Here is a 55,234-nt window from a genome sequence, read left to right as displayed (position 1 = left end):
ATCTCGGTCACCCAGTAGCGCAGCGAGTCCATGATCAGCTGCACCGAGTGCGGGTGGCGCACGTTGAGGGTGTTGCCGGTGCCGGTGTAGTCCATGTAGTAACGCTGGTCGTCCTCGACGAGGCGGTAGTAGGCCGCGTTGTCGATGCCCTTGAAGCTCAGCGTCGGACCGAGGTGGTTGCCCTCGGCGGTGTGGTTGTAGACCACGTCGAGGATGACCTCGATGCCGGCGACGTGCATCGCCTTGACCATCGCCTTGAACTCCTGCACCTGCTGGCCCATGCCGCTCGCGGCGTAGTCGGCGTGCGGTGCGAAGAAGCCGAGGGTGTTGTAGCCCCAGTAGTTGCGCAGGCCCTTCTCGAGCAGCGTCGAGTCCTGGACGAACTGGTGCACCGGCATCAGCTCGATCGCGGTGACGCCGAGCTTCTTCAGGTGGCCGAGGACGGACGGGTGCGCCAGCCCGGCGTACGTCCCGCGCTGCTCCTCCGGCACGTCGGGGTGCAGCTGGGTCAGGCCCTTGACGTGCGCCTCGTAGATGAAGGACTCGTTGTAGGGGATGGAGAGGCGGCGGTCGCCCTCCCAGTCGAAGAACGGGTTGATGACCACGCCGTGCGTCATCTTCGCCGCGGAGTCCTCGTCGTTGGTGCTGTCCTCGTCACCGAAGGTGTAGGAGAACAGCGACTGGTCCCAGTCGATGTCGCCGCTGGTGGCCTTGGCGTAGGGGTCGAGCAGCAGCTTGTTGGGGTTGCAGCGCAGCCCCTTCTCGGGATCCCACGGGCCGTGGACCCGGTAGCCGTAGCGCTGACCGGGCTGCACGGTCGGGAGGTAGCAGTGCCACACGTAGGCGTCGACCTCGGTGACCTCGACCTTGGTCTCGACGAACTGGCCGTCGTTCGCAGGGTCGGGCTCGAAGAGGCAGAGCTCGACGCGCTCGGCGACCTCGCTGAAGAGCGCGAAGTTGGTGCCGCTGCCGTCGAAGGTCGCGCCGAGGGGGTAGGCCGTGCCTGGCCAGGTCTCCGTCATGCCATGAACGTACCGGCGACCCGCCGGTAGCCCCGATCCCTGACCATCCAGCGGGGTGGTGCCGGTGACGACCGTCACCAGCACCACCGCGCAACGTCAGGCGTTGCTCAGGCGGCGACGGCCTCGCGCCGACGAGCGACGCGGCCGGTGACCTGGGTCTGCTCGGTGCCGCACCAGCAGGTGAACCGCACCTCGATCCCGGCGGGCGTGTTGGCCACGGACGAGACCTGGCTCTCGAAGATGAGCACTCGGGTGGCGCAGACCTGGCAGTTGTTGTCGAACATCGTGACCTCCTCGGATCGATGGGTTGACACAAGTGTCTCGACGTCGAGCCTCTAGGGGTAGCCTCGCTTTCCAGAGGTTTCCCAAGGAGGTTCCTATGCTTTCGCTGCACCAGCTGCGCTGCTTCCTCGCGACCTACGAGCACGGGTCGCTGACCGCTGCGGCCGAGGAGCTCGGCTACGCCCAGCCGTCGGTGTCGGAGCAGGTCCGCGCGCTGGAGAAGACCCTCGGCGTGCCGCTCTTCCGCCGTGTCGGGCGAGGCGTCGTACCGACCACGCTGGCCGACACGCTGCGCCCGTACGCCGAGCAGGCGATTGCCGCGTCGGAGGAGGCGCGGCGCGCGGTGCAGAGCGCGGTGTCGCTCGAGAGCGGGACGATCCGGTTCGGGATGTTCGGCGCCGCCCGGCTCTACGCCGGCGCGCAGATCGTCGCCGACGTCCTCGAGCGCTACCCCGGCGTGCGGGTCGAGCTGATCGGGCAGCACTCCAACGAGGTGCAGGAGCAGCTGCGGCGCGGCCACCTGGAGGCGGCGATGATCGCGGCGACCAGCGTGGAGAGCGAGGGGATGACCGTCATCCCTGTCGCCCGCGACGAGCTCGTCTACATCTCGGCAGATCCCTCGCGGCTCACGACACCGGTGACCGCGGCCCGACTGGCCAAGGCGTCGCTGATCATGCCGGAGACGACGTGGCGCAACAGCGACTCCGTCCGGATCCTGCTGCGCCGCTTCCTGCACGAGGCCGGCCACAACCCGCAGACGCGGATCGAGGTCGAGGAGGCGGAGATCTCCGTCGACCTCGTCGGCCGCGGCCTCGGCGACTCGGTGATCCCCCGCGCCGCCGCCGAGCAGCTCATCCCCCGCCTCGCGCCCAACGTCGACTGGGTCTCGCTGCGCCCCAAGCAGTACGACGTCATGGCGATCGTGCACCGCCGCGGCGCCGTCCTCTCCCCGGCCGCGCAGGTGCTGATCGAGATCGCGACGAAGCACATCCAGTCGGTCGCCGAGCCGATCTGAGGCGTCGTGCGGTGCCGGCGACGCAGCATCCGCGTCATGATCACCGCACCACGAGCGTGACGGCCGCGGTGCTGCTCGCGCCGACGGTCGGGCTGCTCGGCGACCCGGGGATCGTGAGCGGCAGGTCGAGAGGAGCCTCGAGCCTCACCGTGACGGAGCGACCGACCGGGTCGACCCGGACGCCGACGTCGATCCCGGGGAACCGCAACCCGGCGTCGGCCCGCGCGAGGTAGTCGCGGACCGCTTCCTCGACCGCCGCCTCCTGCTGGAGGAGGCGGGAGTCACCGAGGCCCTCCTCGTAGACCGCCGCCGAGCCGAGGTCCGCGCCGTGGAGGGCGGCACCGTCGGCGAGGTTGTCGAGCCCCTGCCGCTGGAGGTACGCCGCCGACGCGTCGATGACGACCACGATCGCCATCAGCAGGATGCCGGCGAAGCCGATGATCAGCAGCGTCACCTGGCCCTGCTCGTCCCTCCTCCGGGTCGGTGCGCTCACTGGACCTCCGGCGCGCTCTCGACGTACTGCCCGATCGGCACCGTGTGCGTCGCGTCGAGCGAGAACGACGCCGCGCCTCCGCCAAGGATCGCGGGGAAGAACGGCAGCTCCACCCCGGAGTCGACGGTCACGGTGATGACCGACGTGCCCACATGGCAGTTCTCGCCCGGCGACTCGCACGAGACCGAGACCGACGCCCGCTGACCGGGGGTGCCTTGATCGGCGAGCACCTGCTCGACGGCAGCGATCGCCCGGGCCTCTCCGGTGGCGTCGTCCGGCGCCAGGGCGTAGGCCCGGCCGGCCGCACGCGCGGCGGCGCTGGTGGCGAAGGCACCCTGCTGCACCTCGAAGACCGAGATCACGACCCAGATCAACGGGACGATGAGGATGATCGCCAGCCAGGAGAACTCGACCAGCGCCGAACCCTGCTCGTCGTGCCGCCTCACGGGGCCGCCTCCTCGGCGACCGCGTGGCCGGTCACGCGGATCAGCATCCCGGTCCTGCCGATGCCGAGCACGCTGACCTCGGCCTCGACGACCGCGACGTAGCCGGGTGCGCCACCGACGGTCGCCGGTCGCACGCTGACGGAGCGGACGAAGTCGTCCGACAGCGCACCGTCGACCAGGTCCTGCACCTTCTGCTGGCCGGCGGGAGCGGACGAGCCGGCGACGGCGGCGTAGCGCGCCCCCTCCGACGCCGCGGACGACAGCGTGTTGCGGACGTGGAGCACGAGGGCGAGCTGGAGGATGCCGACCACCAACGGCAGCAGGACCAGCAGCACCAGCACGAAGTCGACGACTGCGGCCCCGCGCTCGTCGGCACGAGCGCGGCGGGTCATGCGGGGTGCCTCAGCCGCTGACCATCGAGAACGCCCGGACGAGCAGGCCGCGCAGCTCGTCGCCGACGAAGGGCGTGAGCGCGGCGACCACGATCGCCGTCATCAGCGTGACCATCACCCACCCCGGAACGTCTCCCCGATCGTCACGAGGTCGATCGGCCGCGAGGCGGGCGAGGTGGTCGAGCAGTCCCGAGATCGACGAGTGCATGAGGGTCGTCCTTTCGTTGGCGGCGCGGGATCAGGGCTGGATCAGGGCTGGATCAGGGGGTGGTGAGGCGCAGGCCGAGCACCCCGGGGTAGAAGGCGAAGAGGATCGTGACCGGGAGGACGAAGAAGACGACGGGCGCCATCATCGCGATCTCCTTGCGGGCGGCAGTCTCGATCAGCAGGCGGCGACCGGCTTCGCGTACGTCGGCGGCCTGGGCGTGCAGCACGTCTGCCAACGGCGTACCGCGCTCCATGGCGACGGTGATGCCCGTGGCGAAGCGGGCGACGATCGGCAGGCCGGTCGAGCGGGCAAGTGACTCGAACGCGATGCCGACGGGCTCGCCGGTGCGCACCCGCGCTAGCACGCGGGACAGGTCCTCCGACAGCGCGCCGTGGCTGCGCCGCACGACGCGGTCGAGCGCCGACACCGGGCTCTCGCCTGCGGCGACCGACAGGGCGAGGAGCTCGGCGATGGTCGGAAACTCGGTGAGCACCTGGCGCTCGCGGTTCTTCACCTGCGTGCTCAGCCGGTTGTCGCGGGCGAAGACGCCGAGGACCAGGCCGAGGGCGCAGAACACCACGGTCGAGCCGATGCCGCCGGCGCCACCGAGAGTCCGCAGCAGGCTGAGCGCAGCGGCCGCGGCGAAACCGACGAGCCCCCACACGACCTGCTCGATCCGGAAGTCCTGCACCGTGCGATCCAGGCCGGCGCGCTCGAGACGGCGGCGTACGGACGTGCTGCCGCCGAGCACCCGCTCCACGAGGTCGGCCGCCGACCGCAGCACCGGGCCGAAGATGCCCGCGGCCGCGGAGGTCGGCGACGACGAGGCCGGCCGGAGACCCGGGCGCTGGTCGCGCACGGGCACGTCGCGGACGTAGGGCAGGACGCGCACGGCGAGCTGCGGCCGCCGGAGCACGACGATCCTGGTGACGACGAGCAGCAGTCCGATCGCCGCCGTACCGCCGAGCAGCCCTCCCCACATCGCCGCGGTCACGACAAGATCCGCTTCTCGACCGGCAGCCGTCCGATGCGCATCATCGCGGCGTAGGCCAGGACGCAGACGGCGAACCCGATGCCCAGCACGAGCACGCCGCCCGGCGACGCATAGCTGCGGATCGCCGTGGTCTGGAACGACATCAGGAGCAGCACGATCCACGGTGCGGCGACCGCCAGGCGGGCGCCGTTGACGGTCCAGGCCTGCCGCGACTCGAGCTCGGACCGGGTGCGGGCGTCGTCACGGAGGAAGCCGGAGAGGTTGCGGAGCAGCCGGCCGAGGTCTCCGCCTCCCACCTCGCGAGCGAGGCGCAGTCCCTCGATCACCCGATCGCCGACCGGGTCCGCGAGGCGGTCCTTCAGCCGGTCGAGGCACTCGCCGAAGCGCCCGGTCACCTGGTAGTCGAGGGCGAACTGGGCGAAGTCGTGACGCAGCGCCTCGGGACCCGAGGTGCCCAGGGCGGCGACCGCGTCGGGGAGCGAGAGCCCGGCACGTACGGCGCTCGCGAGGTTGTCGACCGCCTCGGGCCACACCTCGGCGAACTCGCGCAGCCGACGGGCCGCCCGCTGCCGCAGCACGGCGACCGGCACGTAGGCAGCCATCGCGGCGAAGACGAACGCCACCGGGACCGTGCGCGAGACCGCCTGGACCACCGCGAACGCGACCGCGAACAGCACCGCGCAGAGCGACAGGACGCTCGCCGGCGTGACGTCGCCGAGGCCCGCGCGACCCAGCAGCCGCCGCAGGCCCGACGAGGTCGGGGTGGCCGGCTTCGGCGTCCTCGGCACGGCAAAGGCCGACCAGACGAGCAGCAGCCCGACGCCGATCCCGAGCCCCACCAAGGCGCCCATCAGCGGTCACCCGCCAACACGGCGTGCACGTCGATGCCGACCCGCTCGAAGCGCTCGACGCGAGCGGGAACGCCGCCGGTACGCCGCAGCTCGCCACCGCTGCGCACGAAGATCGGCTCGACCTCGATCACGTCGGCCTCCACCCGGCCCGGCACGGACACGATCTCGTTGACGCGTCGTACGCCGTCGGCACCGAGCCCGAGGTGCACGACGAGGTCGACCGATGTCGCGACGGTCGGCACCACGAAGCGCGCGGAGATGTTGTCGCCCGCCAGCAGCGGGAGCGTGCACATCTTGACCAGCGCCTCGCGGGCGCTGTTGGCGTGGAGGGTGCACATCCCGGGGAGGCCGGAGTTGAGCGCGAGCAGCAGGTCGAGGCACTCGGCGGCACGCACCTCGCCGACGAGGATCCGGCTCGGCCGCATGCGCAGCGCCTCCTTGACCAGGTCGCGGAGCACGACCTCCCCCGTCTGCTCCAGCCCGGCCTGGCGGGTCTGCATGGCCACCCAGTCGGGGTGGCTGAAGCGCAGCTCGAAGACCTCCTCCGCGCTGACGACGCGTTCGCCGCCCGGCACCGACGCGGCCAGGCAGTTGAGCATCGTCGTCTTGCCGGCCTGGGTGCCGCCGGCGACCAGGATGTTGAGGCCGGCGCGCACGGACGCCTCGAGGAACGACGCCGCCTGCGGCGTGAGCGTGCCGAGGGCGACGAGGTCGGAGAGCCGGTGCGCGCGGAGCAGGAACTTGCGGATGTTGACGGCGGTGAAGCCGCGGGTGATCCCCTCGAGCACGACGTGGAGCCGGTGGCCCTCGGGCAGCATCGCGTCGACGAAGGGCGTGCTGATGTCGAGGCGACGGCCGCTCGACTTGAGCATCCGCTCGACGAGCTCGTCGACCTGGGCGGCGTCGAGCCGGAGGTTGGTCAGCTCGTGGCGCCCGCGCCGCGCGATGAACACCCGCTCCGGCGAGTTGATCCAGACCTCCTCGACCTCGGGGTCGTCGAGGAACGGCTGCAGCGGCCCGAAGCCGGAGATCCGCGCAACGAGCTCGCCGACCATCGCACCGTCGTCGGCCACGGGCGCGACCGCACCGGTGAGGCTGAGGTCGTCGTGGTCCCGGACGACGTCCTCCGCGATGCGGCGTACGACGACCGCCTCGCGCTGAGGGTCGACGCCCTCGCGGCGCACGCGCTCGCGCACCTGGGCATCGAGCAGGTGCACGAGGTCGAGATGACTGTCCGCGCGCGACGCTGCCGTCGGACGGTCCGGTGCCACACGTTCCATGCCTGCCCTGCTTCCCGAGATGCTGCACCCGCGACGCTACCCAGCATCGAGCACCGGAAAACAGAGGCTTGGTAAAGGTTGTGGACAGTGCACGGCCCGGGGGTCACACGTGTCCCAGAAGTGGCCCCGGACGGCGCCGCGCAGGGGCCACGTCCCGGACACGTGTGCGGCCGAAGGCGCGCACGGACCGCCCGCGCAGACCGCGCCGAGCGACGCCGACCGTCCCGCGGACGGGTCAGGACGTCGTGAGCGCGACCGGGGCGAGCGGTGGCCAGCTGCCGCCGGCACCGAAGGCGCGGTCGATGCCGAGCAGCAGGGCGGTCAACGTGGCGTCGCGCTCGTCGGCCGACAGCCCGCGCAGTGGGCCCTCGACGTTGAGGACAGCGAAGCCGTGGACCGCCGACCAGCAGGTCACCTCGGCGCCGGCGCGGAGCTCGGGACCGATGAAGCCGACCGCGACGAGCTCGTCGAGCGCCCTGTTGAGGAGGTTGTAGGGGTCCTCCCCCGCGTCGTCGCCGTCGCCTTTGCCCTCCGGCGGGTCGGGATAGGCGGTGAAGAGCAGCCGGAACAGCCCGGTCTCAGTGAGGGCGAACTCGACGTACCCCGCACCCAGCTCGACCAGCCGCCGGCGCGCGGTCGTCACCGGGTCGGGCTCGTCGACGCGGTCGAGGCGGCGGTGCACCTGGGCCACCATCGCCTCGAGGGCCCGCTCGGCGACGACGTCGACGAGGGCCTCGCGGTCGGCGAAGTGGCGGTACGCCGCGGCGTGGCTGACCCCGACACGCCGGGCCAGCTCGCGCAGGGACAGCGCCTCCGGCCCTCCCTCGCGCACCACCTCGACGGCCGCCTCGACGAGGGCGTCGCGCAGGTTGCCGTGGTGGTACGGGGTGGTCGCCACGCATGCAGCCTAATCGATGTTGACAGCGGTCACATCTCGGTGCACCCTGATGTTACCGCCGCCAACATCGGAGCCCTCATGAACCGTAGAGCCGCCATCCTCACCACCGTCTGCCTGTCCGCGCTGACCATCAACCTCGACACCACGATCGTGAACGTCGCCCTCCCGAGCCTCGCCCGCGAGCTCGACGCCGGCACCCGCGACCTCCTGTGGGTCGTCGACGGCTACAACCTCGCCTTCGCCGCCCTCGTGCTGGCGATGGGCAGCCTCAGCGACCGGTTCGGCCGGCGCCCCGCCCTCGTCCTCGGCCTCGGATCCTTCGCCCTCGCCAGCGGCGCGGCCGCCCTCGTCGACAGCGTCGAGGCCCTCATCGCGCTGCGCGTGGTGATGGGGATGAGCGCCGCGCTGATCTTCCCGACGACTCTCTCGGTGATCGCCAACGCGTTCACCGAGCGCCGGGAGCGCGCAGCGGCCCTGGGCATCTGGGGCGCAGCGGTCGGGATGGGCGTCGCGCTCGGCCCGATCACCGGCGGCTTCCTGCTCGAGCACTTCACCTGGCACAGCGTCTTCTGGGCACTCGTCCCGGTCGGCGTCGTCGCGATCGCGATGACCCTCGCCTTCGTGCCCGAGTCCCGCGACCCTGCCGTACCCCCGCTCGACCTGCTCGGCCTCGCCATCTCCATCGGCGCCCTCGGCTCGCTGACCTGGACGATCATCGAGGCGCCCGAGCACGGGTGGGCCTCGGCCACCACCCTCACCGGCTTCGCCGTCGCGGCCGTGCTCACGCTGGTCTTCGTCGCGATCGAGCGCGCCGCCGAGCACCCGATGCTCGACGTCACCCTCTTCCTCGACCGCCGCTTCAGCGCGGCGTGCGCGGCGGTGACGATCGCCTTCTTCGCCCTGTTCGGCTTCATCTTCCTGATCACGCAGTTCTTCCAGTTCCTGCGCGACCACTCCGCCCTCGGCACGGGCGTGCGGATCCTGCCCGTCGCGATCTCCATCGCGGTCGCCTCGATCGTCGGCGCCCAGCTCGCCCCCCGCGTCGGCACCAAGGCCGTCGTCGGCACCGGGCTCGCCCTGCTCGGATCGGCGTTCCTCTGGATCTCGACGCTCGACGTCGACGTGTCCTACGCCGCCGTGATCGTCCCGCAGATGGTGATGATGGGCCTGGGCCTCGGGCTGATCAGCACCCCCGCGACCGAGTCGATCATGCAGGTCCTGCCGCCCGCTCGCGCCGGCGTCGGCTCCGCGGTCAACGACGCCACTCGCGAGCTCGGCGGCACCCTCGGCGTGGCCGTGGTCGGCTCGCTCTTCTCCTCGCTGTACGGCGCCCGGCTGGGCGAGCTGCTCGACGGACGGCTCGACCCGGCGACCCTCGAGTCCGCTCAGGGATCGGTCGGGTTCACGGACGCGCTCGCCGCGCAGGTCCCCGGCGTGACCGACGCGATGGAGGTTGCCTTCATGGACGGCCTCTCCCGCGGCAGCCTCGTGATCGGGCTGATGTGCCTGGCCGGATCGGTCTTCGCGTGGGCGGTGCTGCCCGGCAACCGCTACGACCCGCTGGCCGAGGGCGAGCTGGTCGCGGTGGAGCCGGTCACCGCAGCCACTGGTCCCGCGTGACCTTGTAGAGGTGGCTCTCGCCGTCCCACCACGGGTCCGGCCCGACGCCCAGCGCACGCAGGCCGAGGCGCTCGGCCACCCGGCAGGAGGCGTCGTTCCCGACGAACACGCCGCACCACGCCTCGGGCAGCCCGCGCGCGAACACGTCGTCGAGCAGGGCGAGGGCCGCCTCCGTGGCGTAGCCGTGGCCGGTGGAGTCGGGGTGCAGCGTCCATCCCACCTCGTACTCGCCGACGAACTTGCCCGTGCCATGGCGGTGACAGCGCGAGAGCGAGACGGTGCCCGCCACGACCCCCGAGTCCCGTACGACGACCGCGCGGGCGAGGTCGAACGGGTCCGCCTCCTCGCGGCGCCGCTTCGAGCCGATCCACTCCCGGGCGGCGTCGAGGTCAACCATCGGGACCGGACTGCCCAGCCAACGCACCACCTCGGGCCGGCCGAGGATGTCGAGGACGCGCGGCGCGTCGTCGTCGACGTACGGCCGCAGCCGGAGGCGCGGCGCGATCAGGCCGGCGTGCCGGTCTCGAGCCGGAAGCCGACACCGCGGATCGCGACGACCCGCTCCCCCGCCTCGGCGGCCTCGAGCTTGCTGCGCAGGCGACCGATGGTGACGTCGAGGGTCTTGGTCGAGCCGTACCAGTTCTGGTCCCACACCTGGTTCATCAGCGTCTCGCGGGGCACGACCTTGTCGTGGTGGGAGGCGAGGACCGCAAGGACGTCGAACTCCTTGGCGGTCAGCGCGATCTCGCGGTCACCGAGGTGGACGCGGCGCGACGCGGCGTCGATGCTGAGACCGGAGGCCGTGGTGACGGTGGTGTCGTTGGTGACGACGATGGCGCTGCGGCGCAGCAGGGCGCGCACGCGCGCAAGGAGCTCGGCGAGGCCGAACGGCTTGGCGAGGTAGTCGTCGGCGCCGACGTCGAGGCCGACCACGCGGTCGAGCTCCCCCGCGCGGGCGGTGACCATGATGATCCCGCCCTGGTAGCCGCCCGAGCGCATCTGCCGGCACACCTCGATGCCGTCGATGTCCGGCAGACCGAGGTCCAGGATCACCACGGCGGGAGCATCGTCGACGACGAACTCCACCGCATCCGCTCCGCCCGAGACCCGAGTCACGTCATAGCCCTCGCGCTCGAGCGTGCGCATGAGCGGGACGGCGATGTCTTCCTCGTCCTCGACCACCAACACGTCGTGCACCATGCGGGAGAGCATATGTGCACCATCAGCGTGCAGTGTGCTGAAACCCCAAGTCGGTGGACGGCGTGACGATCGTCTGGGCCGGAACCGCGGGAGCCTGCTCGCCGGGTCCGGCGACCACGGCACCGGCCGCGAGGAGCACGGCGACCGGGATCAGCAGGATGCGGGACATGTGTCAAGGATCCGTTGCCCTGTTCCACGCACGATCCTCAGGATGGTCACACCGAAGAAAAAATCCGGGCAGGACCGGGCGCTTTCGGGCAGATGTGGGCATCGTCACACGCTCGAGGACGCTCGTGGATGCTCAGGCCTCGAAGACGTCACCCAGCTCGGCGACACGCTCCAGCACCTCACCCATCGTGAACTGCTCGAGGGCGAGCTCGTCCTCCGCGCCCTCCTCGACCTCGGCCCACGTCAGCGGGGTGGCGGCGGTGGGCCGCTCCTTGCCGCGCAGCGAGTAGGGCGAGACGGTCGTCTTCGACCCGGAGTTCTGCGACCAGTCCAGGAACACCTTGCCCGGGCGCTTGGCCTTGGTCATCACGCTCGTCACCAGGTCGCCGTGCTCGCGCTGCAGCTCCTCGGCGACCTCCTTCGCCAGCGCCGTCGTACCGTCGCTGTCGAGCGAGCCGTCCATCGGCGCGTAGAGGTGCAGCCCCTTGCTGCCGCTGGTCACCGGGGTGCAGCCGAGGTCGCGCGCGGACAGCGCGTCGCGCACCATCAGCGCGACCCGCGCGCACTCGTGCAGGCCGGCGGGCTCGCCGGGGTCGAGGTCGATGACGAGCCGGTCGGGGTTCCTGGGGGTCCCGTCCTCGTCGACCGTCCACTGGTGCACGTGGAGCTCGAGTGAGGCGAGGTTGGCCAGCCAGGTGAGCGTGGCCAGGTCGTCGCAGATCGGGAACTCGAGGGTGCCGTCGCCCTTGCCGGAGCGGGAGCCGGTGGTGGGGACGGCGACCGTACGCACCCACGACGGCGTGCCGGGCGGCTTGTTCTTCTCGAAGAAGCTGCCCTTCTCCACGCCGTTGGGCCAACGGATCCGGGTGACCGCGCGGTCCCTGAGGTGCGGCAGTAGCACCGGCGAGACCTGGGCGTAGTAGTTGAGCACCTCGCCCTTCGTGGTGCCGGTGCGCGGGTAGAGCACCTTGTCGAGGTTGCTGATCTTGAGGGTGCGGCCCTCGACGTCGACCTGCACGTCCGTCATCACAGGTCCTCCGGGCTCAGGTCGTCGCGCACGCCCTGGAAGGACGGCTGCCGGAGCCGGTCGTACCCCAGGCCGTGCGTGTCGATGTCCACCACCACGCGCGGCTCGACCCAGAACGTCCCGTCCGCGTCGACGCGCGGTACGTCGTCGGCGAACGGGTTGGTGTCGCTCGCGAGCGGCGCCAGCAGCTCGGCCAGCCGCCTGCTGGTGAGGCCGGCGATGCCGCTGCCGACCCGGCCGCGGTAGAGCAGGCCGTCGGCGGTCTGCTCGCCGACGAGCAGCGCTGCCAGCCGGTCCGTCGTACCGGTCTGCGGGCGCCAGCCGCCGACGACGAACGAGCCGCGGTGCCGGTGGGGCAGCTTGCGCCAGTCCTCGCTGCGGGAGTCGAACCGGTAGCGCGAGGTGCGGCGCTTGCTGACGACGCCCTCCAGCCCTTGGGCGAGGGTCGCCTCGAACAGCATGTCGCCGTCGTCGTACGCCGCCGGGACCTGCCACGTCGAGTCGGCGAGGGGCAGCTCCTCGAGCAGTGCTCGGCGCTCCTCGAGCGGGCGGTCGGTCAGGTCCTCGCCGTCGAGGCGCAGCAGGTCGAAGACCATCAACGTGGCGGGGATCGACCCGACCAGGCGCGCGACCTCGCGGGCGTTGCGCACGTGCATGCGGTGCTGGAGGACGCGGAAGTCGGGGACGCCGCGCTCGTTGAGCGCGATCACCTCGCCGTCGACCATGAGGTCGCGATCGCCGAGCGGGGGCGCGCTGAGCTCGGGCCACGCGGCCGTCACGTTGTTGTCGTTGCGGCTGGTCATCCGGGCGACGCCGTCGCGGACGTCGACCAGCACGCGGACGCCGTCCCACTTGACCTCGTGGAGCCACTGCGCACCGGTCGGCACGCGGTCGGTCTTGGTGGCGAGCATGGGGCGCACCCCTGAAGTCTGGCATCCCGGCGGCATCCCTTTGCAGGGAGACGAGTGACAGATGTGACGGCTATCGTCGATCCATGCGCGCGATCTGGAAGGGTGCCGTCTCCTTCGGCCTGGTCAGTGTCCCGGTGAAGCTCTACGCGGCGACCGAGAGCCACGACGTGTCGTTCCGCCAGGTCCACGCCAAGGACGGCGGCCGGATCAAGTACCAGCGGGTCTGCTCCCTCGACGGCGAGGAGGTGGCCTACGCCGACATCGCCAAGGGCTACGAGACCGAGGACGGCGAGATGGTGATCCTCACCGACGACGACATGGCCGAGCTGCCGTCGACGTCGTCGCGCGAGATCGCCGTGGAGAAGTTCGTGCCGCGCGAGCAGATCGACCCGCTCCTCTTCGAGAAGTCCTACTACCTCGAGCCCGAGGGCGCCGGCGCCAAGCCCTACGCCCTGCTCCGCCAGGCCCTGCTCGACGCCGACCGGATGGCCGTGGTCACGGTTGCCCTGCGCCAGCGCACGAGCATCGCTGTGCTTCGCGTGAAGGACGACGTCATCGTCCTGCAGACGATGATGTGGCCCGACGAGATCCGCACGCCCGACTTCTCCGTCGAGACCGGCGACGTTAAGCCGCAGGAGGTCAAGATGGCGCAGATGCTCGTCGAGACGCTGGCCGGCGACTTCGACGCGACCGAGTTCGAGGACGACTACGCCGGTGCCGTCGAGGCCTTGGTGAAGTCCAAGATCGAGGGCGGCGAGATCAAGCGCACCGAGACCTCGACCAAGACCTCGGGCGAGGTGGTCGACCTGCTCGCCGCGCTCCAGAAGTCGGTCGCCGCGGCGAAGACCGCGCGCGGCGAGGACAGTGGGTCCTCGGACGAGAAGTCGGCCGCCAAGAAGGCGCCTGCCAAGAAGACCGCCGCGAAGAAGGCACCGGCCAAGAAGGCCGCCGCCAAGAAGTCGACGACCAAGAAGACCGCCGCGAAGAAGCAGGCCAAGAAGGCCAGCTGACCTCCGCTCGTCGCGGGTCGCCGCTCCCGGTCCGACCGGGGGTGGCGGAGCGACATTCCCGCGCCGCCGCATGTGGGTGGACCACCGCTGCCGCGCGTGCCGTCGTACGCCGCGCCGGCTGGCGGTGGTGGAGCCACATTCCCGCGCCGCCGCATGTGGGTGGACCACCGCTGCCGCGCGTGTCGTCGTACGCCGCGCCGGCTGGCGGTGGTGGAGCCACATTCCCGCGCCGCCGCATGTGGGTGGACCACCGCTGCCGCGCGTGCCGTCGTACGACGCGCCGGCCGGCGGTGGTGGAGCCACATCCCCGCGCCGCCGCATGTGGGTGGACCACCGCTGCCGCGCGTGCCGTCGTACGACGCGCCGGCCGGGGGTGGTGGAGCGACATTCCCGCGCCGCCGCATGTGGGTGGACCACCGCACCGCTCGGTGCGGCGCGACGTCGTGTCGGGCCGAGCGTCAGAGACCGGCCAGCACTCGCAGGTCGGCGAGGATCTCGTCGATCCGGGCGACGAGCGAGAGGTGGCCCTCGTCGGCGAAGAGGTGCGGCCGCGCGCCGGGGATGGCGGCCGCCAGCCACTGGCCGTGGGCGTAGGGCACCATCCGGTCGTGCTCGCCCTGCCAGACGGCGACCGGCACGGTGATGGAGCGGACGTCGAAGCCCCACGGCGCCACGATCTGCAGGTTGTCGTCGATCATCCCGACCGGTCCCTGCGCCATCGCGTGCCGGAACGACGCCGCCACGGTCTCGGCGAAGGCGCCGGTCAGCGCCGCGGCGTCGACCTCGTCGACGAGGTCGCCGAGGGCGAGGACGATGTCGTCGCCGGAGACGGAGCGGAGCTCGTCGGCCTGCTGCACGGCGATCGGGCGGTAGGTCTCCCGGCCGGCCTGCACGGCCTCGAAGTCGCGCACGTTCTCCTCGCCCATGCCGGCCAGCCAGTCGAGGCCGTCGGCGTCGAAGGGCGCGACGCCGGCCAGCAGCGACGCGGCGCGGCACCGTCCGGGCATCGCCGCCGCGCACGCGAGCGCCCGGGGGCCGCCGCCCGACCAGCCGAGCGTGATGAACTCGTCGATGTCGAGGTGGTCGAGCAGCGCCTCGGTGTCGGCGGCGTCGGCGAGGACCGGCGCGACCACGTGGTCGGGACCGCCGCGAGGCGTGGACCGGCCGTAGCCGGGTCGGGAGTACGTCACCAGCCGCAGGCCGGCGGCCCCGGCCGCGGCGAAGAGCTGCTCGTCCTCGACGGCTCCGCTCGGGGTGCCGGAGTGGTAGACGAGCGGGAAGCCCTCGGGGTCGCCGCCCTCGAGGTGCTCCACCGTCCGGCCGTCGTGGAGCGTGAGGTAGTCCGCCATGCGCCGATCATGGCAGGCACCCGAAGCCGTCAGGACGCGTGCGCCACCGGCGTACGCCCGGTCATCTCGCGCAGGAGCGCCGAGACCTCGGCCGCCACCGCGACGGCGAGGTCGCGGGCCGGCTCGCCGTCGACCTCGGGCACGACGTGCTGGACGATCCCGTCGGCGAGCAGGTCGCTCGCGCGCACGCGCTGGCGGGACGCCATCTCGGCGGCGTGCGAGACGTCGCCGTGGACGATCACGCTCGCACCCTCTGGCGGCAGCGGCGAGAGCCAGGCGTGCTCGGTGGCGATGACCGCCCGCGCGGGCAGGAACGCGAGCGCTCCTCCCCCGCAGCCCTGGCCGAGGACGACCGACACGGTCGGCACGCTCATCGTCGTCAGCGTCGCGATGCAGCGGGCGATCTCGCCGGCGATGGCACGCTCCTCCGCGTCGGGCGACAGCTCGGCGCCGGGGGTGTCGATCACCGTGACCAGGGGCAGGCCGAGCTCCTCGGCCAGCCGCATCCCGCGGCGGGCCTCGCGCAGGGCGCCGGGTCCCATCGCGTGGCCCGGGGCCTGGCGCGCCCGGTCCTGGCCGACGACGACGCACGGCTGGTCGTCGAGACGGGTCAGCGCGACCATCACCGTCGAGTCGCGCTCGCCCTCGTCGGTGCCGCGCAGCCGGAGGGTGCCGGTGGCACCGTGGGCGAGCACGTCGCGGAGCCCGACCCGGTCCGTACGGCGCGTGCGCTCGATGCTGTCCCAGGCGTCGTGGTCGCCGACCGCCCGCGCCGCCCGGACGGGCAGGACGCCCGGGCCGGGGGCGTCGACGAGCACGGCCAGCGCGGAGTCGACCATCGCGGGCAGGTCCTCGGCGGCGACGACGCCGTCGATGACCCCGGCCGCGGCGAGGTTCTCCGCCACCTGCACGCCGGGCCGGAACGGTCGTCCGTTGAGCGCCTCGTAGACCTTGGGCCCGAGGAAGCCCACGAGGGCGCCCGGCTCGGCGACGGTCACGTGGCCGAGCGAGCCCCATGACGCGTAGACGCCGCCGGTGGTCGGGTGGCGCAGGTGGACGAGGTAGGGAAGCCCGGCGGCGCGGTGGTCCATCAGCGCGCGGGAGATCTCGGCCATCCGCACGAACGCCGGCGTGCCCTCCTGCATCCGCGTGCCGCCCGACGCGGTGCTGGCGAGCAGGGGCAGCCCCTCGGCGGTCGCCCGGCGTACGGCGGAGGTGATCCGGTCGGCGGCGGCCCGCCCGATCGAGCCGGCGAGGAAGCCGAACTCGTTGACCACCACCGCCACCGGCCGGCCGCGGACCTCGCCGCGCCCGGTCAGCACGGACTCGTCGGTGCCGGCCTTCTCGGCGGCCGCCTCGAGGGCGGCGCGGTAGCCCGGGTCAGGAAGGGCGTCGGCGTAGGCCAGGTCGATCGGCTCGTCCCACGAGTCGAAGGTGCCCGCGTCAAGCACCAGGTCGAGCAGCTCGCGCGCCGTCCAGCGGTTGTTCTTGGGGTCCCCGCGGCGTTCTTCGGGGGAGCGCAGCGGAGGAGAAGAACGTCGTGGGGTGTCCATCACGCTCCGCCGCCGCCGACCCAGGCGCGGATCTCGTCGGCGTGCTGGTCGAGCAGCGGCGGCGCGACGTGGTCCTTCCGGGTGACCTCGTCGCCCGAGGCGTCGAAGAAGCGGAGCGGGGGGCCGGGCAGCGTCAGGCCACCGAGCGTCGGGTGCTCGACGTCGATCAGCAGTCCCTGGCTGGCGACCTGGTCCCACTCGTAGACCTCGTCGAGGGTGCGCACCTTGCCCGCGGGCACGCCGACCTCGGCGAGCCGGGCGAGCAGGGTCTCCGCGTCCCAGCTGGCGAAGGCCGCCTCGACGACCTCGATGACCCGGTCGCGGGCCGCGACGCGCTCCTGGTTGGAGCCGAGCCCGTCGGCCTCGGGGTCGATCCCGAAGCCGGCGCAGAAGCGCTTCCAGAGGCCCTCGCTGCCGAGCGCGATCTGCACCGCGCCGTCGCGACAGCGGAACAGCCCGTAGGGCGCGATCGACGGGTGGTGGTTGCCCTGCGCGCGACCGACCTCGCCGGCGACGGTCCAGCGGGTGCCCTGGAAGGCGTGCACGCCGACGACGGACGCGAGCAACGACGTACGCACGACCGTGCCCTTGCCGGTCGTGCTGCGCTCGTGGAGCGCGGCGAGGACGCCGTACGCGCCGTACATCCCGGACAGCAGGTCCGCGATCGGCACGCCGACGCGCTGCGGGTCGTCGGGGCCCGAGCCGGTCAGCGACATCAGGCCGGCCTCGCCCTGGGCGATCTGGTCGTAGCCGGCGCGGCCTCCCTCGGGTCCGTCGTGGCCGAAGCCGGTGATCGAGAGGACGACCAGGCGCGGGTTGCGCCGCATCAGCTCCTCGATGCCGAGCCCGAGCCGCTCGAGGACGCCGGTGCGGAAGTTCTCCACCAGCACGTCGGCCCGCTCGACCAGCCCGACCAGGACGTCCTTGTCCGCTTCGTCCTTGAGGTCGAGGGCGATCGACTCCTTGTTGCGGTTGGTGCAGAGGAAGTACGTCGACTGGCGGGCGTCGGGCTCGCCCACGAACGGCGGCCCCCACCCGCGGGTGTCGTCGCCGCTGCCGGGCGCCTCGACCTTGATCACGCGGGCGCCGAGGTCGCCCAGCATCTGGGTGGCGTGCGGCCCGGCGAGGGCGCGGGTGAGGTCGACGACGAGGAGGTCGGAGAGGGGTCCGGTCATTGCTTCATCACCATCCGGGGAGGACGAGGGCTGCCCAGACGAGCAGCGGGCCGACGAGGGTCACGATCGCGGCGTAGCCGAGGATCTGCTTGTAGTAGGTGCTCTCGTCGATCGTGTCGGGCTTGTGGGCCAGCATCAACGCACCGTTGGTGCTGAAGGGGCTGACGTCGACGATCGTCGAGCTGACCGCGAGGGCCGCGACGAACAGGCCCGCGGACAGGCCGCCCTCGGCGACGAGCGGGATCGCGATCGGGATGATCACCGGCAGGAGCGCGGTGGACGAGGCGAACGCCGACACGACGCCTCCGACGTAGCACAGGATCAGCGCGCCGATGGCGGCCGCACCGAGGCCGGCGGCCCACTTCCCGACGAACTCGGGCGAGCCGGCGGTCGTGAGGATCGTGGCGTAGGTGCTGACACCGGCGACGAGCAGGACGGTCGGCCAGGCGATCTGCTTGACGGTGTCCTTGTAGGCCTTCGGCGTCAGCATGGAGAGCACGACGGCGGCGGTGATCGCGGCGAAGCCGATGTTCTTGTCGAAGACCAGGGCGACGACGGCGACGGCGAGGAAGGCCAGCAGCGTCAGGGTGTGCTCGAGGGTGCTCCCGGCGGTGTCGGGGTTCGGCGTGCCGGTCGTCGGCGTGGCGCCGGTCGCGGAGCGGGCGTCGGAGCGGTCGGGGTGCACGCGCGTCCCGCCTGCCGCCGTCGTCGTACCACCACCGGCAGGAGCGGCTCCGGCGTGGACGAGCTCGCCGTCGGCGTCCATCCGGAGCGACATGAGCTTGCGGCCACCGAGGACGACGAACAGGATCGCGGCCATCACCGTGTTGATCACGAGGCTGGAGAAGAAGATCGTCAGGTGGGACTCGCCGAGGCCGGCGTCCTCCATCACCGAGTTGGTGATCGTGCCGTAGATCGAGATCGGCGAGAAGCCGCCCGCCTGGGCGCCGTGGACGACGAACATGCCCATCATCAGCGGGCTGATGCCGTAGCGGCCGGCGAAACCGAGGGCGATCGGGCCGATGATCGCGCAGGCGGCCGGGCTGGCGGCACCGATCGCGGTGATCACCGCGGTCACGGCGAACATCACCCACGGGATGAGGGCCACGCGACCGCCGACCGAGTCGACGGACTTGCGGACGATCAGGTCCACCGTGCCGTTCTGCCGGGCGATCGCGAAGAGATAGGTGACGCCGATCAGGGTGAGGACCAGGTCGGCGCTGATGCCGGCCAGGATCTCCTTCTCGTCGAGGTCGAGGGCGTACATGCCCACGAGCCACGCGGCGACGTAGGCCAGCGCTCCCATGTTGATGGGCAGCAGCGTGCCCACCACGAACAGGGCGACCAGCGCGAGGATCGCGATCCACTCCGGACCCATGGTCCACACCTCCGAGTCGTGCCGGCGCCGCGGGGTCCTGGGGTGACCCTGGTCACGCGCTGGCTCAGTGGCCTAGCCAATAGCACAATGAGCCACCAGTCAATAGGCTGGTGCCATGTCCGACCAGAGCCAGCCGTCGAGCCAGCCCTCGTTCCCACCTCGGCTGATGCGCACGCGCCTCTACGAGCAGGTGGCCGGGCAGATCTCCTCGTGGATCAACGACAACGGGCTGGGCGCCGGCGACCGGCTCCCCGCCGAGCGCGAGCTCGCCCAGCGCCTCGGCGTCAGCCGCGCGACGCTGAGCCAGGCGCTGGTCGCCCTCGAGGTGATCGGCGTGGTGGAGGTACGCCACGGGGACGGCACCGTCGTGACCGCGGGGCACCGGCAGTCGACCCGCATCGTCGAGGCGATCCGCAGCCACGCCGACCGGCTGCCCGAGATCATCGAGACGCGCGACGCCCTCGAGACGAAGATCGCCGCGCTCGCCGCGGCCCGGCGCACCGACGACGACCTGGCCCGGATCGACGACGCCCTGGACTTCATGGCGACCGAGGTCGAGGCCGGCGGACGGGGCGTCGAGGGGGACGAACGGTTCCACGGTGCGGTGACCGCGGCGTCCCATTCGCTCCTGCTCGCCCGCCTGATGGACGAGATCGGCGACCTGATCCGCGAGACCCGGCTCGAGTCCCTGGGTCAGCCGGGCCGCCCCCAGGACTCGCTCGCCGGCCACCGCGCGGTGGCCGAGGCCATCCGTGCCGGCGACCCCGAGGCGGCCGCCGCCGCGATGCACGCCCACGTGGCCATGGTCAGCGACGTCGCGCTGCTCCGCGACCAGCCGTGACCGCGCTCGAGGTGCTCCTGGTCCTGGCGACCGGGTTCGGCGCGGGCATCCTGTCCTCCACCGTCGGCGTGGCCTCCTTGCTCAGCTTCCCGGTGCTCGTCGCACTCGGCCTGCCGCCGGTCGTCGCCAACGTATCCAACACCCTCGGCATGATCCCCGGCGGCCTCGGCGGCGTCCTCGGCTACCGCCAGGAGGTCCGCGAGGGCGGCCGGGTCGCGACGGTCATCGTGGTGGTGTGCGCGGTCGGCGCGGTGCTCGGCGCGGCGTTGCTGCTCGGACTGCCGCCCGGCGTCTTCGAGGCGATCGTCCCGTTCCTCATCCTCTTCACCTGCCTGCTCGTCGGCGTGCAGCCGAGGATCGCGACGTGGCTGCGCGAGCGCCATGCCCGACGCCACGGCGAGCAGCGCGCCGAGCGCGTGCACATGTCCCCGCTGACGACCGTGTTCGCCACCATCACCGGCGTCTACGGCGGCTACTTCGGCGCCGGTGCCGGCGTGATGATGGTCGCCGTCCTGGGCCTCGGCACCGACCTCGAGCTGCGCGTGGTCAACGGCCTCAAGACGCTGTCGCTGATGGTCGGCAACATCGTCGCCGGCCTGATCTTCGTCGTCGTCGCCGACCCGCGCTGGGACGTCGCAGCGGTGCTTGCCGCCGGGTCGCTGGTCGGCGGCTACGTCGGCGCCCGCATCGGCCGCAAGCTGCCCGACGCGGTCTTCCGCTGGGCGGTCGTCGCCGCGGGCGTCGTGGCGGCGCTGCTGCTGTTCTGAGTCAGGACAGCAGGCCGCGCACCACCCGGAGGCCGACCGAGAGACGTGCCAGCTCGGCGGTCTCCTCGCGGCAGATCTCCTCCAGCGTGTCCGCCGAGCGGGCGACGAGCTCTGCCTCGGACTCCTCCCACGCCGCGACCCGCGCCGGGGCGGGATCGTCGGGGCTGGTGGACTCCAGCACCTGTGCGGTGAGCTGCTGGTGCACGCCGTAGAGGTCGTCGCGCACCGCGGCGCGGGCCATCGTCTGCCAGCGGTCGTCGCGCGGCAGCGCGAAGATCCGCTCGACCAGCGCCGGCAGCCCGAGCCGCTCACCGAGCGCGTAGTGCACCCGCGCGACCTCGACCGGGTCGATCCCCAGGCGGTCACCGGTCTCGACGATGCCGAGCGCGGGGTACGCCGACGCGAGGACGGCGACCTTCTCGGCCAGCTCGGCCGGTACGCCGTTGTCGCTGAGCCGCGCCTCGCGGGCGCGGAACTCCTCCAGCTCGCGGCCGCTCATCACCGAGGGCAGCGCAGCCATCACGGCCTGGACCCGCTCGCGGAAGAAGTCGACCGTCGCGCGGGAGTCGAGGGGCGGGCGCCGGTTGGTGACCAGCCAGCGCGAGGCGCGCTCGACGAGCGTGCGCATCTCGATCCGCATCCTGGTCTGACGCTCTGCCGGGACCTTGTTGTCCAGCGCGGCGATCTCCTGGCGGAGCGGGAGCGAGCCGAAGATCTCGCGGGCCACGAAGTTGGCGCGGGTCAGGTCGGCCGGGCTCGCGCCCGTCTCGCCCTGGAGCCGCGGCCAGAAGGTCATGCCTGCGCCGTTGACGAGGTCGTTGACCACCTGGGTCACGATGATCTCCCGGCGCAGCGGGTGGTCCTCGATCTCGGCCCGGAGGTCCGACACCATCTGCCGCGGGAAGTAGGCCAGCAGGTCCTCGCGAAGGTAGGGGTCGTCGGGCAGGTCGGAGTCGATGAGCTCCTCGGCCAGCACGATCTTGGTCCAGGCGAGCAGCACCGACAGCTCCGGTCCCGACAGCGCCTGCTTGCGGTCCAGGCGGCGGCGCACCTGGCGCGTCGAGGGCAGGCCCTCGAGGTCCCGGTTCAGCACGCCGCGCTTCTCCAGCGCCCGCATCCAGTCCTCGTGCACGTGGAGCAGCGAGGGCGCGTGCGCCTGCGCGTTGGCGAGCGCGAGGTTCTGCTCGTAGTTGTCGCGCAGCACGAGCGAGGCGACCTCGTCGGTCATGGCGGCGAGCAGCTCGTTGCGGCCCGACTCGTCCATCGCGCCCGAGCGGACGACCCGGTCGAGCAGGATCTTGATGTTGACCTCGTGGTCGGAGGTGTCCACGCCGGCGGAGTTGTCGATGAAGTCGGTGTTCATCCGGCCGCCGCTGCCACCCGCGCCGAAGCGGGCGTACTCGACCCGGCCGAGCTGGGTGAAGCCGAGGTTGCCGCCCTCGCCGATGCACTTCGCCCGGAGGTCCTCGCCGTTGACGCGGATCGCGTCGTTGGCCTTGTCACCGGCGTCGGCGTTGGCCTCCTCCGACGACTTCACGTAGGTGCCGATGCCGCCGTTCCAGAGCAGGTCGACCGGGGCGAGCAGGATCGCCCTCATCAGCTCGGCCGGGGTCATCGCCGTCACGTCGGCGCCGAGCCCGAGCGTTTCGCGAGCCTGCGGGGAGACCGGGATCGACTTGGCCGACCGGGGCCAGACACCGCCGCCCTCCGAGATCAGCGAGGTGTCGTAGTCCTTCCAGCTCGAGCGCGGCAGGTCGAAGAGCCGCTTGCGCTCGGCGTACGACGACGCGGCGTCGGGCGCCGGGTCGATGAAGATGTCGCGGTGGTCGAACGCGGCGACCAGGCGGGTGTGCTCGGAGCACAGCATGCCGTTGCCGAAGACGTCGCCGGACATGTCGCCGATGCCGACGGCCGTGAAGTCCTCGGCCTGGCAGTCGATGCCCATCTCGCGGAAGTGCCGCTGCACGGAGACCCACGCACCCTTGGCGGTGATGCCCATCGCCTTGTGGTCGTAGCCGACCGAGCCGCCGGAGGCGAAGGCGTCGCCGAGCCAGAAGCCGTAGTCCTTGGCCACACCGTTGGCGATGTCGGAGAAGGTGGCGGTGCCCTTGTCGGCCGCCACCACGAGGTAGGAATCGTCGCCGTCGTGGCGGACGACCTCGCGCGGCGGCACGGTCGCGCCGTCGACGAGGTTGTCGGTGATGTCGAGCAGGCCGGAGATGAAGGTCTTGTAGCAGTCGACGCCCTCGGCCAGCCACGCGTCGCGGTCGGACGGGTCAGGAAGCTGCTTGCAGAAGAACGCACCCTTCGCACCGACGGGCACGATGACGGTGTTCTTCACCATCTGCGCCTTCACGAGGCCGAGCACCTCGGTGCGGAAGTCGTCGCGGCGGTCCGACCAGCGCAGGCCACCGCGCGCGACCGCGCCGAAGCGCAGGTGCGATCCCTCGACGCGCGGGCTGTAGACGAAGATCTCGAAGCGCGGGCGCGGCTCGGGCAGGTCGGGGATCGCCGACGGCTCGAGCTTGAAGGAGATGTAGGGGTGCACTCCCCCGTCGGCCGCCCGCTGGAAGAAGTTCGTGCGCAGCGTCGCCCGGACGAGCGTGCGGTAGGACCGCAGGATGCGGTCGTGGTCGAGGCTGACCACGTCGTCGAGCGCCCTGGCCAGCCGCTCCTCGATCGCCTCGACCTTGGCGACACGCGCCTCGGCGTCGGCCTCGAGCGCTCGGTCGCCGCGACCCGGGTCGAAGCGGGACTCGAACAGCTCGACCAGCAGGCGGGTGATGTCGACGTTGCTGCGCAGCGCCTCCTCGATGTAGTCGAGCGCGAAGGGAGAGTTGCCCTGCTTGAGGTACTTGGCGTACGCGCGCAGCACCGTGGCCTGCCGCCACGTCAGCCCGGCGGCGAGGACGAGCTGGTTGAAGCCGTCGATCTCGTTGTAGCCGTCCCACACGGCACGCAGCGCCTCGGCGAACAGCGTGCGCTCGTGGGGCGGGAGCACGCGCCCGTGCCGCAGCCCGAACTCGTAGACGTACGACGGCCGCGACAGGCCGGTCAGCTCGTAGGGCCGCTCGTCGACGACCTCGACCCCCATCGACGTGAGCATCGGCAGCATCGTGCTGAGCGACAGCGGCTCGCCGACCCGGAACACCTTGAGGCGGGACTCCCCGCGGCGGTAGCCACCGCGCTGGTCGTCCTGGTCGAACAGCGCGAGGTCGATGCCCTGCTCCCCCTGGATCGCCTCGATCCGGCCGAGGTCCGCGGAGGCGCGCTGCGGGGTGTAGTCCTCCTTGTAGGCCTCCGGCCACGCGTCGGCCCAGGCCCGCGCCAGACGCGAGCCGTCGCCCTCGCCGTGCTCGTTGACGACGGCGGTGATGAAGTCGTCGCGCCACGAGCGCGACGCCTCGGTGAGCCGGCGCTCGAGGTCGGCGACGTCGATCTCGGGGACGGTGGCGCCCTTGGGCGGGTGCACCACGAAGTGGACGCGCGCGGTGGTCGACTCGTTGACGCGCACGGTGAACTCCACGTGCTCGCCACCGAGCTGCTCGCGCAGGATGTCGGAGAAGCGCTCGCGCACGGCCGTGCTGTAGCGGTCGCGCGGCAGGTGGACCAGCACCGAGACGTAGCGCCCGTAGGTGTCGCGGCGCACGAACGCGCGCAGCTGGCGGCGCTCGCGGGCGAACAGCACGTCCTGCACGACGGGCGCGAGCTCGGCCGGCGAGGTGTGGAAGAGCTCGTCGCGCGGGTAGTTCTCGAGGGTGTCCATGAGCGCCTTGCCGGCGTGGCTGCGCGGGTCGAAGCCGGCCCGCGCCATCACCTCGGCGGCCTTCTCGCGCAGCACCGGGATCCGGGTCACCGACTCGGTGTAGGCCGCGCTGGAGAACAGGCCGAGGAAGCGCCGCTCGCCCACGACCTCCCCGTCGGCGCCGAACGTCTTCACGCCGACGTAGTCGAGGTACGCCGGGCGGTGCACCGTGGCGCGCGAGTTGGCCTTGGCGAGGACGAGCAGCGTCTTCTCGCGGGCCTTCGCCTTGGCGATCGGGGGCAGCTTGGCGAAGGCGCTGGACAGGTCCTGGTCGCTGCGCAGGATGCCGAGGCCGGAGCCGGGCACTGCGCGCAGGCCGCACTCCTCGGGAGCGGCCTCGTCCGCCTCGAGCTGGTACTCGCGGTAGCCGAGGAACGTGAAGTGGTCGTCGGCCAACCAGGTGAGGAAGTCGCGGCCCTGCTGGACCTCGGCCGCAGCCAGCGGGGGCGGGTCCTTCTCGAGCCCGTCGACGACGGCCAGCACCTGGGCGTGCATCTTGGCCCAGTCCTCGACGGACTCGCGGACGTCGCGGAGCACGCGCTGGACGCCGTCGGTGATCTCGGCCGCCTCGACGTCGTCGGTGCGGTCGATCTCGACGTGCATCCACGACTCGACGGCGTCGCCGGTGTCCTTCGGGTCCTGGGTCACCTCGTGGGCGTGCACGTGCTGCAGCTGCCCGGTGATGTCGCGCTCGACCGCGAGCTGCGGGTGGATGACGGAGTGGACGGTGTGCCCGAGCCGGTTGAGCTCCATCGTCACCGAGTCGACCAGGAACGGCATGTCGTCGGTGACGACCTCGACGACCGAACGCCCCGCAGACGACCAGCCGGACTCGGCGACGGTCGGCGTCACGACGCGGACGGCGGCGGTGCCCTGCGGTCGGGACGACGCGAGGTCGTAGTGCGAGGCCAGGGCGCCGATCAGGTCCTCGGGCGAGCGCTCGGCGACCTCCTCCGGGGCGACGTTGCGGTAGTAGGCCCGCAGCAGGTCACCCCAGCCGGGCCGCGCCCTCGTCGCCTCGTCGAGCTGATGGTCCTTGGTCTCCTCGGGCGTCGCCACGCACCGACCATAGAACCCGCCGAGTGACGGTCACAACACAGGTCCCTACCGGCGCGTAACGCCGCTCCGGAGCCCGTCGTTCAGTCCATGATGAGGCAGGATCCGGGGCTCGGGAACGGCCCCACGACGACACGGAATGCGGGTGGAGACATGGGCACCAGGCTCACCAAGGAGCTGACGTACGACGCCACGGCGGAGCAGGTCGCGGCGATGCTCGACGACCAGGCGTTCCGCGAGGAGGTGCTCCAGCGGCAGAAGGTCCTGCGCGGCTCGGTCAGCATCGAGGGCGACCACGTGACGGTCGAGCAGGTGCGCTCCGCCGACGACATCCCGTCCTTCGCCCGGAAGTTCGTCGGCGACGAGATCCTCATCGTGCAGACCGAGGACTGGACCTCCCCGACCACGGCCGACGTACGCCTCACGATCCCGGGCAAGCCCGGGGAGGCCGTCGGGACGATGGAGCTGGTGGAGTCCGGCGGGACCACGACCGAGTCCGTCGACCTCGACCTCACCGTGAAGATCCCGCTGGTGGGCGGCAAGATCGAGCAGCTGATCGTCGGCATCTTCTCCGCCGCCCTCGACGTGGAGCAGAAGGTCGGCCGGGAGTACCTGGCCCGCTCGTGAGCGCCGTGCTCCGCGACACCTACGCCGCGCTCGCGTCGGTCGTCGGCGGCCTCCAGGACGAGCAGGGCTGGACCCCGACAGGGTGCGTCGGGTGGACGGCACACGACCTCGTGTGGCACCTGCACGCCGACGCCGTACGCGCCCTGGTCGCCGCGCACACCCCCGCCGGGAGGGCGGCCGACTGCGACGCCGTCGACTACTGGCGCCAGTGGGGCAGCGACCCGCAAGCCGACGAGCGGAACCGCCGGATGACCCGCGTCGAGGCCGGGCTGCACTCGTTCGGGTCGCTCTGCGAGCGCTACCTCGAGGCCTCCGCCGCGGCTGCGCTGGCGGTGTCGACGCTCGAGGACGACGAGGTGCTGCTCACCCAGGGGCATGCGATCGTCGCGGCCGACCTCGCCAGCACGCTCGCCGTCGAGGCCACGCTGCACCACCTCGACCTGGTGACGCACCTCGACCAGGCCCCACCGCCCGCGGCACAGGGTCTTCGGGAGACCCGTCGGGTCGTGGAGGAGCTCCTCGGTCGACCGGTCGCCGACTGGACCGACGAGCGCGTGGCGCTGGTCGGCACCGGACGGGCCGAGCCGACACCCGCCGAGCGCGACCAGCTCGGCGAGGTCCGGCTGCCGGTCTTTAGCTGACCGGCGGTGTCCCGTCGCGGCTCGGCCGCGCGCCCTCCGCCTCGCGAGCGACCTCGTCGTCGGGATCTGTCGCGTCGTCCTCCGCGGCATCCTGCGCGTCGTCCTCGCGCCGGCGCAGCCACACCACGACCCCGAGCACGGCGAACGGTCCGAACGCCAGCAGCAGCGTGAGGACCTGCTCGATCGGGTGCAGCGCACCCATGTGCCAGACGGTCGGGAGCAGGGGTCGCAGCACGCCTCAGCCCTGGTGCGGGTAGCGGTGGTCCGTCGGCGGGACGAAGGTCTCCTTGATCGAGCGGGGCGAGGTCCAGCGCAGCAGGTTGACCGCGGCGCCGGCCTTGTCGTTGGTGCCCGAGGCGCGCCCGCCGCCGAACGGCTGCTGGCCCACCACGGCACCGGTGGGCTTGTCGTTGATGTAGAAGTTGCCGGCCGCGAAGCGCAGCGTCTTGCGGGCCCACGCGATCGCGGCGCGGTCCTGCGCGATGATCGCGCCCGTCAGGGCGTAGGGCGCGAACGACTCCATCTGGGCGACGACGGACTCGAAGTCGGCGTCGTCGTACACGTGGACGGTGAGGATCGGGCCGAAGTACTCGGTGCTGAACATCTCGTCGGTGGGGTCGCCGCCCTCGACGATCGTCGGGCGCACGAAGAAGCCCTCGGAGTCGTCGACCTGGCCGCCGGCGAGGATGTCGAGGCCGTCAGTGGCGCGCGCCCGCTCGATGGCGGTCTTGTGCTTGTCGAAGGCACGCTGGTCGATCACGGCACCCATGAAGTGGGACAGGTCGGTGACGTCGCCCATCGAGAGCGCCTCGGTGTCAGCGATGAGCTGGTCCTTGATCTTCGCCCAGACCGAGCGCGGGACGTAGGCGCGGGAGGCGGCCGAGCACTTCTGCCCCTGGAACTCGAACGCGCCGCGGATCATCGCCACGCGCAGCACGTCCGGATCGGCCGACGGGTGGGCGACGATGAAGTCCTTGCCGCCGGTCTCGCCCACGATGCGGGGGTAGGCGCGGTAGCCGGTGATGTTCTCGCCGATGGTGCGCCACAGGTGCTGGAAGGTCGGCGTGGAGCCGGTGAAGTGGATGCCGGCCAGGTCGCGGTGCGGCATGACCACCTTGGACACGTCGAGGCCGTCGCCGGGCAGCATGTTGATGACGCCGGGCGGCATCCCGGCCTCCTCGAGCAGCTCCATCGTCAGCGACGCGGCGAGCTGCTGGGTCGGCGACGGCTTCCAGATGACCGTGTTGCCCATCAGGGCCGGCGCGGTCGGCAGGTTGCCGGCGATGGCGGTGAAGTTGAACGGCGTGATCGCGTAGACGAACCCCTCGAGCGGGCGGTGGTCCGTGCGGTTCCAGACGCCCGGGCTGTTCGCGATGGGCTGGTCGGTGAGGATCTGCTTGGCGTAGTGGACATTGAACCGCCAGAAGTCGATCAGCTCGCACGCCGCGTCGATCTCGGCCTGGAAGGCGGTCTTCGACTGGCCCAGCATGGTGGCGGCGTTGAGGCGCTGGCGCCACGGACCGGCCAGCAGGTCGGCGGCCTTGAGGATGATCGCGCACCGCTCGTCGAACGGCATCGCCTGCCAGTCCGGTGCCGCCGCAGCAGCGGCCGCCACCGCCGCCTCGGCGTCGGAGGTCGTCGAGTTCTTCAGGGTGCCGAGGACGTGGCCGTGGTCGTGCGGCTGGACGACCTCGACCTCCGCGCCGCCGCCGTCGCGGTGCTCGCCGCCGACGACTGCCGGGAAGGTGCGCTGCTCGCCCTCGAGCCGCGCGAGCTCGACGAGCAGTGCCTCGCGCTCCTTGGTCCCCGGGGCGTAGGTGAGGTTCGGCTCGTTCGTCGGGGCCGGCGGGAAGGTGATCGCGTCCATGTCGCTGATCGTGTCAGAGAGGGGGGTGCGCCACCAAGCGGGCCTCAGGGGCGGGAGAGGAGGTCGCCGATCTCCTGCGTCGCCCACCAGGCGAGGTCGTCGTCGGGGTCCGCGTCGTCGTGGTCGTCGACGTGCACCGCCACCACGTCGCGCCAGGTGACGGGCGCGTCGGCGGTCGCCGTCTCGGCGACCACCACGACGCGCCGACGCTGCCCGTCGGGCAGGCCGGCCAGCAGGTCGGCCGAGACGTCTGCGGCGCTCATGAGGGCGACGTACTCCGTCTCCTCGCCGTCGTCCGCGGCGACCACGGCGTCCGCGACCCCCGGCCCGGCGGCCTCCCACTCCTCTGCGAGGCGCGGGAGCGTGGTGGGCAGGTAGCGGCGGGTCACTTCTTGCGTCCCCTCGGTGCGCGTGGCCGCGAGTCGCTGGCCGAGTCGTTGAGCTCCTCGAGCGCTTCCAGCACGCACTGGCCCAGCACGTCGGCGTCGGGCACGGCGTCGCGGTCGGCGGTGATGCCGTAGAACACCCCGCCGTCGTACGACGTCACGCCGAAGGCGAGCGGGTGGTCGGGCAGCAGCGGGTGCACGGGGTAGGACTCGAGCATCCGGGCGCCGTCGGCGTAGAGCGGGAACTGCGGTCCCGGCACGTTGGTGATCGACACCTGGAAGCCGCCGCGCAGCTCGGCCGCGGCGAGCCGGGAGCCGAGCGCGTGGAACGTCGTGGGCGCGAAGCCGGCGATCCCGGACAGCCGCCGCGCGGACACGGCCCGGCCGTTGTCGCGGTGGGCCTTAAGGTCGTAGCTGACCTGGTGGAGCCGCACGACCGGGCTCTGCTCGCCGACCGGCAGGTTCACCAGGTGGCCGGTGATCTGGGTGCCGAGCGAGGTCGCCTCGAGCTCGTCGTCGATGACCGACATCGGCACGATCGCCTTGATGGTCCGCATGCCTCCCATCGACTCCGCCCGGGTCATCAGCCAGCCGCGCAGGCCACCGGCCAGCGTGGCGAGGATGACGTCGTTGACGGTGCCGCCGTGCACCTCGCGGATCCGTCGGTAGTCCGTGAGCTCGGTGCGCACCGTGACGAAGCGGCGCTGCTGCGAGAGCTTGCGGTGGACGGGCGTCGAGTGGACCGGACCGCGACCCGCGAGCGCGCTCGCCACCTCGGCCACGCGGCCGGTGGCGGCCGCGGCCTGCCGGGCGACGGACTCGGCGTTGGCGCGGGTGGTCGACCAGAGCGTGCTCGGCTTCTCCAGGGTGTCGGTGACCGCGTTGAGCGCGGCCGCGACCGGACCGGCCGTGCGCCGCGGTCGCCAGTCGTCGTCGTGGCCGAGGGTCGAGCGGTCCGGAGAGGTGTCGAGCAGTACCTGGCCGATGTCGACGGTCTCGCGGCCGTCGACGAGGATCTGGTGGCTCTTGGTCAGCAGGGCGATCCGGCCCTCGGCCAGGCCCTCGACGAAGTAGACCTCCCACAGCGGCCGGGTCCGGTCGAGGGGCCGCGAGGCGATGCGGGCGACGAGCTCACGGAGCTGGTCCATCGTCCCCGGTCGCGGCAGCGCCGAACGGCGTACGTGGTAGCCGAGGTCGAAGCCCTCGTCGTCGACCCACGCCGGGTTGGCCAGCCGGCCGGGAACCGTCTGCAGGCGCTGCCGGTAGCGCGGCACGAAGGCGATCCGGTCCGCGATCAGCTCGACGAGCCGGTCGTGGTCGAACCCGGACGTGCCCGGGTCGAAGATCTCGACCGTCGCGTTGTGCATCGGCGTCGTGGGGGACTCGGCGGCCAGGATGGCCAGGTCCCGCGGCCGCAGCCGATCACTCATCCCGGTCCCCCACTCGTCTCCGATGCTTGTCCCTCGTGGGATTCTGGCAGACATGCGACTGCCCCTCCGTGCCGCTCCCCTCGTCCTCGTGCTGGGGCTCGGCCTCACCGCCTGCGGCGGTGACGACTCGCCGGCCGACTCCGCGGGTCCGACGACCGACGGCGACGCGGTCGCCATCACGGTGACCCGCAAGGGCGACGACTTCACGCCCAACGGCGAGCGGGTCGAGCTCGGCGTCGACCAGACGCTCACGCTCACCATCGACGCCGACCAGGCCGGCGAGCTCCACGTGCACAGCACGCCGGAGCAGGAGATCGAGTACGACGCGGGCACCTCCGAGCACGAGCTCACCATCGACCGGCCCGGCGTGGTCGAGGTCGAGAGCCACGAGCCCGACGTGGTCCTGCTCCAGCTCGAAGTCCGGTGAGCGGGCTGGGCGTGGGCGACCCGCTCCCCCGTTCGATCCCGGGCTCGATCTCGGCCCACGGGCTCGGTGGCGCGAAGGACCTGCCGATCCCCTCCGAGCTGGCGATCGCCGGGGCCGTGGCGGCACTGGTGATCTCGTTCACCGTGCTGGCCGTCGCGTGGCGCGAGCCGCGCTACGACGCCGCCACCAGCGGCCGGCCCGCCCCCGAGTGGCTCGACCGCCTCGTCTCCTCACGCGCCCTGGCCGTCGCCGGCCGGGTGTTCGGGATGGTCGTCCTCCTCTACGTGGGCGCGGCGGCGGTCTTCGGCAAGGACAGCCTGATCAACCCCTTCCTCGGGACCTTCTACGTGCTGCTGTGGGTCGGGCTGGTGCCCGCCTCGCTGCTGCTCGGGCCGTTCTTCAAGGCGATCAGCCCCGCGCGCACGATCAGCATGCTGTTCGCCCGCGTGTCGGGAGTGCCCGACGGCGAGGGCCTGCGGCCCTACCCCGAGCGGCTCGGCTACTGGCCGGCGGCGCTCGCGCTCTTCGCCTTCGTCTGGCTCGAGCTGGTCTACCCGAGCTCGACGGCCCTCGGCCCGGTACGCCTGTGGTGCGCGGCGTACCTCGGGATCATGCTGATCGGCTCCGCCGTGTGGGGTACGACGTTCCTCGCCCGCGCCGATCCGTTCGAGGTCTACTCCTCGCTGGTCGCCAAGCTCTCGATCTGGGGCCGACGTGAGGGGCGGCTCGTGCTGCGCAGCCCGCTCGCGAACCTCGACACGCTGGTCGCCCGGCCCGGTCTCGTCGCGGTGGTGGGCGTGCTGTTCGGCAGCACGGCGTTCGACTCGTTCCGCGAGTCCACGCCGTGGCTCAAGCTCGTGCAGTCGCTCTCGACCACGCGGATGCTGCCCGACACCCTCGCGCTGGTCGTCTTCTCGCTCGGCGTGGCACTCATCCTGACCGTCGCGACGATGGCGACAGGCGTCACCAGCGACACCCCGCGACGGGCGCTCCCGTCCCTCTTCGCCCACTCCGTCGTGCCGATCATCGTCGGCTACGTGACGGCCCACTACCTGACCTACCTGGTCGAGTACGGCCAGCGCACGGTCATCCAGCTGAGCGACCCGTTCAGCCGCGGGGACGACTTCCTCGGGACCGCCGACCTCCAGGTGGACTACTGGCTCTCGACGCACCCGACCTTCCTGGCCGTGACGAAGGTGGTCGCCGTCGCACTGGGGCACGTGGTCGGCGTGGTCGCGGCACACGACCGCGCGATCAAGCTCCTGCCGCGCAGGCACCAGCTCACCGGTCAGCTGCCGCTGCTCGTGGCGATGGTGGGCTTCACCGTGGGAGGTCTGTACCTGCTCTTCGCGGCATGAAGCGTCCGTTGGGGAGCTGGACCGGACCGTAGGGCCAGCTGGCCGGGAGCTCGGCGAGGACCTCGACGATCTCGCAGCTGCCGAAGGGGTCGACCACGTCGAGCGGGTCGCGGCTGCCGACGAAGTAGACCCGGTCGGCGGTCCCGTTCTCCTGGGTGCCGTCGTCGCAGCGGATCTTGTCGACGAAGCCGTCGGGCAGCACGTAGATCGTGTCGTTGCCCTGCTCGCTGAAGACCTTGTCCGCGCCGTTGCCGAGGAAGACGGTGTCGTCGCCCTCGTCGCCCTTGACCAGCCAGTCGTTGCCATCACCGTCGATGAGCACGTCGTTGCCGGGCCCGCCCTGGATGGCACCGTCGTCGCCGGCGCCGCCGTCGATCCAGTCGTCGCCGGCGCCGCCGATGTGCTTGTCGGAGCCGTCGCCACCGACGAGGCGGTCGTTGCCGTCGTTGCCACCGAGCAGGTCGTTGCCGGCCTCGCCGTAGAGGACGTCGTCGCCCACGTTGGCCGCGAGGATGTCGTCGCCCTCGCCGCCGTACACGGTGTCGTTGCCGGACCCGCCGTCGATGCGGTCGTTGCCGTTGCCGCCGGCGGCCCAGTCGTTGCCGGGCTGGGCGGTGATCCAGTCGTTGCCGTCGTCGCCGGTGACCACGTCGTCTCCGTTGCCGGCGTAGATCTTGTCGTCACCGCCGCGGCCGGCGATCTTGTCGTTGCCGCCGATGGCCATGATGACGTCGGCACGGGCCTTGCCGTTGATGACGTCGCTGGTGGTCGTGCCGCGCATCATCGGCGCGGCGAGGGCAGGCGTCGCGGCCATGGTGAGTGTGGTCAACGTCAGTACGCCGACCCGGAGCGGTCGTATCACGGGAGTCTCCTCAAGGATTGACACCCAAACTACGACGAACCTTGAGGATTTGGACAATTTCTACGGTTTTTTACCGCGACGCTGCCGCCGTCTGCCGGACACGGGGCGAGCGGAGGAGGGGAAGACGGCGTCGGTGAGCGTGCACAGCCCTTGCACGAGCGCGGAGTCGCCCGCGTCGGCCAGTGGACGGCCGGACACCAGCGCCCGGTCGACCCCGGCGCGGTCCTCGGGCAGGAAGTGGAGGCCGGCGACCCGGCTGAACCCCTCGACCATCCCGGCGATCTCCTTCTCCGACCACCCGATGGAGTCCCGCATCCGGTTCACCACGACGCGGACGGGCACCCCGCCACCACGGTCGCGCAGGTCCACCAGCGCCCGCGCCAGTCGCGCCAGGCCGACCGGGTCCGCCGCCCCGACCACCACGACCTCGTCGGCCCGGTCGAGGGAGGCGAGGGTGAGCGCGTTGCGCCCCGGGCGGCCGCCCAGGTCGTGCCCGCCGTCGTCCTCGACGCTGAATCCGGTGTCCACGACGACGTGGCCGAGCGCGCTCGCACGCTCGAGGAGCTGGTGCACCTGGGCCGCGCGCACCTCGCGCCACCGGTCGGCACGTGGCAGCCCGGTGACCACCGCGAGGTGCTCCCCCACGCCGCGGCACACCGAGGCGAAGCGCTCGTCGAGGTGCCCGGACGCCGCGAGACGGGCCGCGGACAGGATCCCGGACACCTCGTCGAGGACCCCGAGCTGCTGGGCCACCGACCCGCCGTAGGGGTCCAGGTCGGCCAGCACCGCGTCGACCCCGCGGCTCGCGAGCTCCCAGGCCAGGTTGGTGGCGATCGTCGTACGACCGGGGGCGCCGGCCGGGCCCCACACGACGACCACCCGCCCTGCGTCGCTCGTCGGCCCGGGACCTGCCTCGAGGTCCGGGACGTCGTCGCCGCGTGCCCGGGTGTCGCCCTCCTCCACGGCGGTCACGACCTCGGGGATCGTCGCCAGCTCTCCGGAGCCGACGACCGCCGTGATGCCGAGCCGCTGGGCGTGCTCGCGCACGTCGAGGTCGTCGGACCTCGACGCCGTCACCGCGACGGGACGCACGGCGTGCCGGCGCAGGTGGGTCACGCTCGCCGGGTCGAGCCCCGGCGCGTCGAGCGCGACCACCGCCACGTCGACCTGCCCGCTGGTGACCGCGGCGAGCAGGTCGTCGACGTCGACGCAGCGCTTGAGCACCACGACGCCGGGGTGCGCCTCGAGGTCGGCCAGCGCCGGGGACTCCCAGGCCTCACCCGCCGCCAGCAGCACGACGCAGATCACGGGCTCAGTCCTTGCCGACCACGCGGACGCGGTCGTCGCCGCTGGCGGCGAGCAGGACGCCCAGCGACTCCTCGTCGTCGCGGGGCACGGCCAACACGAGCTGACGGACAGTGGCGGCGGCGAAGGAGTCGCTGACGACCGGGGCGTCGACGACCAGGACGTCCTCGAGCACGAGCTCGGCCTCCGAGCGCGAGCCGCGATCGTCGCCGATCACCCAGACGTCGACGCGGGAGCCGCGGCCGAGGCCGGTCGGCACGTGCTCCGCCGCGACGGCCACCGAGACGTCGACCGCGTCGTCGTCGGACTGCTCCCCCAGCGCGGCGGACGGCACCAGCTCACCGGCGGCGAGCGGACGGGTCAGCGTCAGCGTCGCCGGCAGCTCCTCGTCCACGCCGAGGTAGCGCTGCTGGTCGCTGGCGTCGTCGAAGCGCAGCCGCGTCGCGCGCAGGTCGTCGGCCGTGATCGTCTGGCCGGCGGCGAGGTCGGAGGAGGCCGCCCACACCGACGTCATGTCGTCGGCGGTGGAGAGCAGCCGCGCCCCGGCCACGACCGAGCCGGTGACCAGCACGACGCCGATCCACAGGCGCGGGTCGCGCCACCCCGCCGACCCCGAGCGGGTGGCCGCCGGCACGTCGAGCGCGTGCGGCGCGCGCGAGGGGTTCCGAGAGCTGTTCCGAGACACGACCGCCATCATTGCCGTACGAGCCGGAATTCACACCTGTCTCTCCACAGGCAACGGCCGGGCGGGCCCGTCGGAGGTCGCGCCGGTGCGAGGATGAGCCCATGGCCGACGACCCCCAGGAGCCTCGCACCCCCCGCTTCCTCACGCTCGCCGACGTCGCCGAGGCGCTCAACACCTCGAGCGCGCAGGTCTACGCACTCGTCCGCCGCGGCGAGCTCCCGGCCATCAAGATCGGCGGCCGCGGCCAGTGGCGCGTGGAGAACGTCCAGCTCGAGGAGTTCATCCAGCGGATGTACGCCGAGACCAGGGAGTTCGTCGACCAGCACCCCTTCGTCGAGTCGGACGCCCCCTCGGCGCAGTAGCCGTCGCCGGACACGTGTCCCGGCTGCGGCCCGGACCCGACTAACCGACCTTGCCGTCGAGCTCGACCTCGACGACCTGCTCGTCGCCGCCGCGGAGGACGGACATCTCGACGGTCTCGCCCGGGCGGTGGGTGCGGATCGCGACGATCAGGGCGATGCCGTCGTTGACCGGCTGGTCGTCGACCGCGGTGATGACGTCGTCCTTCAGCAGCCCGGCCCGCTCGGCCGGGGTGTCGGGCATGACCTCGGTGATCGTCGCGCCCTGCGCGGTGGGCTCGCCGCCGGTGCGGACCTGGGCGCCGATGACGGGGTACTCCGCCTTGCCGGTGCGCAGGATCTGGTCGACGGTCGTGACGACCTGCTCGATCGGGATCGCGAAGCCGACGCCGATGTTGCCCGCCTCGCCGGAGGCACTGCCGTTGGTGGCGATCGCGGAGTTCACGCCGACCACCTCGCCGGCGAGGTTGACCAGCGGGCCGCCGGAGTTGCCCGGGTTGATGGCCGCGTCGGTCTGCACCGCGTTGATGTACGACGACTCGTCGTCGGACTCACCCGAGGTGGTGACCGGTCGGTCGAGGGCGCTGACGATGCCCGAGGTCACGGTCTGGCTCAGGCCGAGCGGGGCGCCGAACGCGATGACGGAGTCCCCGACGTGCAGGGCCTTGGAGGCACCCAGCGCGGCCGGTTCGAGGCCTTGGCCGCCGTCGACCTCGAGGACCGCGAGGTCGTAGACCGCGCTCCGGCCCACCACGGTCGCGTCGTGCCGCTCGCCCTCGTGGTCGATGACGACGATCGGGCCGTCGTCCTCGGCAGCGGAGGCGACGACGTGGTTGTTGGTGACGACGTGGCCCTCGCGGTCGAGCACGAAGCCCGAGCCGGTGGCGCCGGCCGCCTGACCGTCGAACTCGGCGACGATCTGGACGGTGCTCGGCAGCAGGGCCTGGGCGACGGCCGGGACGGATCCGTTGTCGGCGTCGAGCGGCGCAGCGGTCTGGGTGCGGACCCCGCCCAGGCCGTTGTCGTTCGTCCCGCGAGGCGTCGACAGCTGGTCCTGCAGCGCGCCTCCCGCGAGGCCGCCGAGCACACCGACGACGAGCGCGAGGGCCGCCACGGCGGGCCAGACCCAGAGGGCGACCTTCCGGGCCGGAGGCTGGCGGTAGTGGTCGACCGGCGGGTAGGGACGCTGGCCGGGGCCGAACCAGCCCGGTCCCTGCGGCTGGCCGGGCCGGCCGGGAGGGGGTCCGGGGTGCTGGCCGGGACCGAACGCGAGCGTGTCGGGCGCCTGCTGGACCGGCTGGCGCCCGCTCGGCGGCGGACGCAGGGCGTCGTCCGCTCGGGGCTGCTCGCCGTAGGTGCTGCCGTAGGGCGGCGGGCCGGGCTCGTCGCGCTCGACGGACGCGCTCTCCTCAGCGGGACGCTTGTAGGACTCGCCCTGCGGCTGGTCGCCGCTGGGCCGCCAGCCCGCGATCGGCTGGGTGGGCTCCTCGGCGGGGAGCGCCTGCGCGTCGGCGGGAGCGGTCGACGCCTCGTCGGCGCGCGGTGCCGCCTGTTCCTCGGTGGGCGGGGTGTGCTCGGGGGGTTGCTCGTCGAACCGGTGCTCGTCGCTCACGGAACGATCTTCTCCCGGATCGCGACCAGCCGCTCGGCCAGGGGCGTCCGGGAGGGTGAGACGGGACCGCGCGCGCCGCGGTCGTCGACCGCGTTGACGGGTGTGGCCGACCCGGCCGGACGGCTGAGGTCGGTGGCAGGCGGGCGCGGCTCGATCCGCGGCGAACCGGCCACCCCGAGCGCCAGGACGCCGACGACGCAGGCGCTCGCGGCGCCGCCGCCGATGGCGACCAGGCCCCGGCGAGAGCGGTGGCCCCCGGTGCGGAACCCCGCGGCGGCGAGCGGGCTGGACTGGGAGCCCAGCTCGGAGCACCGGCCGACCAGGGCCGACTTGAAGTCGTGCGACGGCCGGGAGGCGCCGTACGACAGCTGGGCGAGCTGGGTCTTCACCCAGCCCTCGTGCTCGACGAGGTCGCGGCAGGTGTGGCACGTGTGGACGTGCGCCCAGCAGCGCTCCTCCTCGTCGGGGGCGAGGCGGCCGTCGACCAGGGCGCTGACGCGGGATCCGAGGTGCGTCATCAGGACACCACCCCGCGGTAGCGCTCGCTGCCGGCGGCGGGCTCGCGGTGGGCGAGCGCCTTGCGCAGCATGCTGCGGCCGCGGTGGATGCGCGAGCGGACGGTGCCGAGCTTGGCGTCGAGGATCTCGGCGATCTCCTCGTAGGTGAGCCCCTCGACGTCGCAGAGCACCACGGCGGCGCGGAAGTCCGGCGGCAGCGTGGCGAGCGCGGTCTCGATGTCGTCGTCGAAGCGCTGGTCGGTGAAGGCGAGCTCCGGCGCGGGTGCCGTGCTCGTCAGCCGCGCGGCGCGCTCGTCGGACAGGGGGTCGAAGCGGATGCGCTGCTTGCGCCGGGCCCCGTCGAGGAAGAGGTTGGTGGTGATCCGGTGCAGCCAGCCCTCGAAGGTGCCGGGCGTGTAGGAGTCGAGCGAGCGGAAGACCCGGACGAAGACCTCCTGCGTGAGGTCCTCGGCGTCGGGGCGGTTGCCGGTGAGGCGGTAGGCCAGCCGGAAGACCCGGTCGGAGTGCTGCTCGACGACCTCGTCCCACGTGGGGACGACCACCTGCTGCTCACCCACGGGAGACCTCTCGTTCTTCCTCGACCTCAGCTGCAACGGCTTGCCTTGCCTCCCTGACGCTAGGTACCCCGCCTGAGAGTTGCCTGTGAACCTCATGCGGGACGACCAAGAAACGAGCGGCGCCGGATGGCGCCGTACCGCCTCCAACGAGCGAGGTGACCGGCGTGTTCCCGGCCGAGTCCGACTAGAGTCCGATCCGTGCCGACCCCCACGCAGCCGATCAAGCCCGCGAGCTGGACCTACGCCGAGTCGTTCGTGGCCGAGGACGAGATCCTCGCCGCCGCGCGCAGCCGTGCCGAGGAGGTCGGCGTGACCGCCGTCGGCTCCGGAGCCGGCGCCGCGCTCCGCTTCCTCGCCTCCGTCCTCGACGCCCGCGCGGTGGTTGAGATCGGCACGGGCACGGGTGTCTCCGGCCTGTGGCTGCTGCGCGGGATGCGCTCCGACGGCGTGCTCACCACGGTCGACATCGAGGCCGAGCACCAGCGCCTCGCCAAGGAGACGTTCACCGAGGCCGGCATCCCCGGCAACCGGGCCCGCACCATCGCCGGTGCCGGGCTCGACGTGCTCCCCCGCCTCACCGACGGCCACTACGACCTGGTGTTCTGCGACGGCGACAAGCGCGAGTACGCCGCCTACCTCAAGGAGGCGCTGCGGCTGCTGCGCCCCGGCGGCATCGTGGCGTTCGACAACGCGCTCTGGCACGACCGGGTCGCCGACCCGGCCCAGCGCGACGAGGAGACCGTCACCATCCGCGACCTCGGCCGCACGATCCTCGAGCACGAGGCCCTCGTGCCGGTGCTCCTCCCCGTCGGCGACGGCCTGCTCGTCGCCAAGAAGGAGTGGGCGCCGGAGGACGCCTGAGGGTTCACCCACCATGGGATGTCGATGAAGGTGCACTTCCCCATGTCAGTTGACCGAGGGACGTGCACGCCGGCCGACATCCCCTGGTGGAGGATCAGCAGCGTGGGGCGGCCGTGAAGCCCTCCCAGCCCTCCGCGACGGCGACGACGTCGCACGCCTCGACGAGGATCGGTGGCGACCCGATCATCCGCGAGCCCGGCGACTCCGCGGCACCCTCGGTGAAGGTCCGCTGGAACTCCTCCCGCGCCTCGCTGGTCGCGAAGACGTAGGACCCCTCGAACCACTCGCCGCGCACCATCCGCCACGTCTTCCACCGCAGTCCGGCCATGCCGGTGAAGCGTGCGTGCGACGTCTCGGCGACGAAGCTCGCGAGCTCCTCCTCCGCACCCTCGGGAGCACCCTCGAGCGACCACCGGATGGTGAGCCCGAGCATCAGGCGATGCCGTCCAGCGGGTCGTCGGAGCCGAGCCACGACAGCAGCAGCCGCGGGCCCCAGCCACTCGGCCCGGCCGTCCACTCGTGGCGGTCGGTCGGGGACTCCGCGGCGGACGCGAAGTCGACGTGGACCCACGGGACGTCGCCCGTGAAGTGCTGGAGGAACAGGGCCGCGGTGATCGCCCCCGCGCCGCCGGCGGCGTTGTCGCCGTCGGCGATCTTCGAGGTCACCTTCTCCTCGTAGTCCGCGACGAGCGGCATCCGCCAGACGTTCTCGCCCGACGCGGTGGCCGCCGCCTCGACGTGGGCGGCGAGTCCCTCGTGGTTGGCGAAGTATCCGCCGGTCCACTGTCCCAGGGACACCTTCATCGCGCCGGTGAGGGTGGCGATGTCGAGCATCGCCGCGGGCGCGAGCTCTGAGACGGCGTACGCCATCGCGTCGGCGAGGACGAGCCGACCTTCGGCGTCGGTGTTGTTGACCTCGGAGGTGCGGCCGCCGACGTGGGTGATCACGTCGCCGGGTCGCATCGAGGAGCCGCTCACGGCGTTCTCGGCCGCGGGCACCAGGCCGACGACGCGGACCGGGCAGTCGACGTCGCGCAGCGCGGCCATCGTGGCGATGACGGCACCGCCACCGCTCATGTCGCGCTTCATCGTCAGCATGCCCTCGCTGGGCTTGATGTCGAGGCCACCGGTGTCGAAGGTGATGCCCTTGCCGACGAGCACGACGGTGGGCGTACGACGGTTCGCTCCGGGCGGCGCGTAGTCCATCCGGATGAAGCGAGGCGGGTTGACCGACCCACCACCGACGGCCAGCACGCCCCCGAAGCCCTCCTCGGCCAGCCTGGCCTCGTCCCACACGGTGACGTCGAGGCCGGCCGCCTCCCCCACCTCGACCGCCTGGTCGGCGAGCCAGGCGGGCGTCTTGAGGTTGGCCGGGACGGTCGCGAGGGCGCGCGAGCGCCAGCCCGCTCCGCCGTGCGCGATGGCCCGGGCGAGCTCGTCGTCGGCGCCGTCGTCGTCGATGTCGGCCAGCACGATGCGCGCGACCGGCAGCTCCTTCGGGCCGTTGGAGCGCCAGTGGAAGGAGAAGGAGGCCAGCATCGCGCCGACGACGAACGCGCCGAGGCCCTCGTCAGGAGCGATCGCGGCCAGCGTCGTCACCACGCTCGCGCGGTCCTTGGTCGCGCGGGCGACCGCTGCGCCGGCGCGGCGGAGGTCGGTGGCCGAGCCGTCGCCGATGCCGACCAGGAGCACGAGGGCCACGTCGTCGTCGCGGTCGGTGCTGCCGACGGGGACGGTCGTGACCTCACCGGCGCGGCCGGTGCCACGGCCCGCCTCGAGGGCGGCCAGCAGGTCGACGTCGAGGGCGTCGGACGCCTCGTCGGCACCCGGCCCGAGCAGCGGCCCGTCCGAGTCCGGGAGGACCGGGAAGGCCCACACCTCCGCGCCGCCGATCTGGTGCGGCAGCGCCGGGCTGAGGGCGAACTGGGGCGGCGAGGCCTGGGGCGGCAGCTGTGCTGTCAGGTGCCTGGTGGCTGCCACGATCAGCCGACGACGCCCTTGAGGGCGTCCCCGAGAGCCGTCGCCTCGTCGGCGTTCAGCTCCACCACGAGCCGCCCACCACCCTCGAGCGGGACGCGCATGACGATGCCGCGACCTTCCTTGGTCACCTCGAGCGGTCCGTCGCCCGTGCGGGGCTTCATGGCGGCCATCGGCGCACCTCTTCCTGTTGTCCACCGCCTCGGCGGTGGTGGCTCTCCACATGCGAATCGGAGCGGCTGAGTCGTGCCTGGCCGCCCCGATAGGCGTCGTACGGCCCCCATTATCCCCCATGACCAGCGTGATCGGCACCACAGGGCGCACGGACGCCCGCTCGCGGTCGGGCAGACTGCGTCCATGACCAGCTCTCCCCCCGTCCTGCTCGACGTCACCGACGCCGTCGCGACGATCACGCTCAACCGTCCGGAGGCGATGAACGGCCTCGACGTGGCCACCAAGGACCTGCTCCTCGAGACGGTCCGTCGCGTGGCGGACGACCCGGAGGTGCGCTGCGTCGTGCTCACCGGCAGCGGGCGCGCGTTCTGCGTCGGCCAGGACCTGAAGGAGCACCTGGCCGGGCTCACCGGGGAGGCCGACGTGCCGCTGTCGGACACGGTCGAGAAGCACTACAACCCGATCGTGCTGGCCCTGTCGACCATGCCGAAGCCGGTCGTCGCTGCCGTGAACGGCGTCGCTGCGGGCGCGGGAGCGAGCCTGGCCTTCGCCGCCGACTTCAGGATCCTGGTCGACTCGGCGGGCTACAACACCTCCTTCGCCGGCGTCGCCCTGTCGTGCGACACCGGCTCGAGCTGGACCCTGCCGCGCCTGGTCGGGCGCGCCAAGGCGATGGAGCTCCTCTACTTCCCGCGCACCGTGCCGGCACAGGAGGCGCTCGAGCTCGGCCTCGCGACGCAGGTCGTCACGCAGGCCGACTTCGCCGGTGCCGTCGCCGAGCTCGCGCGCCGGCTGGCCGACGGCCCGACGGTGTCGTACGGCTCCATCCGGCAGGCGGTGGCCTACTCCGCCTCGCACCCGCTCGAGGAGTCGCTGGCCTTCGAGGCCGAGAAGATGGCCCTCACCGGCGGCACCGAGGACCACCTCGCCGCGGTGAACGCCTTCGTGGCCAAGGAGAAGCCGGTCTACCGCGGCCGCTGAAGCTGGTAGTCCGCATCAGATGTCACCTTGCCGGGCCGTCCAGACCTGACTTCTGATGCGGACTACCCCGACGTACGACGGGCGCGCAGGGCGTCGAGCAGCTGGCGCGGCGCCTCGACGCTCATCCGGTGGCGCGAGGGGCGGGCGCCGTACTCGACGGTCAGCGCGGAGCCGGCGAAGCGGTGGTTGAACCACATAGTCATCGTGCCGTGGCACAGGCCTCCGCAGTCCAGCGTGGTGCTCGGCAGCCGGAGCGCACGGGCGAGCCGGCGGGCGAAGCCGGCGTCCTTGGTGTCGGTGTCGACCCCGTGGAGCGGCTGGTGGAAGCTGATCACGCGCCGCGGCGCGATCTCGTCGAGGAACGCCATCATGGCGCGCGTCTCGGGCTCGCTGGCCGGGCCCCGGCCGGACTCGTAGCTGCCGTCCAGGTCGGCCCACCGGTAGGGGAAGTTGCGGTTCAGGTCGACCCCGTGGGCGTTGCGCCGCGTCCCGCGGGCGAGCCCGTCGGGGTTGTACGTCGGCACCACCCACAGGTCGATGCCCTCGACCGGGCGGCCGTCGCGCAGGCTCTCGAGGATCCGACGGGTGTGCGGCTCGTTGCCGTGCATCGTGGAGACCAGCACGACCGGGCGCCTGCCGGGCTCGCCGAGGCGCCATGCCCGGATCGGGCGACCCCTGACCGAGTGCCCGATCGTGCGGACCTCGACGACCGCGGGACGGTCTTCGGAGACCACCGCCTGCGACGGGCTCGGTGCCACCAGGACGGCACCCAGGAGCACCGTCGCGATCCCCGTGACGCGGGCCATCACACCGCGGCGGTGAGGTAGGCGTAGGTGAAGACGAGGACGCCGACGACCATGCCGAGGTGCGCCAGCAGGGAGAGCCCGGGCCCGTCGCTCCAGCTGTCGCCGGACGCCTCCGGCACGTGCCGGCCCTTCGCCGGCAGCCACCGCATGAGCAGGAGCAGACCGCAGATCGCGGTGACCCACCAGGCGGCGATGGCCAGGATGCCGAACAGCGGTCCGCCCAGGACGCTGTCGTCGGGTGCCAGCAGCACGCCGAGCCACAGGACGAGGGCCAGCAGGCCCACGACGAAGTGCACGACGGGCAGCCGGCGACTGATCGAGAACCGGCCGGCCGCGTCCGCAGCCCGCAACCGCAGTCGGGTGAGCACGATCGCCACGGCCGCGAGGCCGGTGAGGATCCACACGACGATCGGGAACGACATGTCGGAGGAGTCTGCCCTAGGCGGGGTCGCGGTCGCCAGACGAAGCAGCACCCGTGCCCGGCTCCCGGTCCTCGAGCTCGGTGGCCAGCCGTGCGAGCAGCTCGTCGACGTCCGACATCCGGTAGCCGCGCACCGCGAGCGGGAAGCGCACGGACCGGAGGTCCCGCGCCTCGAGGGGTCGGCCCTCGGGCAGGCCGAGGTCGGGACGGTCGTCGTACGCCGGCGGCATGGACCCGCCGCGACCGGACGCGACGACGGCCACGCCGCCCATCGCGAGGACGATGAGGATCGCGAAGAGCCACGTCATTCGGGACGCTCCGGAGTCGGCGTGGGCCAGCGGTCCTCGCGCGCGGCGACCATCAGCGCCACTGCCTCGTCGACGTCGTCGGTCACGACCATCATGTCGAGGTCCTTGGCGTTGATCTTGCCCTCGGTGAGGACGGTGTCACGCAGCCAGTCGAGCATGCCCTTCCAGTACGCCGTGCCGATCAGCACGATCGGGAACGACGTCACCTTCTGCGTCTGCACGAGGGTGAGCGCCTCGAACAGCTCGTCGAGGGTGCCGAGGCCGCCGGGCAGGACGACGAAGCCCTGGGAGTACTTCACGAACATCGTCTTGCGGGCGAAGAAGTAGCGGAAGTTGATGCCCTTGTCGACCCACTGGTTGAGCCCGGACTCGAAGGGGAGCTCGATCCCCAGGCCGACACTGACGCCGCCCGCCTCGCACGCACCCTTGTTGGCGGCCTCCATCGCGCCCGGGCCGCCGCCGGTGATCACGGCGAAGCCGGCCTCGGCGAGCTTGCGCCCGGCCTCCTCACCGACGGCGTAGTGCGGGTGGTCGGCCGGCGTGCGGGCCGAGCCGAAGACCGCGATCGCCGGACCGAGCTCGGCAAGCGAGCCGAAGCCCTCGACGAACTCCGACTGGATGCGCAGCACCCGCCACGGGTCGGTGTGCACCCAGTCCGTGGGCCCGCGGGAGTCGAGCAGGCGCTGGTCGGTGGTGCTGCCGACCGTCACCTGGCCGCGACGCTCGATCTCGCGGCCCTTGACCCGGCGCTGGGAGTCGTCGCTCACGCGGTGCCTCCCAGCCAGTCCTTGAGGACCCGTTCGCAGTGCTCGAGGTGCGCGGTCGGGACGTGCTCGTCCTGCTTGTGGGCGAACATGGGGTCGCCGGGGCCGAAGTTCACCGCGGGGATGCCGAGCTTGGTGAACTGGGCGACGTCGGTCCAGCCGAACTTGGGGTTCACCTCGCCGCCGACCGCCTCGACGAACGCCTTCGCGGCGGGGCGGTCGAGCCCCGGCAGGGCGCCGGCCGCCATGTCGGTGACGGTGACGTCGTACCCCTCGAAGAAGTCGCGGACGAACGCCTCGGCCTCGGCCTCGCTGCGGTCGGGGGCGAAGCGGAAGTTGACCTCGATGACGCACTCGTCGGGGATCACGTTGCCGGCGACGCCGCCCCGGATGCCGGTCGCGTTGAGGCCCTCGTGGTAGGTCAGGCCGTCGATCGTCGGCTTGTGCGCGACGTAGTCGTTGAGGCGGGCGAGCACCGGGCCGGCGAGGTGGATGGCGTTGACGCCCTTCCAGCTGCGCGCGCTGTGGGAGCGCTCGCCGGTGGTGCGTACGTCGACACGCATCGTGCCCTGGCACCCGGCCTCGACGACGGCATTGCTCGGCTCCATCAGGATGGCGAAGTCGGCCGCGAGCAGGTCGGGGTCGCTCTCGGTGAGCTTGCGCAGCCCGTTGTGGACCGAGTCGACCTCCTCGGCCTCGTAGAAGACGAAGGTGAGGTCGCGCTCGGGCTCGTTCCCGGCGACGTCCGCGGCGAGCTTGAGCATGACTGCGTCCCCGCCCTTCATGTCGCACGTGCCGAGGCCGTGCAGGACGCCGTCCTCGAGGCGCGAGGGCAGGTTGTCGTTGAGCGGCACGGTGTCGAGGTGGCCGGCGATCACGACGCGTTCGGGACGCCCGAGGTCGGTGCGCGCGACGATCGTGTGGCCCCGACGGGTGAGCGTCAGGTGGCCGAGGCTGCCCAGTGCCACCTCGACCGCGTCGGCGATCGCCTCCTCGTGGTGGGAGACCGACTCGATGTCGACGAGCTGCTGGGTGAGGGTGACGACGTCGGCGGACAGGTCGAGCTTCATGGAATCCATACAACCAGTCCCCCGTCCGCGACGTCATAGGGTGTGGCGCGCGCCGATCGAGCGGCGCGGACAACGTGGGGGATCAGAGATGAAGCGTGTCATCGCACGGATCGTGGTCGTGACCGTGACGGGGTTGCTCGGAGCAACCCTCGTCCCGGCCCAGGCCGGGGCGGCGCCGACCTGGCGCCCGGTCACCAACCTCTTCGCCGATCTGTCGGCGCCCGGGGCGCAGACGCCGGCGATCGGCGCCGACGCCGCCGGCAACTCGACCGTCGTCTGGTCGCGCTACGACGGCTCCGGCACCGTCGTCGAGGCGTCCTACCGACCCGTCGGCGGCGCATGGAGCGCGCCGGTCGTCATCGCCACCGGCGCCCAGATCGGCTTCCCGCAGGTTGCCGTCGCGCCCTCGGGTGTGGCGACCGTCGTGTGGCGGAACGCCGAGCCCGACCGCAGCACGGTCCAGGCGTCGTCCCGGTCCGCCACCGGGACGTGGAGCGCGCCCGCCACCCTGTCGAGCGACCCCAGCCGCGACCTGAGCTCGCGACCCGACGTCCCGCAGGTGGCGGTCGACGCGGCCGGCGTGGCGACCGCGACGTGGTCACGCTTCGAGGGAGCCCCCGGCCAGCCGTGGCGCTTCACCGTCCAGGCCTCGACGCAGGCTGCCGACGGCACGTGGGGCGCCCCGGTCGACCTGTCGCCCGCCGGCAGTCCGGCCCGCACGACCGACGTCACCATCGACCCGGCCGGCACCACGACCGCGGTGTGGGCCGCCGGGGCCTCGCTCCAGGCCGCCACCCGGCCCGCGGGCGGCGCGTGGAGCACGCCCGTCGAGCTGTCCGGCACGGCCGGTCCGCGCGCCAACCCGCGTGTGGTCGCCGACCCGGCCGGCACCGTGACCGCGGTCTGGGGCAGCTTCGCCGGTGGCGCGTACGGCGTGCAGACCGCGTCCCGCGCTCCCGGCGGCGCCTGGTCCGCCCCGCTCGACCTCGTGCGCGGGGAGGTCTTCGACACCCCCGCGATCGCCGTGGACCGCCGGGGCGAGGCCACCGCCCTCTGGCAGCAGAACGACGGCTCGGGCTGGGTCGTCGCGAGCGCGTCCCGACCGGCCGACGGCACCTGGAGCACCCCAGCCCTGCTCTCCGACGGCGCGAGCAGCTCGTGGGACCCGCAGCTCGCGGTCGACCTCGCCGGCAACGCGACGGCTGTGTGGTCGCGGGGCGCCGAGGGGGGCGGAGTCGTGGAGGCCGCCCGCCGCACGAGTGTCGGCGGGTGGTCGGAGCCGATCGCGCTGTCCGCCCCGAGCAACGCGCTGCACCCGCAGGTCGCGGTCGACGCCGCGGGCAACGCCACCGCGGCCTGGTCCCGCAAGGGGGACGCCGGCTGGATCGTCCAGGCCCGCGGCCTCGACGCGGCCGGCCCGGTCGTCGACGAGATCACCGGCGCCGCCGCCACCCGCACGTCCGCGCGTGCCCGCGCGTACTCGGTGAGGGCCCACGACGTCTGGTCCCGCGTCGCCTCGGCGCGCTGGACCTTCCCGGACGGCACCACCGCGACGGGCACCTCGGTGTCGTACGGCGGCACGGGCGGCTCCGGACCGGTCCGGGTCGTGCTCACCGACAGCGTCGGCAACGCGACCGCCTGCACCTACACCGGCACGTTCACCTGCCGGCCGACCACCCGGATCGCACCGGTGATCGACCGGGCGCGCCTCAGCACCAGGAAGATCCGCGCGGTCGGGTCGGACGCACGCGTGGTCAAGAAGGCCAAGGCCGTCGTCGTGCTCAACACGGACGCGCGGGTGACCTTCACGTTCCGCAAGGTGGGGGGCACGGGCAAGCCGGTCCGCCTGGTGGAGAAGCTCGAGGCGGGCCGCAACGTCGTCGCCGTCCGGGCCCGGCTCGGTGCCCGCAAGGTGCTGACCCCGGGTCGGTGGAAGGTCGTCGTCACCGCCAAGAACAAGGTGGGCACCAGCCCGAGGAAGACGCTGCGCCTGCGGGTCGTGCGGTGAGGTCCGTCGTCGGCCGCCGCACCCGCACCGCGGCCGCGGCGGTGGCCGTCAGTCTGCTGCCGACTCCCGCGTCGGCCGTCGACGACACCACCCCGCCCGTGGTCGACTCGGTCACCTTCCAGCCGACCACGCCGACCGTCCACTCGGCCATCGCCTTCGCCGCCACCGCGCACGACACTGAATCGGGCATCGCGTCCCTCACCTGGACGTTCGGCGACGGCGGGTCGGCTGTCGGCCCGTCCGTCTCCCACACGTACGCGCAGTCCGGCACGATGACCGTCACCGTGACCGCCGTCGACCTGGCAGGCAACACCGCGACGGCCACAGCGGCGGTGCCGGTCTCGGCGTTCCAGCCCGAGCCGTCCTACACCGAGCCGACCGTGTCGCGACTGGAGGTGCGACCCGCGACCATCTCGCTCGAGGGTCGGACGGCTGGGGTTCGTCGTCGGGCCAGCGTCTCGTTCCGGCTCTCCGACATCGACGACACGACGAGGCTCAGCGTCGAGGTGCGTGGGACCACAGCGAGGACGCGCTTCATCTTCGACGCCGTGGACGACGGCGGTGACCACGTGCTGAGGTTGAGCACGCTGCCGGGCGCGCGTTCCGGGCTCGGGCTGCTGCCCGGGCGCTACCGCGTCATCGTCCGGGCGGCCAACCGCTACGGGGTCGCCAAGGCCCGCGCGCCACTCCGCATCGTCCGCTGACGCCTCAGGCCTTCGCCACCTCGACGCCGACCTCGGCCGCGTCGTCGTACGACACGGACGTGGCGAGGGTCTCCGCCGAGAGCAGCGCCTCGTGGGTCCGGGCCGCGTCGAGGACGTCGGCCGGGCCGGAGACGGTGAGCGCGATCCGGTCGGAGACGGCGAGGCCGGCGTCCTTGCGGGCCTGCTGGACCGCCCGGACGAGGTCGCGGGCGGTGCCCTCGGCCTCGAGCTCGGGCGTCACGTCGGTGTCGAGGACGACGAAGCCGCCGCGCGGCAGCACGCCGACCGCGCGGCCGGTGTCGGAGGCTCCTGCGACGGTGTCGACGGTGAACTCCCCGTCCTCCAGCCGCAGCCCGCCCGAGGTGACCACACCGTCCTCGTCGACCGACCAGTCGCCCGTCTTCGAGCCCTTGATCGCCACCTGCACGTCCTTGCCGAGCCGCGGCCCGGCGGCGCGGGCGTTGACCGTGAGCCGCTGCTCGACGCCGTACGACGCCGCCTCGTCCGTCTCGAGGTCGAGGAGCCGGACCTCCTTGAGGTTCAGCTCGTCCGCGACCAGCCGGTCGAAGCCGGCGAGGCCGGACGCGTCCGGCACGACGACCGTCAGGGACTGCAGGGGCAGGCGGTTGCGGAGGTTCGCGGCCTTGCGGAGCGCGGAGCCGGCCGAGCAGACGTCACGCACGGCGTCCATCGCCGCGACGAGCGCGTCGTCCGCGGGCAGGTCCTCGACGGCAGGCCAGTCGGCCAGGTGCACCGAGCGCTCACCCGTGAGCCCGCGCCAGACCTCCTCGGTCGTGAGCGGCAGCAGCGGGGCGGTGGCGCGACAGACGACCTCGAGGACCGTGTAGAGGGTGTCGAAGGCGTCCGCGTCCTCGTCCCAGAAGCGCTCGCGCGAGCGGCGGATGTACCAGTTCGTCAGCACGTCGAGGAAGCCGCGCGTCGAGTCGCACGCCGCCGCCACCTCGTAGTTGTCGAGCTGGTCGGTCATCGCGGCGACGTAGTCACGCAGCTTGGCCAGGATGTAGCGGTCCATCGGGTCCGCGCTGTCGGTGCGCCAGGTGGCCTCGTGGCCGCTGCCGTCACCAGCCGCGTTCGCGTACAGGCTGAAGAACGACCAGCTGTTCCACAGCGGGATCAGCACCTGCCGCACGGAGTCGCGGATGCCCTGCTCGGTGACGACCAGGTTGCCGCCGCGCAGGATCGGGCTCGACATCAGGAACCACCGCATGGCGTCGGCGCCGTCGCGGTCGAAGACCTCGCGGACGTCGGGGTAGTTGCGCAGCGACTTCGACATCTTCTGCCCGTCGTTGCCCAGGACGATGCCGTGGCTCAGGCACGTCGAGAACGCCGGGCGGTCGAAGATCGCGCCCGCCAGGACGTGCATCGTGTAGAACCAGCCGCGCGTCTGGCCGATGTACTCGACGATGAAGTCGCCCGGGAAGTGGTGGTCGAACCAGTCCTTGTTCTCGAACGGGTAGTGCACCTGCGCGAACGACATGGAGCCGGAGTCGAACCACACGTCGAGGACGTCGGTGACGCGGCGCATGGTGGACTGGCCCTCTTCTGGCGAGCGAGGGTCGTCGGGGTTCGGGCGCGTCAGGTCGTCGACGAACGGCCGGTGCAGGTCGGGGTTGCCGTCCTTGTCCGTCGGCAGCCGGCCGAAGTCGCGCTCGATCTCCTCGAACGAGCCGTAGACGTCGACGCGCGGGTACTTCTCGTCGTCCGACTTCCACACCGGCACCGGGCTGCCCCAGAACCGGTTGCGGGTGATCGACCAGTCGCGGGCGTTCTCCAGCCACTTGCCGAACTGGCCGTCCTTGATGTGGTCGGGCACCCAGCGGATGTCCTGGTTGAGCGCCATCAGCCGCTCCTTGACCCGGGTCACCTCGACGAACCACGACGAGACGCCCTTGTAGATCAGCGGCTGCCGGCAGCGCCAGCAGTGCGGGTAGGAGTGGTCGTAGGTCTCGCGCCGCACCAGCACGGTGCCGGGGCTGACGCTGCCCGTCTCGCCGCTGCCCGTGGTGGCGGCCTTCAGGTGGTCGATGACCTGGAGGTTGGCGTCGAATACCTGCATGCCCTCGTAGTCGACGACGGGGAAGGTGAACCGCCCGTCCTTGCCGACCGGCATGACGGCCTCGATGCCCTCGCGGTCGGTGACGACCTTGTCGTCCTCGCCGAAGGCGCCGGCGGTGTGGACGAGCCCGGTGCCGTCGGTGGTCGTGACGAACTCCGCGGGCACGAGGCGGAAGGCCCTCTCGTGGCCGGCGTAGTAGGAGAACGGCGGCGTGTACTCGAGCCCGAGCAGGTCCGCGCCCTTCCCGCGCCAGGTGACGGTGGGCTCGCTCTGCCCATCGCGAGGGGCCAGCTCGCGGGCGTACGACGCCAGCCGGGCCTCGGCGATGAGGTAGCGCTCGACGCTGCCCGTGGGCCCGTCGGACTCGACGACGACGTAGTCGATGTCCTCCCCGACCATGACGGCGAGGTTGGAGGGCAGGGTCCAGGGCGTCGTCGTCCAGACGAGGACCTTGACCCCCTTGAAGTCGCCCTCGGTGGTGACGTCGTACCCGACCGTGACGGCCGGGTCCTGCCGCATCTGGTAGACGTCGTCGTCCATCCGCAGCTCGTGGTTGGACAGCGGCGTCTCGTCCTGCCAGCAGTAGGGCAGCACCCGGAAGCCCTCGTAGACCAGGCCCTTGTCGTGCAGCTGCTTGAAGGCCCACATGACCGACTCCATGAACTCGGGGTTCATGGTGCGGTAGTCGTTGTCGAAGTCGACCCACCGCGCCTGGCGGGTGACGTAGTCGCGCCACTCGCCGGTGTACTTCAGCACCGACTGGCGGCACGCCTCGTTGAACTTCTCGATGCCGAGCTCGACGATCTCGTCGGTGGTCTTGATGCCGTTGAGGCGCATCGCCTCCAGCTCGGCCGGCAGGCCGTGGGTGTCCCAGCCGAAGCGGCGCTCGACGCGGTGGCCGCGCATGGTCTGGTAGCGCGGGATGAGGTCCTTGACGTAGCCGGTCAGCAGGTGGCCGTAGTGCGGGAGCCCGTTGGCGAACGGGGGGCCGTCGTAGAAGACGAACTCGTTCTCGCCGTTCGCGCCCGCGTCGCGCTGCGCGACGCTCGCGCGGAAGGTGTCGTCGGACTCCCAGTAGGCGAGCACCGCCTCCTCGATCGCCGGGAAGCGCGGGCTGCTCGCGACCGACGTCGCATCGGTGTGGCTGACCTTGGGGTACGTCATCGGCTCTCTCTCGCTGGTTGAGGAAGGACGAGGTCCTGTCTCGAAACCCGCGAGGACGACCACCTCCGACGGAGGGTGCCGCGGTACCACCTCGCTTGCCGCCCTGACGGGCGACCGCTCGTTCCGGCTGTGTCGGGCCGCACCCGTCGGGTTCTACTGGGGCCGCGGCCGGATCGCCGTACCCGTTCTTCCCGAGGCTCGCCGCTGATGACGGCTCAGACGCCTGCCGCGATCGTACGGCGCGTGCGGAGGCGACCGCCAATCCGTTTGCTCGGTCAGCCGGGGTGGCTCACCGGGACCACCCGGGTAGTCCAGTGGGCTTCCGTCGTGGGAGCACGTCGTCGCCGCCCTCGGGGTAGTCCAGTGGGTTCCTGCTCCCGAACGGCTCCGCGGACGGCAGAAACCCACTGGACTACCTCTGGCGGACGACAGGAACCCACTGGACTACCCCCGTGCGGGGCGAGGTGCAGCCGCGGGCGAGGATCACGCAGCCCCTCGGTAGCGGAGGTACCGGTGGCGCTCGAGATCAGTGAGCGCACGGCGTCGAGCGACCGTGTGGGTGGGGGTCCACCACGCCGGTGGGTCGACGGTCCAGGAGCCACCCAGTGGCCGGGCTCGTCGGGCGCCGGCGTGCAGGCGAGCGATGAAGTCGGACAACCGCGACCAGTCCGTCGCGAGCATGGTGACGACCTCGAGGCCGACGTCGCGGTAGTCGGAGCTCTTCTTCTCGTCGGCGGCCGCGCCGACGAGGCTCAGGTGGTCCGAGCCGTTGTAGAGCCCCACCAGCCCCATCTCGGGCGAGATCAGGTCAGGGGTGCCGACGTGTCGCCCGGAGCCGTCGAAGACAGGGACGTTGCACAGGGGCCGCGGCAGCAGTGCGCGCTTGGTCCACACGCCGCGCATCCGGGTCTCCCGCGGGGACCACGAGTTCTCGTCAGCCTCGACGAGGGCGTCCCGCGCCTGCTGGATGCCGGTCACCGGTCCGAGGGCGGACAGGTACGTCGTGACCTCGGCGATGCTGACGAGGTCGGAGTAGCAGGCCATGTCGAGCGCCACGACCGCGTCACCGAGCGCGGCGGCGTACCGCATCTCGTACGTCACCGAGCGCACGTGTGTCGTGACGGGCAGTCCGTCGACGACGACGATCTCGTCGGGGTGGAGGAACTCCTGACTCACCCGCCACCCGGCCTGCGAGGCGATGTGCCGACGGGCAACGACGTGCACGTCGCGTGGCGTCGCGCCGTCGATGGTCCCGTCGAACCATCGACCGCCCGTCCATGCGAGGGCCGCCCACCCGGTGACCGCCTCGTCCGTCGTGAGGACCGCGGCCGCCTCGACCGTGCGCTGGAAGGACGTGGCGGGGACGTCGTGAGGTACGAAGAGACCGCGGCTCGTGGTGCGCCAACGAGGGCCGCGAGCCACGCCCGGCGTCGGCCCACGCAGACCGTCAGGGTCGTGCCGGACCGGCGCGACCAGACCCGGACGGCGTTCGTGGAACGGCGGAGGAACGAACATGCCCCTCCCCTGCCCCGTGCGTGGCCGTCGTACCGGCAGTCCACAGGCCTTCGTCCCGCCACCCGCCCGGGGGTAGTCCAGTGGGCTTCCGTCGCGAAGGTGGCCGTCGGACGACAGGAACCCACTGGACTACCCCGGTCCGGGCAGCAGGAACCCGCTGGACTACCCGGGAGGGGGTGCGATTGGGTCGTCCCCATGAACTTCAACGGCATGTGGCTGCCCGAGGACCAGGACCCGCGGATGCAGATGGGGCCGACGCGGGGCGAGAAGGAGTGCCTCGTCGGCTACCTCGAGCACTACCGCGGCACGCTCGCGCTCAAGTGCGACGGGCTCGACGCCCAGCAGCTCGCGACGAAGGCGGTGCCGCCGTCGAACATCTCGCTGCTCGGGCTGGTGCGGCACATGGCACGCGTCGAGCAGAGCTGGTTCCGCCGGGTGATCGAGGAGCGGATGGACATCCCACGGCTCTTCCAGGACGAGGACGCCGGCTTCGACCTCCCCGAGGTCGACGAGGACCTGGTGCGCGCGTCGCACGACCTGTGGGAGGGCGAGATCGCCCACGCCCGCGAGGTGCTCGACCGCACGGACCTCGACGCCGTGGTCGACGTGCACGGTGAGCCCACCGAGGTGCGCGACATCATCGTCCACATGGTCGAGGAGTACGCCCGCCACTGCGGGCACGCCGACCTGGTGCGGGAGTGCATCGACGGCCGCACCGGCCAGTGAGCGGGGTGCGGCCCTAGACGTTGGCGTGGACGGTGAACCGGACGACGCCGCGGCACCCGCCGTCGTAGGTCCACGTCAGCGAGCCCACGCCGCGGGTGGTCGAGAGGAAGTCGAGCTCCAGGACCATCTGCGAGCCGTCCGCCCCCGCCGCCGAGCCGTAGACCTCGTTGTTGCGCGGGACGGCGATCGCCGGGTAGACCAAGTCCTTGGTGCCGCAGCTGGTGGGCACCTTGCCCTTGAGGACGTTGACCTGCCCGCCGAGCAGCTGGAACGACACCCCGTCGCCCGACCACCCCGTCGCCCGCGGCGGGAGCGGCGCGGGCCGGGACGCCAGGCGCACCGACGTCCGCGCGAGCGTCGTACCGAGCTCGGTGGCATCGAGGCGCAGCGTCGCGGACGCGACCCGCAGCTTGGCCCACACCAGGCCGGTGCGACTGGAACCGGCAGCCAGCGCACCCACCGAGAGCTTGCGGACGCGCACGCCGGTGGCGGCGCCGACGACCTGGACGTCCTCGGCCGGCACCGCCGAGGTGTTGGTGACGGTCACCGGGATGCGCGTCCAGACACCCTTCACCAGCTTGTCCGCGCGCGGCGCAGCGACGGTCAGGCTCACCCCGTCCGACGCCGCCGCGCCTGCCGGCCCCGGGATCGGGCACACGACGGTGAGGACGGCGGCCAGCACGAGGCTCGCGACGGAGGAGAGGCGCCGGGTCATGCGCGAAGTGTCGCACCGGGCCGACGCGGATGGCTGCGGAATGGGTCGCTTCCGTACCCTTGCCGCGTGACTGCTGCCTCCGGCTACGGCCTGCTGACCCTGCACGGCGACACCGTGCTCGACGCCTGGTTCCCCTCCCCCGCGCTCGGCGCGACCGAGGGCGGGGCGCCGGCCGAGCTGACGGCGCTGGAGGGCGACGACGACCTGCGCGGCGTACGGCGCGAGGTGCGGTTGGTCGAGATCGCGGACCTCGACGCGGCGCCCGCCACGACCGAGGACGTCTGGCTGCGGCTGCACCTGCTGTCGTCCCGGCTGGTGAAGCCCCACGGGCAGAGCCTCGACGGGATCTTCGGCCTGCTGACCAACGTGGTGTGGACCTCGGCCGGGCCGTGCGCGGTCGAGGGCTTCGAGGCCACCCGCGCGCGCCTGGTCGCGAGCGGCACCGCCGTCACGGTCTTCGGCGTCGACAAGTTTCCCCGGATGGTCGACTACGTCCTGCCCAGCGGCGTACGGATCGGCGATGCCGACCGTGTCCGCCTCGGCGCGCACCTGGCCGAAGGCACGACCGTCATGCACGAGGGCTTCGTG

Annotated in this window: 57 protein-coding genes (2 of these 57 running past the window's edge); 16 read left to right on the top strand and 41 right to left on the bottom strand. The window is 72.2% G+C overall.

What is annotated here, in order from left to right; genetic code table 11:
• Positions 1-1,022, bottom strand: partial view of a glycogen debranching protein GlgX gene (gene glgX / locus L2K70_RS04135; protein WP_236399385.1) — the 5' portion only. It extends 1,159 nt beyond the left edge of the window; 1,022 of the gene's 2,181 nt are visible here — the first part of the coding sequence; it begins with the start codon at positions 1,020-1,022; the stop codon falls past the left edge of the window.
• 107 nt (positions 1,023-1,129) lie between these two features.
• Positions 1,130-1,306 (bottom strand): hypothetical protein, encoded by a 177-nt coding sequence (locus L2K70_RS04130; RefSeq protein WP_236399384.1) that lies wholly within the window; start codon positions 1,304-1,306, stop codon positions 1,130-1,132.
• Positions 1,307-1,401: 95 nt separating this feature from the next.
• Between L2K70_RS04130 and L2K70_RS04125 the strand changes: the two genes are divergently transcribed.
• Positions 1,402-2,319 carry a LysR family transcriptional regulator gene (locus tag L2K70_RS04125; RefSeq protein ID WP_236399381.1) on the top strand — a complete coding sequence of 306 codons (918 nt, stop codon included), beginning with the start codon at positions 1,402-1,404 and terminating at the stop codon, positions 2,317-2,319.
• A gap of 40 nt (positions 2,320-2,359) precedes the next feature.
• Here the strand turns inward: L2K70_RS04125 and L2K70_RS04120 are convergent, their stop codons facing one another.
• From L2K70_RS04120 to L2K70_RS04085, 8 genes are all read right to left on the bottom strand, one after another.
• Positions 2,360-2,773 carry a pilus assembly protein TadG-related protein gene (locus L2K70_RS04120; RefSeq protein ID WP_236399379.1) on the bottom strand — a complete coding sequence of 138 codons (414 nt, stop codon included), beginning with the start codon at positions 2,771-2,773 and terminating at the stop codon, positions 2,360-2,362.
• 35 nt (positions 2,774-2,808) lie between these two features.
• On the bottom strand, positions 2,809-3,258 hold the full coding sequence (locus L2K70_RS04115; protein ID WP_236399376.1) for a hypothetical protein: 450 nt from the start codon (positions 3,256-3,258) through the stop codon (positions 2,809-2,811).
• Positions 3,255-3,650, bottom strand: a complete 396-nt coding sequence (locus L2K70_RS04110) for a TadE/TadG family type IV pilus assembly protein (RefSeq protein ID WP_236399373.1) — start codon at positions 3,648-3,650, stop codon at positions 3,255-3,257. Before L2K70_RS04110 ends, L2K70_RS04115 begins: the two co-directional genes overlap by 4 nt.
• 10 nt (positions 3,651-3,660) lie before the next feature.
• The gene (locus L2K70_RS04105; protein ID WP_236399371.1) at positions 3,661-3,858 is read right to left on the bottom strand and encodes a hypothetical protein; all 198 of its coding nucleotides are present in this window, start codon (positions 3,856-3,858) and stop codon (positions 3,661-3,663) included.
• A gap of 52 nt (positions 3,859-3,910) precedes the next feature.
• The gene (locus L2K70_RS04100; RefSeq protein WP_236399368.1) at positions 3,911-4,852 is read right to left on the bottom strand and encodes a type II secretion system F family protein; all 942 of its coding nucleotides are present in this window, start codon (positions 4,850-4,852) and stop codon (positions 3,911-3,913) included.
• Positions 4,849-5,703 carry a type II secretion system F family protein gene (locus L2K70_RS04095; RefSeq protein ID WP_236399365.1) on the bottom strand — a complete coding sequence of 285 codons (855 nt, stop codon included), beginning with the start codon at positions 5,701-5,703 and terminating at the stop codon, positions 4,849-4,851. The genes L2K70_RS04100 and L2K70_RS04095 overlap by 4 nt, the downstream gene beginning before the upstream one ends.
• A complete protein-coding gene (locus L2K70_RS04090) occupies positions 5,703-6,983 on the bottom strand; it encodes a TadA family conjugal transfer-associated ATPase (RefSeq protein ID WP_236399362.1) in 1,281 nt (426 codons plus the stop codon). The genes L2K70_RS04095 and L2K70_RS04090 overlap by 1 nt, the downstream gene beginning before the upstream one ends.
• 235 nt (positions 6,984-7,218) lie before the next feature.
• Positions 7,219-7,881: a TetR/AcrR family transcriptional regulator gene (locus L2K70_RS04085; protein WP_236399359.1), complete on the bottom strand. Its 663-nt coding sequence runs from the start codon at positions 7,879-7,881 to the stop codon at positions 7,219-7,221.
• Between the two features lie 78 nt (positions 7,882-7,959).
• Between L2K70_RS04085 and L2K70_RS04080 the strand changes: the two genes are divergently transcribed.
• The gene (locus L2K70_RS04080; RefSeq protein WP_236399357.1) at positions 7,960-9,501 is read left to right on the top strand and encodes an MFS transporter; all 1,542 of its coding nucleotides are present in this window, start codon (positions 7,960-7,962) and stop codon (positions 9,499-9,501) included.
• Here the strand turns inward: L2K70_RS04080 and L2K70_RS04075 are convergent.
• The 5 genes from L2K70_RS04075 to ligD (L2K70_RS04055) form a co-directional block, all read right to left on the bottom strand.
• Positions 9,476-9,988 carry a GNAT family N-acetyltransferase gene (locus L2K70_RS04075; protein WP_268930157.1) on the bottom strand — a complete coding sequence of 171 codons (513 nt, stop codon included), beginning with the start codon at positions 9,986-9,988 and terminating at the stop codon, positions 9,476-9,478. The two genes, L2K70_RS04080 and L2K70_RS04075, sit on opposite strands and share 26 nt — an antisense overlap.
• A gap of 17 nt (positions 9,989-10,005) precedes the next feature.
• Positions 10,006-10,701, bottom strand: coding sequence for a response regulator transcription factor (locus L2K70_RS04070; RefSeq protein WP_236399354.1), 696 nt, complete (start codon positions 10,699-10,701; stop codon positions 10,006-10,008).
• Between the two features lie 22 nt (positions 10,702-10,723).
• Positions 10,724-10,870: a hypothetical protein gene (locus tag L2K70_RS04065; protein WP_236399351.1), complete on the bottom strand. Its 147-nt coding sequence runs from the start codon at positions 10,868-10,870 to the stop codon at positions 10,724-10,726.
• A 132-nt stretch (positions 10,871-11,002) separates the two neighbouring features.
• A complete protein-coding gene (gene ligD, locus L2K70_RS04060) occupies positions 11,003-11,896 on the bottom strand; it encodes a non-homologous end-joining DNA ligase (RefSeq protein ID WP_236399348.1) in 894 nt (297 codons plus the stop codon).
• The gene (gene ligD / locus L2K70_RS04055; RefSeq protein ID WP_236399416.1) at positions 11,896-12,807 is read right to left on the bottom strand and encodes a non-homologous end-joining DNA ligase; all 912 of its coding nucleotides are present in this window, start codon (positions 12,805-12,807) and stop codon (positions 11,896-11,898) included. The genes ligD (L2K70_RS04060) and ligD (L2K70_RS04055) overlap by 1 nt, the downstream gene beginning before the upstream one ends.
• 83 nt (positions 12,808-12,890) lie before the next feature.
• On the opposite strand from ligD (L2K70_RS04055), the gene ku reads away from it, so the two are divergent.
• Positions 12,891-13,817: a non-homologous end joining protein Ku gene (gene ku, locus L2K70_RS04050; protein WP_236399343.1), complete on the top strand. Its 927-nt coding sequence runs from the start codon at positions 12,891-12,893 to the stop codon at positions 13,815-13,817.
• Between the two features lie 458 nt (positions 13,818-14,275).
• Here ku and L2K70_RS04045 read toward each other — a convergent pair whose 3' ends face one another.
• From L2K70_RS04045 to L2K70_RS04030, 4 genes are read right to left on the bottom strand one after another with little or no spacing between them, the layout of a single operon-like run.
• Positions 14,276-15,166, bottom strand: coding sequence for an alpha/beta fold hydrolase (locus L2K70_RS04045; RefSeq protein WP_236399342.1), 891 nt, complete (start codon positions 15,164-15,166; stop codon positions 14,276-14,278).
• A gap of 29 nt (positions 15,167-15,195) precedes the next feature.
• A complete protein-coding gene (locus L2K70_RS04040) occupies positions 15,196-16,719 on the bottom strand; it encodes a carboxyl transferase domain-containing protein (RefSeq protein WP_236399339.1) in 1,524 nt (507 codons plus the stop codon).
• Positions 16,719-17,894 carry a CaiB/BaiF CoA transferase family protein gene (locus L2K70_RS04035; RefSeq protein WP_236399336.1) on the bottom strand — a complete coding sequence of 392 codons (1,176 nt, stop codon included), beginning with the start codon at positions 17,892-17,894 and terminating at the stop codon, positions 16,719-16,721. The genes L2K70_RS04040 and L2K70_RS04035 overlap by 1 nt, the downstream gene beginning before the upstream one ends.
• A 7-nt stretch (positions 17,895-17,901) precedes the next feature.
• Positions 17,902-19,272: an SLC13 family permease gene (locus L2K70_RS04030; protein WP_236399332.1), complete on the bottom strand. Its 1,371-nt coding sequence runs from the start codon at positions 19,270-19,272 to the stop codon at positions 17,902-17,904.
• Between the two features lie 115 nt (positions 19,273-19,387).
• On the opposite strand from L2K70_RS04030, the gene L2K70_RS04025 reads away from it, so the two are divergent.
• On the top strand, positions 19,388-20,113 hold the full coding sequence (locus L2K70_RS04025; RefSeq protein WP_236399329.1) for a FadR/GntR family transcriptional regulator: 726 nt from the start codon (positions 19,388-19,390) through the stop codon (positions 20,111-20,113).
• The gene (locus L2K70_RS04020; protein WP_236399326.1) at positions 20,110-20,880 is read left to right on the top strand and encodes a sulfite exporter TauE/SafE family protein; all 771 of its coding nucleotides are present in this window, start codon (positions 20,110-20,112) and stop codon (positions 20,878-20,880) included. Before L2K70_RS04025 ends, L2K70_RS04020 begins: the two co-directional genes overlap by 4 nt.
• A 1-nt stretch (position 20,881) precedes the next feature.
• On the opposite strand, the gene L2K70_RS04015 is transcribed toward L2K70_RS04020, so the two are convergent.
• Complete coding sequence (locus L2K70_RS04015; RefSeq protein WP_236399323.1) at positions 20,882-25,744, bottom strand: NAD-glutamate dehydrogenase; 4,863 nt, start codon at positions 25,742-25,744, stop codon at positions 20,882-20,884.
• 150 nt (positions 25,745-25,894) lie between these two features.
• Here L2K70_RS04015 and L2K70_RS04010 point away from each other — a divergent pair, with 150 nt between their 5' ends.
• Both L2K70_RS04010 and L2K70_RS04005 read left to right on the top strand, forming a co-directional pair.
• Complete coding sequence (locus L2K70_RS04010; protein ID WP_236399320.1) at positions 25,895-26,368, top strand: DUF2505 domain-containing protein; 474 nt, start codon at positions 25,895-25,897, stop codon at positions 26,366-26,368.
• Complete coding sequence (locus L2K70_RS04005) at positions 26,365-27,009, top strand: maleylpyruvate isomerase N-terminal domain-containing protein (RefSeq protein ID WP_236399317.1); 645 nt, start codon at positions 26,365-26,367, stop codon at positions 27,007-27,009. The genes L2K70_RS04010 and L2K70_RS04005 overlap by 4 nt, the downstream gene beginning before the upstream one ends.
• Here the strand turns inward: L2K70_RS04005 and L2K70_RS04000 are convergent.
• The 4 genes from L2K70_RS04000 to L2K70_RS03985 are packed head-to-tail and all read right to left on the bottom strand — an operon-like array spanning position 27,002 to position 30,692.
• Complete coding sequence (locus tag L2K70_RS04000; protein ID WP_236399314.1) at positions 27,002-27,244, bottom strand: hypothetical protein; 243 nt, start codon at positions 27,242-27,244, stop codon at positions 27,002-27,004. The two genes, L2K70_RS04005 and L2K70_RS04000, sit on opposite strands and share 8 nt — an antisense overlap.
• Before the next feature lie 3 nt (positions 27,245-27,247).
• Entirely contained in the window at positions 27,248-28,876 is a 1,629-nt protein-coding gene (gene pruA / locus L2K70_RS03995; protein ID WP_236399311.1) for an L-glutamate gamma-semialdehyde dehydrogenase, read from the bottom strand.
• Positions 28,877-28,920: 44 nt separating this feature from the next.
• Entirely contained in the window at positions 28,921-29,265 is a 345-nt protein-coding gene (locus tag L2K70_RS03990; RefSeq protein ID WP_236399308.1) for a DUF6912 family protein, read from the bottom strand.
• Entirely contained in the window at positions 29,262-30,692 is a 1,431-nt protein-coding gene (locus tag L2K70_RS03985) for a WS/DGAT/MGAT family O-acyltransferase (protein WP_236399305.1), read from the bottom strand. The genes L2K70_RS03990 and L2K70_RS03985 overlap by 4 nt, the downstream gene beginning before the upstream one ends.
• A gap of 52 nt (positions 30,693-30,744) precedes the next feature.
• On the opposite strand from L2K70_RS03985, the gene L2K70_RS03980 reads away from it, so the two are divergent.
• The gene (locus L2K70_RS03980; RefSeq protein ID WP_236399302.1) at positions 30,745-31,119 is read left to right on the top strand and encodes a hypothetical protein; all 375 of its coding nucleotides are present in this window, start codon (positions 30,745-30,747) and stop codon (positions 31,117-31,119) included.
• Positions 31,120-31,130: 11 nt separating this feature from the next.
• The gene (locus L2K70_RS03975; RefSeq protein WP_236399299.1) at positions 31,131-32,477 is read left to right on the top strand and encodes a hypothetical protein; all 1,347 of its coding nucleotides are present in this window, start codon (positions 31,131-31,133) and stop codon (positions 32,475-32,477) included.
• Here the strand turns inward: L2K70_RS03975 and L2K70_RS03970 are convergent.
• Genes L2K70_RS03970 through L2K70_RS03960 form a run of 3 tightly spaced genes read right to left on the bottom strand, consistent with a single transcriptional unit; the run spans position 32,440 to position 35,329 of the window.
• Complete coding sequence (locus tag L2K70_RS03970; RefSeq protein ID WP_236399296.1) at positions 32,440-33,339, bottom strand: calcium-binding protein; 900 nt, start codon at positions 33,337-33,339, stop codon at positions 32,440-32,442. The genes L2K70_RS03975 and L2K70_RS03970 overlap by 38 nt on opposite strands.
• A 60-nt stretch (positions 33,340-33,399) precedes the next feature.
• On the bottom strand, positions 33,400-34,647 hold the full coding sequence (locus L2K70_RS03965; protein WP_236399293.1) for a CpaE/TadZ family protein: 1,248 nt from the start codon (positions 34,645-34,647) through the stop codon (positions 33,400-33,402).
• Positions 34,648-34,651: 4 nt separating this feature from the next.
• Positions 34,652-35,329 carry an SAF domain-containing protein gene (locus L2K70_RS03960; RefSeq protein ID WP_236399292.1) on the bottom strand — a complete coding sequence of 226 codons (678 nt, stop codon included), beginning with the start codon at positions 35,327-35,329 and terminating at the stop codon, positions 34,652-34,654.
• Between the two features lie 101 nt (positions 35,330-35,430).
• Between L2K70_RS03960 and L2K70_RS03955 the strand changes: the two genes are divergently transcribed.
• Positions 35,431-35,691, top strand: coding sequence for a helix-turn-helix domain-containing protein (locus tag L2K70_RS03955; protein ID WP_236399289.1), 261 nt, complete (start codon positions 35,431-35,433; stop codon positions 35,689-35,691).
• A 40-nt stretch (positions 35,692-35,731) separates the two neighbouring features.
• Here L2K70_RS03955 and L2K70_RS21545 read toward each other — a convergent pair whose 3' ends face one another.
• From L2K70_RS21545 to sigE, 3 genes are read right to left on the bottom strand one after another with little or no spacing between them, the layout of a single operon-like run.
• Entirely contained in the window at positions 35,732-37,300 is a 1,569-nt protein-coding gene (locus L2K70_RS21545) for a S1C family serine protease (RefSeq protein WP_236399286.1), read from the bottom strand.
• The gene (locus L2K70_RS03945) at positions 37,297-37,818 is read right to left on the bottom strand and encodes an anti-sigma factor family protein (RefSeq protein WP_236399283.1); all 522 of its coding nucleotides are present in this window, start codon (positions 37,816-37,818) and stop codon (positions 37,297-37,299) included. The genes L2K70_RS21545 and L2K70_RS03945 overlap by 4 nt, the downstream gene beginning before the upstream one ends.
• On the bottom strand, positions 37,818-38,375 hold the full coding sequence (gene sigE / locus L2K70_RS03940) for an RNA polymerase sigma factor SigE (protein WP_236399281.1): 558 nt from the start codon (positions 38,373-38,375) through the stop codon (positions 37,818-37,820). Before sigE ends, L2K70_RS03945 begins: the two co-directional genes overlap by 1 nt.
• A 198-nt stretch (positions 38,376-38,573) precedes the next feature.
• Here sigE and L2K70_RS03935 point away from each other — a divergent pair, with 198 nt between their 5' ends.
• Complete coding sequence (locus L2K70_RS03935) at positions 38,574-39,236, top strand: O-methyltransferase (protein WP_236399277.1); 663 nt, start codon at positions 38,574-38,576, stop codon at positions 39,234-39,236.
• Positions 39,237-39,330: 94 nt separating this feature from the next.
• Here the strand turns inward: L2K70_RS03935 and L2K70_RS03930 are convergent, their stop codons facing one another.
• Genes L2K70_RS03930 through L2K70_RS03920 form a run of 3 tightly spaced genes read right to left on the bottom strand, consistent with a single transcriptional unit; the run spans position 39,331 to position 41,386 of the window.
• Positions 39,331-39,669, bottom strand: coding sequence for a hypothetical protein (locus L2K70_RS03930; RefSeq protein WP_236399274.1), 339 nt, complete (start codon positions 39,667-39,669; stop codon positions 39,331-39,333).
• On the bottom strand, positions 39,669-41,216 hold the full coding sequence (locus L2K70_RS03925; RefSeq protein ID WP_236399271.1) for a leucyl aminopeptidase family protein: 1,548 nt from the start codon (positions 41,214-41,216) through the stop codon (positions 39,669-39,671). The genes L2K70_RS03930 and L2K70_RS03925 overlap by 1 nt, the downstream gene beginning before the upstream one ends.
• A 2-nt stretch (positions 41,217-41,218) precedes the next feature.
• Positions 41,219-41,386 carry a DUF3117 domain-containing protein gene (locus L2K70_RS03920; protein ID WP_082602897.1) on the bottom strand — a complete coding sequence of 56 codons (168 nt, stop codon included), beginning with the start codon at positions 41,384-41,386 and terminating at the stop codon, positions 41,219-41,221.
• 184 nt (positions 41,387-41,570) lie between these two features.
• Between L2K70_RS03920 and L2K70_RS03915 the strand changes: the two genes are divergently transcribed.
• On the top strand, positions 41,571-42,368 hold the full coding sequence (locus tag L2K70_RS03915; protein ID WP_236399268.1) for an enoyl-CoA hydratase/isomerase family protein: 798 nt from the start codon (positions 41,571-41,573) through the stop codon (positions 42,366-42,368).
• Positions 42,369-42,430: 62 nt separating this feature from the next.
• Here L2K70_RS03915 and L2K70_RS03910 read toward each other — a convergent pair whose 3' ends face one another.
• Genes L2K70_RS03910 through dapE form a run of 5 tightly spaced genes read right to left on the bottom strand, consistent with a single transcriptional unit; the run spans position 42,431 to position 45,737 of the window.
• Positions 42,431-43,174 carry a M14 family zinc carboxypeptidase gene (locus L2K70_RS03910; RefSeq protein ID WP_236399413.1) on the bottom strand — a complete coding sequence of 248 codons (744 nt, stop codon included), beginning with the start codon at positions 43,172-43,174 and terminating at the stop codon, positions 42,431-42,433.
• Entirely contained in the window at positions 43,174-43,596 is a 423-nt protein-coding gene (locus L2K70_RS03905; RefSeq protein WP_236399265.1) for a hypothetical protein, read from the bottom strand. The genes L2K70_RS03910 and L2K70_RS03905 overlap by 1 nt, the downstream gene beginning before the upstream one ends.
• Positions 43,597-43,612: 16 nt before the next feature.
• A complete protein-coding gene (locus tag L2K70_RS03900) occupies positions 43,613-43,903 on the bottom strand; it encodes a DivIVA domain-containing protein (RefSeq protein WP_236399262.1) in 291 nt (96 codons plus the stop codon).
• Complete coding sequence (locus L2K70_RS03895) at positions 43,900-44,670, bottom strand: LOG family protein (protein ID WP_372477468.1); 771 nt, start codon at positions 44,668-44,670, stop codon at positions 43,900-43,902. Before L2K70_RS03895 ends, L2K70_RS03900 begins: the two co-directional genes overlap by 4 nt.
• Positions 44,667-45,737 carry a succinyl-diaminopimelate desuccinylase gene (dapE, locus tag L2K70_RS03890; RefSeq protein ID WP_372477467.1) on the bottom strand — a complete coding sequence of 357 codons (1,071 nt, stop codon included), beginning with the start codon at positions 45,735-45,737 and terminating at the stop codon, positions 44,667-44,669. The genes L2K70_RS03895 and dapE overlap by 4 nt, the downstream gene beginning before the upstream one ends.
• A gap of 88 nt (positions 45,738-45,825) precedes the next feature.
• Here dapE and L2K70_RS03885 point away from each other — a divergent pair, with 88 nt between their 5' ends.
• The gene (locus tag L2K70_RS03885) at positions 45,826-47,745 is read left to right on the top strand and encodes a hypothetical protein (RefSeq protein ID WP_236399256.1); all 1,920 of its coding nucleotides are present in this window, start codon (positions 45,826-45,828) and stop codon (positions 47,743-47,745) included.
• Complete coding sequence (locus tag L2K70_RS03880) at positions 47,742-48,449, top strand: PKD domain-containing protein (RefSeq protein WP_236399253.1); 708 nt, start codon at positions 47,742-47,744, stop codon at positions 48,447-48,449. The genes L2K70_RS03885 and L2K70_RS03880 overlap by 4 nt, the downstream gene beginning before the upstream one ends.
• Positions 48,450-48,453: 4 nt before the next feature.
• Here L2K70_RS03880 and ileS read toward each other — a convergent pair whose 3' ends face one another.
• Together ileS and L2K70_RS03870 are read right to left on the bottom strand one after the other, a co-directional pair.
• Positions 48,454-51,690, bottom strand: a complete 3,237-nt coding sequence (gene ileS, locus L2K70_RS03875; protein WP_236399249.1) for an isoleucine--tRNA ligase — start codon at positions 51,688-51,690, stop codon at positions 48,454-48,456.
• Between the two features lie 483 nt (positions 51,691-52,173).
• Entirely contained in the window at positions 52,174-53,205 is a 1,032-nt protein-coding gene (locus L2K70_RS03870; protein WP_236399246.1) for a hypothetical protein, read from the bottom strand.
• Between the two features lie 195 nt (positions 53,206-53,400).
• On the opposite strand from L2K70_RS03870, the gene L2K70_RS03865 reads away from it, so the two are divergent.
• A complete protein-coding gene (locus tag L2K70_RS03865; protein ID WP_236399243.1) occupies positions 53,401-53,931 on the top strand; it encodes a DinB family protein in 531 nt (176 codons plus the stop codon).
• 13 nt (positions 53,932-53,944) lie between these two features.
• On the opposite strand, the gene L2K70_RS03860 is transcribed toward L2K70_RS03865, so the two are convergent.
• Positions 53,945-54,646, bottom strand: a complete 702-nt coding sequence (locus L2K70_RS03860) for a hypothetical protein (RefSeq protein ID WP_236399241.1) — start codon at positions 54,644-54,646, stop codon at positions 53,945-53,947.
• Positions 54,647-54,712: 66 nt separating this feature from the next.
• Between L2K70_RS03860 and dapD the strand changes: the two genes are divergently transcribed.
• On the top strand, positions 54,713-55,234 hold the 5' portion of the coding sequence (gene dapD / locus L2K70_RS03855; protein ID WP_236399238.1) for a 2,3,4,5-tetrahydropyridine-2,6-dicarboxylate N-succinyltransferase. 408 nt of this gene lie beyond the right edge of the window; 522 of the gene's 930 nt are visible here — the first part of the coding sequence; its start codon is at positions 54,713-54,715; its stop codon lies beyond the right edge, outside the window.

The organism is Nocardioides potassii (assembly GCF_021648885.1).
Lineage (GTDB): Bacteria > Actinomycetota > Actinomycetes > Propionibacteriales > Nocardioidaceae > Nocardioides > Nocardioides potassii.
The sequence above is the reverse complement of the archived record's forward strand: the minus strand, read 5'-3'. Positions and strand labels throughout refer to the sequence as shown.

Excerpts from the sequence above, each read along its gene's own strand:
- L2K70_RS04130 (WP_236399384.1), bottom strand. The coding sequence starts at position 1,306 with ATGTTCGACAACAACTGCCAGGTCTGCGCCACCCGAGTGCTCATCTTC.
- L2K70_RS04125 (WP_236399381.1), top strand. The coding sequence starts at position 1,402 with ATGCTTTCGCTGCACCAGCTGCGCTGCTTCCTCGCGACCTACGAGCAC.
- L2K70_RS04110 (WP_236399373.1), bottom strand. The coding sequence starts at position 3,650 with ATGACCCGCCGCGCTCGTGCCGACGAGCGCGGGGCCGCAGTCGTCGAC.
- L2K70_RS04105 (WP_236399371.1), bottom strand. The coding sequence starts at position 3,858 with ATGCACTCGTCGATCTCGGGACTGCTCGACCACCTCGCCCGCCTCGCG.
- L2K70_RS04095 (WP_236399365.1), bottom strand. The coding sequence starts at position 5,703 with ATGGGCGCCTTGGTGGGGCTCGGGATCGGCGTCGGGCTGCTGCTCGTC.
- L2K70_RS04090 (WP_236399362.1), bottom strand. The coding sequence starts at position 6,983 with ATGGAACGTGTGGCACCGGACCGTCCGACGGCAGCGTCGCGCGCGGAC.
- L2K70_RS04080 (WP_236399357.1), top strand. The coding sequence starts at position 7,960 with ATGAACCGTAGAGCCGCCATCCTCACCACCGTCTGCCTGTCCGCGCTG.
- L2K70_RS04070 (WP_236399354.1), bottom strand. The coding sequence starts at position 10,701 with ATGGTGCACGACGTGTTGGTGGTCGAGGACGAGGAAGACATCGCCGTC.
- L2K70_RS04065 (WP_236399351.1), bottom strand. The coding sequence starts at position 10,870 with ATGTCCCGCATCCTGCTGATCCCGGTCGCCGTGCTCCTCGCGGCCGGT.
- ligD (WP_236399348.1), bottom strand. The coding sequence starts at position 11,896 with ATGACGGACGTGCAGGTCGACGTCGAGGGCCGCACCCTCAAGATCAGC.
- ligD (WP_236399416.1), bottom strand. The coding sequence starts at position 12,807 with ATGCTCGCCACCAAGACCGACCGCGTGCCGACCGGTGCGCAGTGGCTC.
- ku (WP_236399343.1), top strand. The coding sequence starts at position 12,891 with ATGCGCGCGATCTGGAAGGGTGCCGTCTCCTTCGGCCTGGTCAGTGTC.
- L2K70_RS04045 (WP_236399342.1), bottom strand. The coding sequence starts at position 15,166 with ATGGCGGACTACCTCACGCTCCACGACGGCCGGACGGTGGAGCACCTC.
- L2K70_RS04040 (WP_236399339.1), bottom strand. The coding sequence starts at position 16,719 with ATGGACACCCCACGACGTTCTTCTCCTCCGCTGCGCTCCCCCGAAGAA.
- L2K70_RS04035 (WP_236399336.1), bottom strand. The coding sequence starts at position 17,894 with ATGACCGGACCCCTCTCCGACCTCCTCGTCGTCGACCTCACCCGCGCC.
- L2K70_RS04030 (WP_236399332.1), bottom strand. The coding sequence starts at position 19,272 with ATGGGTCCGGAGTGGATCGCGATCCTCGCGCTGGTCGCCCTGTTCGTG.
- L2K70_RS04025 (WP_236399329.1), top strand. The coding sequence starts at position 19,388 with ATGTCCGACCAGAGCCAGCCGTCGAGCCAGCCCTCGTTCCCACCTCGG.
- L2K70_RS04010 (WP_236399320.1), top strand. The coding sequence starts at position 25,895 with ATGGGCACCAGGCTCACCAAGGAGCTGACGTACGACGCCACGGCGGAG.
- pruA (WP_236399311.1), bottom strand. The coding sequence starts at position 28,876 with ATGGACGCGATCACCTTCCCGCCGGCCCCGACGAACGAGCCGAACCTC.
- L2K70_RS03985 (WP_236399305.1), bottom strand. The coding sequence starts at position 30,692 with ATGAGTGATCGGCTGCGGCCGCGGGACCTGGCCATCCTGGCCGCCGAG.
- L2K70_RS03980 (WP_236399302.1), top strand. The coding sequence starts at position 30,745 with ATGCGACTGCCCCTCCGTGCCGCTCCCCTCGTCCTCGTGCTGGGGCTC.
- L2K70_RS03955 (WP_236399289.1), top strand. The coding sequence starts at position 35,431 with ATGGCCGACGACCCCCAGGAGCCTCGCACCCCCCGCTTCCTCACGCTC.
- L2K70_RS03945 (WP_236399283.1), bottom strand. The coding sequence starts at position 37,818 with ATGACGCACCTCGGATCCCGCGTCAGCGCCCTGGTCGACGGCCGCCTC.
- L2K70_RS03930 (WP_236399274.1), bottom strand. The coding sequence starts at position 39,669 with ATGCTCGGGCTCACCATCCGGTGGTCGCTCGAGGGTGCTCCCGAGGGT.
- L2K70_RS03920 (WP_082602897.1), bottom strand. The coding sequence starts at position 41,386 with ATGGCCGCCATGAAGCCCCGCACGGGCGACGGACCGCTCGAGGTGACC.
- L2K70_RS03915 (WP_236399268.1), top strand. The coding sequence starts at position 41,571 with ATGACCAGCTCTCCCCCCGTCCTGCTCGACGTCACCGACGCCGTCGCG.
- L2K70_RS03910 (WP_236399413.1), bottom strand. The coding sequence starts at position 43,174 with ATGGCCCGCGTCACGGGGATCGCGACGGTGCTCCTGGGTGCCGTCCTG.
- L2K70_RS03905 (WP_236399265.1), bottom strand. The coding sequence starts at position 43,596 with ATGTCGTTCCCGATCGTCGTGTGGATCCTCACCGGCCTCGCGGCCGTG.
- L2K70_RS03900 (WP_236399262.1), bottom strand. The coding sequence starts at position 43,903 with ATGACGTGGCTCTTCGCGATCCTCATCGTCCTCGCGATGGGCGGCGTG.
- dapE (WP_372477467.1), bottom strand. The coding sequence starts at position 45,737 with ATGAAGCTCGACCTGTCCGCCGACGTCGTCACCCTCACCCAGCAGCTC.
- L2K70_RS03885 (WP_236399256.1), top strand. The coding sequence starts at position 45,826 with ATGAAGCGTGTCATCGCACGGATCGTGGTCGTGACCGTGACGGGGTTG.
- ileS (WP_236399249.1), bottom strand. The coding sequence starts at position 51,690 with ATGACGTACCCCAAGGTCAGCCACACCGATGCGACGTCGGTCGCGAGC.
- L2K70_RS03870 (WP_236399246.1), bottom strand. The coding sequence starts at position 53,205 with ATGTTCGTTCCTCCGCCGTTCCACGAACGCCGTCCGGGTCTGGTCGCG.
- L2K70_RS03865 (WP_236399243.1), top strand. The coding sequence starts at position 53,401 with ATGAACTTCAACGGCATGTGGCTGCCCGAGGACCAGGACCCGCGGATG.
- L2K70_RS03860 (WP_236399241.1), bottom strand. The coding sequence starts at position 54,646 with ATGACCCGGCGCCTCTCCTCCGTCGCGAGCCTCGTGCTGGCCGCCGTC.